At 61.1% G+C, this 47,914-nt stretch carries 41 protein-coding genes and 1 pseudogene; 16 read left to right on the forward strand and 26 right to left on the reverse strand.

Translation table 11 applies throughout. From position 1 onward, the window contains the following. A pseudogene (locus ACFW0H_RS27755) lies at window positions 1-700 on the reverse strand (alkaline phosphatase family protein); the annotation flags it as partial. A gap of 336 nt (window positions 701-1,036) precedes the next feature. Next, entirely contained in the window at window positions 1,037-1,468 is a 432-nt protein-coding gene (locus ACFW0H_RS27760; protein WP_422917069.1) for a helix-turn-helix domain-containing protein, read from the reverse strand. Window positions 1,469-1,549: 81 nt separating this feature from the next. Here ACFW0H_RS27760 and ACFW0H_RS27765 point away from each other — a divergent pair, with 81 nt between their 5' ends. The 3 genes from ACFW0H_RS27765 to ACFW0H_RS27775 are packed head-to-tail and all read left to right on the forward strand — an operon-like array spanning window position 1,550 to window position 2,907. Continuing rightward, window positions 1,550-2,044, forward strand: a complete 495-nt coding sequence (locus tag ACFW0H_RS27765) for a DUF2938 domain-containing protein (RefSeq protein WP_422917070.1) — start codon at window positions 1,550-1,552, stop codon at window positions 2,042-2,044. A 49-nt stretch (window positions 2,045-2,093) separates the two neighbouring features. Next, on the forward strand, window positions 2,094-2,663 hold the full coding sequence (locus ACFW0H_RS27770) for a flavodoxin family protein (protein WP_422917071.1): 570 nt from the start codon (window positions 2,094-2,096) through the stop codon (window positions 2,661-2,663). A 16-nt stretch (window positions 2,664-2,679) separates the two neighbouring features. Next, window positions 2,680-2,907 carry a DUF2798 domain-containing protein gene (locus tag ACFW0H_RS27775; protein ID WP_422917072.1) on the forward strand — a complete coding sequence of 76 codons (228 nt, stop codon included), beginning with the start codon at window positions 2,680-2,682 and terminating at the stop codon, window positions 2,905-2,907. A 30-nt stretch (window positions 2,908-2,937) separates the two neighbouring features. Here ACFW0H_RS27775 and ACFW0H_RS27780 read toward each other — a convergent pair whose 3' ends face one another. Then, window positions 2,938-3,720: an NAD(P)H-dependent oxidoreductase gene (locus ACFW0H_RS27780; protein ID WP_422917073.1), complete on the reverse strand. Its 783-nt coding sequence runs from the start codon at window positions 3,718-3,720 to the stop codon at window positions 2,938-2,940. Between the two features lie 85 nt (window positions 3,721-3,805). Here ACFW0H_RS27780 and ACFW0H_RS27785 point away from each other — a divergent pair, with 85 nt between their 5' ends. Then, window positions 3,806-4,699 carry a LysR family transcriptional regulator gene (locus ACFW0H_RS27785; protein WP_422917074.1) on the forward strand — a complete coding sequence of 298 codons (894 nt, stop codon included), beginning with the start codon at window positions 3,806-3,808 and terminating at the stop codon, window positions 4,697-4,699. A 242-nt stretch (window positions 4,700-4,941) separates the two neighbouring features. Here ACFW0H_RS27785 and ACFW0H_RS27790 read toward each other — a convergent pair whose 3' ends face one another. From ACFW0H_RS27790 to cax, 7 genes are all read right to left on the reverse strand, one after another. Further along, a complete protein-coding gene (locus tag ACFW0H_RS27790) occupies window positions 4,942-5,778 on the reverse strand; it encodes a bifunctional allantoicase/(S)-ureidoglycine aminohydrolase (RefSeq protein ID WP_422917075.1) in 837 nt (278 codons plus the stop codon). Between the two features lie 188 nt (window positions 5,779-5,966). After that, the gene (locus tag ACFW0H_RS27795) at window positions 5,967-6,851 is read right to left on the reverse strand and encodes a LysR family transcriptional regulator (RefSeq protein WP_422917076.1); all 885 of its coding nucleotides are present in this window, start codon (window positions 6,849-6,851) and stop codon (window positions 5,967-5,969) included. Between the two features lie 92 nt (window positions 6,852-6,943). After that, entirely contained in the window at window positions 6,944-7,660 is a 717-nt protein-coding gene (locus ACFW0H_RS27800) for a UTRA domain-containing protein (RefSeq protein ID WP_422917077.1), read from the reverse strand. 106 nt (window positions 7,661-7,766) lie between these two features. Next, window positions 7,767-8,420 (reverse strand): HAD family hydrolase, encoded by a 654-nt coding sequence (locus ACFW0H_RS27805; RefSeq protein WP_422917108.1) that lies wholly within the window; start codon window positions 8,418-8,420, stop codon window positions 7,767-7,769. Between the two features lie 182 nt (window positions 8,421-8,602). Next, window positions 8,603-9,958, reverse strand: a complete 1,356-nt coding sequence (locus ACFW0H_RS27810) for an MFS transporter (protein ID WP_422917078.1) — start codon at window positions 9,956-9,958, stop codon at window positions 8,603-8,605. A 737-nt stretch (window positions 9,959-10,695) separates the two neighbouring features. Next, entirely contained in the window at window positions 10,696-11,370 is a 675-nt protein-coding gene (locus ACFW0H_RS27815; protein WP_422917109.1) for a DUF3313 domain-containing protein, read from the reverse strand. Window positions 11,371-11,603: 233 nt separating this feature from the next. Further along, window positions 11,604-12,677, reverse strand: coding sequence for a calcium/proton exchanger (gene cax, locus ACFW0H_RS27820; protein ID WP_422917079.1), 1,074 nt, complete (start codon window positions 12,675-12,677; stop codon window positions 11,604-11,606). A gap of 607 nt (window positions 12,678-13,284) precedes the next feature. On the opposite strand from cax, the gene arcD reads away from it, so the two are divergent. The 3 genes from arcD (at window position 13,285) to ACFW0H_RS27835 (ending at window position 16,565) form a co-directional block, all read left to right on the forward strand. After that, entirely contained in the window at window positions 13,285-14,775 is a 1,491-nt protein-coding gene (arcD, locus tag ACFW0H_RS27825; protein WP_422917080.1) for an arginine-ornithine antiporter, read from the forward strand. A 132-nt stretch (window positions 14,776-14,907) separates the two neighbouring features. Beyond that, window positions 14,908-15,570, forward strand: a complete 663-nt coding sequence (locus ACFW0H_RS27830; RefSeq protein ID WP_422917081.1) for a hypothetical protein — start codon at window positions 14,908-14,910, stop codon at window positions 15,568-15,570. A 173-nt stretch (window positions 15,571-15,743) separates the two neighbouring features. Continuing rightward, on the forward strand, window positions 15,744-16,565 hold the full coding sequence (locus ACFW0H_RS27835) for an AraC family transcriptional regulator (RefSeq protein ID WP_422917082.1): 822 nt from the start codon (window positions 15,744-15,746) through the stop codon (window positions 16,563-16,565). Window positions 16,566-16,640: 75 nt separating this feature from the next. Here ACFW0H_RS27835 and ACFW0H_RS27840 read toward each other — a convergent pair whose 3' ends face one another. Continuing rightward, window positions 16,641-17,150: a YkgB family protein gene (locus ACFW0H_RS27840; RefSeq protein ID WP_422917083.1), complete on the reverse strand. Its 510-nt coding sequence runs from the start codon at window positions 17,148-17,150 to the stop codon at window positions 16,641-16,643. Window positions 17,151-17,524: 374 nt separating this feature from the next. Between ACFW0H_RS27840 and ACFW0H_RS27845 the strand changes: the two genes are divergently transcribed. Both ACFW0H_RS27845 and ACFW0H_RS27850 read left to right on the forward strand, forming a co-directional pair. Continuing rightward, window positions 17,525-18,256 (forward strand): hypothetical protein, encoded by a 732-nt coding sequence (locus ACFW0H_RS27845; protein ID WP_422917084.1) that lies wholly within the window; start codon window positions 17,525-17,527, stop codon window positions 18,254-18,256. Between the two features lie 350 nt (window positions 18,257-18,606). After that, on the forward strand, window positions 18,607-20,364 hold the full coding sequence (locus tag ACFW0H_RS27850) for an ATP-binding cassette domain-containing protein (protein WP_422917085.1): 1,758 nt from the start codon (window positions 18,607-18,609) through the stop codon (window positions 20,362-20,364). 155 nt (window positions 20,365-20,519) lie between these two features. Here the strand turns inward: ACFW0H_RS27850 and ACFW0H_RS27855 are convergent, their stop codons facing one another. Together ACFW0H_RS27855 and ACFW0H_RS27860 are read right to left on the reverse strand one after the other, a co-directional pair. Next, window positions 20,520-22,007 (reverse strand): FAD-dependent oxidoreductase, encoded by a 1,488-nt coding sequence (locus ACFW0H_RS27855; protein WP_422917086.1) that lies wholly within the window; start codon window positions 22,005-22,007, stop codon window positions 20,520-20,522. Window positions 22,008-22,730: 723 nt separating this feature from the next. Further along, window positions 22,731-23,474: a class I SAM-dependent DNA methyltransferase gene (locus ACFW0H_RS27860; RefSeq protein WP_422917087.1), complete on the reverse strand. Its 744-nt coding sequence runs from the start codon at window positions 23,472-23,474 to the stop codon at window positions 22,731-22,733. A 280-nt stretch (window positions 23,475-23,754) separates the two neighbouring features. On the opposite strand from ACFW0H_RS27860, the gene ACFW0H_RS27865 reads away from it, so the two are divergent. After that, a complete protein-coding gene (locus ACFW0H_RS27865; protein ID WP_422917088.1) occupies window positions 23,755-24,507 on the forward strand; it encodes a hypothetical protein in 753 nt (250 codons plus the stop codon). 205 nt (window positions 24,508-24,712) lie between these two features. Here the strand turns inward: ACFW0H_RS27865 and ACFW0H_RS27870 are convergent, their stop codons facing one another. From ACFW0H_RS27870 to ACFW0H_RS27880, 3 genes are all read right to left on the reverse strand, one after another. Next, window positions 24,713-24,856, reverse strand: coding sequence for a hypothetical protein (locus ACFW0H_RS27870; protein ID WP_422917089.1), 144 nt, complete (start codon window positions 24,854-24,856; stop codon window positions 24,713-24,715). 20 nt (window positions 24,857-24,876) lie between these two features. Further along, window positions 24,877-26,586, reverse strand: coding sequence for a sulfate adenylyltransferase (locus ACFW0H_RS27875; protein ID WP_422917090.1), 1,710 nt, complete (start codon window positions 26,584-26,586; stop codon window positions 24,877-24,879). Between the two features lie 633 nt (window positions 26,587-27,219). After that, the gene (locus tag ACFW0H_RS27880) at window positions 27,220-27,399 is read right to left on the reverse strand and encodes a hypothetical protein (RefSeq protein WP_422917091.1); all 180 of its coding nucleotides are present in this window, start codon (window positions 27,397-27,399) and stop codon (window positions 27,220-27,222) included. A gap of 373 nt (window positions 27,400-27,772) precedes the next feature. Here ACFW0H_RS27880 and ACFW0H_RS27885 point away from each other — a divergent pair, with 373 nt between their 5' ends. Beyond that, on the forward strand, window positions 27,773-28,177 hold the full coding sequence (locus tag ACFW0H_RS27885) for a hypothetical protein (protein ID WP_422917092.1): 405 nt from the start codon (window positions 27,773-27,775) through the stop codon (window positions 28,175-28,177). Window positions 28,178-28,288: 111 nt separating this feature from the next. Here ACFW0H_RS27885 and ACFW0H_RS27890 read toward each other — a convergent pair whose 3' ends face one another. From ACFW0H_RS27890 to ACFW0H_RS27930, 9 genes are all read right to left on the reverse strand, one after another. Next, window positions 28,289-28,744: a BRO-N domain-containing protein gene (locus tag ACFW0H_RS27890; protein WP_422917093.1), complete on the reverse strand. Its 456-nt coding sequence runs from the start codon at window positions 28,742-28,744 to the stop codon at window positions 28,289-28,291. A 412-nt stretch (window positions 28,745-29,156) separates the two neighbouring features. Continuing rightward, a complete protein-coding gene (locus tag ACFW0H_RS27895; protein WP_422917094.1) occupies window positions 29,157-29,690 on the reverse strand; it encodes an REP-associated tyrosine transposase in 534 nt (177 codons plus the stop codon). A 124-nt stretch (window positions 29,691-29,814) separates the two neighbouring features. Further along, on the reverse strand, window positions 29,815-30,483 hold the full coding sequence (locus tag ACFW0H_RS27900) for a hypothetical protein (RefSeq protein WP_422917095.1): 669 nt from the start codon (window positions 30,481-30,483) through the stop codon (window positions 29,815-29,817). 303 nt (window positions 30,484-30,786) lie between these two features. Further along, complete coding sequence (locus ACFW0H_RS27905) at window positions 30,787-32,034, reverse strand: ribonucleotide-diphosphate reductase subunit beta (RefSeq protein ID WP_422917096.1); 1,248 nt, start codon at window positions 32,032-32,034, stop codon at window positions 30,787-30,789. Window positions 32,035-32,499: 465 nt separating this feature from the next. Further along, complete coding sequence (locus tag ACFW0H_RS27910) at window positions 32,500-32,913, reverse strand: hypothetical protein (RefSeq protein ID WP_422917097.1); 414 nt, start codon at window positions 32,911-32,913, stop codon at window positions 32,500-32,502. Next, a complete protein-coding gene (locus ACFW0H_RS27915) occupies window positions 32,914-35,046 on the reverse strand; it encodes a hypothetical protein (protein ID WP_422917098.1) in 2,133 nt (710 codons plus the stop codon). After that, a complete protein-coding gene (locus ACFW0H_RS27920) occupies window positions 35,047-36,501 on the reverse strand; it encodes a tyrosine-type recombinase/integrase (RefSeq protein ID WP_422917099.1) in 1,455 nt (484 codons plus the stop codon). It abuts the gene before it with no gap. Further along, a complete protein-coding gene (locus ACFW0H_RS27925) occupies window positions 36,498-37,691 on the reverse strand; it encodes a tyrosine-type recombinase/integrase (protein ID WP_422917100.1) in 1,194 nt (397 codons plus the stop codon). The genes ACFW0H_RS27920 and ACFW0H_RS27925 overlap by 4 nt, the downstream gene beginning before the upstream one ends. Window positions 37,692-37,882: 191 nt before the next feature. Next, complete coding sequence (locus tag ACFW0H_RS27930; RefSeq protein WP_422917101.1) at window positions 37,883-40,780, reverse strand: ribonucleoside-diphosphate reductase subunit alpha; 2,898 nt, start codon at window positions 40,778-40,780, stop codon at window positions 37,883-37,885. 708 nt (window positions 40,781-41,488) lie between these two features. Between ACFW0H_RS27930 and ACFW0H_RS27935 the strand changes: the two genes are divergently transcribed. Beyond that, window positions 41,489-42,211 (forward strand): response regulator, encoded by a 723-nt coding sequence (locus tag ACFW0H_RS27935; protein ID WP_422917102.1) that lies wholly within the window; start codon window positions 41,489-41,491, stop codon window positions 42,209-42,211. A 29-nt stretch (window positions 42,212-42,240) separates the two neighbouring features. Next, window positions 42,241-43,857, forward strand: coding sequence for an ATP-binding protein (locus ACFW0H_RS27940; RefSeq protein ID WP_422917103.1), 1,617 nt, complete (start codon window positions 42,241-42,243; stop codon window positions 43,855-43,857). 147 nt (window positions 43,858-44,004) lie between these two features. On the opposite strand, the gene ACFW0H_RS27945 is transcribed toward ACFW0H_RS27940, so the two are convergent. Further along, window positions 44,005-44,721 carry a 4'-phosphopantetheinyl transferase family protein gene (locus ACFW0H_RS27945; protein WP_422917104.1) on the reverse strand — a complete coding sequence of 239 codons (717 nt, stop codon included), beginning with the start codon at window positions 44,719-44,721 and terminating at the stop codon, window positions 44,005-44,007. 358 nt (window positions 44,722-45,079) lie between these two features. On the opposite strand from ACFW0H_RS27945, the gene ACFW0H_RS27950 reads away from it, so the two are divergent. The 3 genes from ACFW0H_RS27950 (at window position 45,080) to ACFW0H_RS27960 (ending at window position 47,803) form a co-directional block, all read left to right on the forward strand. After that, the gene (locus tag ACFW0H_RS27950; protein WP_422917105.1) at window positions 45,080-45,688 is read left to right on the forward strand and encodes a hypothetical protein; all 609 of its coding nucleotides are present in this window, start codon (window positions 45,080-45,082) and stop codon (window positions 45,686-45,688) included. A gap of 61 nt (window positions 45,689-45,749) precedes the next feature. Next, on the forward strand, window positions 45,750-46,427 hold the full coding sequence (locus tag ACFW0H_RS27955; RefSeq protein WP_422917106.1) for a response regulator: 678 nt from the start codon (window positions 45,750-45,752) through the stop codon (window positions 46,425-46,427). Then, window positions 46,424-47,803 (forward strand): ATP-binding protein, encoded by a 1,380-nt coding sequence (locus ACFW0H_RS27960; RefSeq protein WP_422917107.1) that lies wholly within the window; start codon window positions 46,424-46,426, stop codon window positions 47,801-47,803. Before ACFW0H_RS27955 ends, ACFW0H_RS27960 begins: the two co-directional genes overlap by 4 nt. Window positions 47,804-47,914: the final 111 nt, after the last annotated feature.

Consider the following 47,914-nt stretch of genomic DNA (forward strand, 5'->3'; position numbering starts at 1 on the left):
TTTTTCCCCCCCCCCCCCCCCAGGGCCGGCGTTGTTCCGGCAGCCAGCGCTGGCGGTAAAGGGTGAAGTAATAGGCTTCGATCTTGCGATCCAGAGCGGTGGAAACGCTGAACGCAAGCTGCTCGGTGCGGGAGAGGGAGACCCAGTGCTTGAGCTCGGGCAGGTCTTCCCAGATGGAGTCGAAGTAGATCTGGTCGCCACCCATCAGCAGCAGCTGGAAGCGCTGCAGGCCCTTGTCGTGGATGCGCACCTCGTGCCAGAGCTGTTCCTTGTCCAGCAGCCTGTCGCCGCGCAGGAGCTTGTCGTGGCTATAGAGCAGGTCCTCCCACACGGCATTGGCCGGACGCACCAGCTTGCGCATGCCGGCGGGGTCGGAAAAACCGTTGCAGGACACATAGGCCAAGCGCGGTGCACAGTCCTTGCCCGGCGCGGTGAAGTGCCATGCCGGCCCGCCTTCCACGCCGTACTCCACCCGACGCTCGTCCTTCTGCAGCTTGCAAGAAAGGTCGTAGCGCAGATAACGCTCCTTCCTGATCACCAGCAACTGCTTCGGTGCGGGACAGCTGCGCCCCTCCACCTTTAGCTCTGGCACCTTTGCACCGTCGGGGATGCCCACCAGGGCCGTGACCCGCCAGGTGCCATCCTTGCCCACGCCACGAAATGACAGCACCGGGCCGAGCAGGAAATCGTTGGTGGCCATGAACAGTCCTCCCTGTTGTTGTGTGGTTTCCACTTCGGTCGAATGACCGATCACGGCAATGCGACAAAATTGTGACCGTGCGGTTCCGCAAGGAGGAGGGCGGCGGGCGAAAATCGTGACGCATTTCCGCCAGCGGAGCGTTCAGGGCGGGCATTGGTGGGGGCGGCCCTTGGCTGATCGTAGGGTGCGCCATGTGCACCGATTGCGGGATCGGCCTCTGCGCCTCGCGCAACCCTTGGCGCGCGGCGGACCCTGCCAGGCCAGCTCCGTCGCTGCAGCCAGACATTAATTTGAACTTGAAAACCACGTCCCAGGCCGAGGGGCGTTTCGTTTGGACTATCTCGTCGGACGCCTGGGCGCGGCCTTGTTCCAGCGCCGCTCGATGGCACCGGATGAGGCCGCCTTCAACAGCCGCTGGAAGGTCGGGCACTCCCCATGGCTCGGGGCCGGGCAGGCCGCCGCATGCCGCAGGCCGTCACTCATGGCCTTGAGGCGCCTGGCCATGGCGTCGATCTCGTCGGCCTTGGCCAGCAGCAGTTGGCGGTCGATGATCGGCTCGCCGTCGGGCGAGAACATCGAGCGAATCTCATCCAGCGAAAGCCCGGCCGCCTGGCCCAGGGCAATCAGCGCCAACTGATCGAGGATGCCGGGGCCGAACCAGCGCCTGGTTCCTTGCTGGCTGAGCGAGCGGATCAGCCCCTTCTTCTCGTAGTAACGCAGCGTCGAAGCGGGTATGCCCGAGCGTTTGGCGACCTCTGCAATGTCCATTTCCGGTCCCTTGACTTGAAGTTGACTTCAACTTCTACAGTGAGCCCCACACCTCCCACCGTCAACGACCAAGGGGCTCACATGACGCTTTTGCACGACATCATCAAGGTCATCCTCATCGGCATCGGCGCCACCGCCGTGATGGATATCTGGCTCAACCTCCTCAAGCGAATGGGCGTCCAGACACTCAACTTCGCCTTCATCGGGCGCTGGGTCGGGCACTTGTTCCGCGGCCGCATCGCCCACGCCGCCATTGGCCAGGCGCAACCCATCCGCGGCGAACAGGCACTGGGTTGGCTCACCCACTATGCCGTCGGCGTCGGCTTCGCGGCCTTGCTGGTGGGGCTCTTGGGCATGGGCTGGACGGCCAGCCCGACGCTGCTGCCCGCCGTGCTGGTGGGGATCGGCACGGTCGTCGCGCCGCTGCTGGTGATGCAGCCGGCCATGGGCGCGGGCTTCTTCGCCTCGCGGACTCCGGCGCCCCTGAAGAACTGCCTGCGCAGCCTGGCCAACCACGGCGTCTTCGGCCTTGGCCTGTTCCTCGCCGCCGCGCTGGTCGACTGGGTTGCGCAATAAGCCCGCCGCCCGCTTGAGCAACATCGCCAAATCACAGGGACCCATCGCCATGAAAAAGCTTGCCGTCATCTACCACAGCGCCCACGGGCACACCGAACATATCGCCCGGCAGATCTGCGAAGGCGCCCAGGCCGTGGCCGACACCGAAGTCCACCTGCTCAGGGCCGAAGACCTCGACAAGGCGCCGGAGCAACTCCTGCACTACCACGGCTATATCCTCGGCTCGCCGACCTATTTCGGTGGCGTTTCCGGCGCCTTCAAGACCTTCATGGACGCCACCGGGGGGCTCTGGCGCAGCCAGCAGCTCAAGGGGCGTCTCGCGGCGGGCTTCACCGTGTCGTCATTGCCGGCGGGGGACAAGCAGTCGACGCTCATGTCGCTCTTCGTCTTCTGCATGCAGCACGGAATGCTCTGGGCGGGTAACCCCATCCTGCCCGAGCAGCACGCCGGCGTGCCCTACGAGGAAGCCGCCAATCGACTGGGCTCCTGGTCAGGCCTGGTGGCCCAGTCCAGCCACACCGCCCCGGCCGACGCCTTCGCACCAGGCGACCTGAAGACCGCGCGGATGTTTGGCCGAAATTTCTCCGAGACCCTGCACCGGCTCGCCGGCGCAGCCTGACCCCCGAGGTGCCTGCATGATTCCCCAACGCTACGGCCCGCTGCTGTTCAGCCTGATCCTCTCCGGGCTCATGTCCCTGCTGGTTTCCGGCATTTCCACCTACCGCGCGGCGGGGCTGGCGCCGGACTTTCCCGGCCTCTGGTGCGGCGCCTGGCTCATGGCCTGGCTCTTCGCCTTTCCGGCGGTGCTGCTGGTCACACCTGTGGCGCGGCGGGTGGTTGGCTGGCTGGTGGGGCAGGGGTGAGGCGCCGACGGCGCCCTTCGTGTCGTGCTTTCAGCCCTGGCCGAGATGGGTCGCGAAGCCGCTCCGGCCCGGGGATAGGTCGGGGCGCAGGGTCAGCGCGGGGATCTCGTAGTCGCCGGAATTCTGCTTGCGGTAGGGAATGGGCCCGGTGTGCCAGAGGTTGTCCAGGCGCTCTCCCAGTCCCGCGCTCACGGCGGCAAAGCGCACTTCGTCCATACGGCTGGTGCGGTAGACCAGGAAGGGGGGCAATACGTCGAAGCCGGGGTAGTGGAGGATGCCGTGCTGGATGGGGAACAGCAGGTCGTCGATGGGGCCGTTGATGCCACGGGGGCTGTAGTGAGAATCCCAACCGCCGGTGGTGACGATCAGCATGGCGCGCTTGCCGGCCAGATTCCCTTCGCCGTAGCGGTTGCCCCAGCGGCTGTCGGAGTGTTCGCCCACGCCGTAGGCGAAGCCATAGGCGTAGACGCGATCAACCCAGCCCTTGAGGATCGCCGGCATGGTGAACCACCAGAGCGGGAACTGCAGGATCAGCGCATCGGCCCAACGCAGCTTGTCCTGCTCCTGGGCGATGTCTGCGCTCTGCCGGCCATTGGCGAAGGCCAGCCGGGAGTCCCCGGAAGGGGAGAATTGGCTGCCGGGTTGGTAGTCGAGGTGGTCATCGGCGTCCAGTGTGGCTTTCCAGCCCATGGCATAGAGGTCGCTGACCTGGACCTGGTGGCCGGCGGCTTCGAGGCGTTGCACGGCGAAATCGCGCAAGGCGCCGTTGAGCGAGCGGGGTTCGGGATGGGCATAGACGATCAGGACATTCATGGGGAAACCTCCAGTGCGGGATGGGCGCAGGATGGTGTTCCGCCAGGTATATTGGATATGAATATCCAATATTCCAGGTATTTGAATGAATAATCTCAGGCGTCTGGACCTCAACCTGCTGGTGACCCTGGACATGCTGCTGGCCGAGCACAACGTGACTCGCGCGGCGGAGCGGCTGAACTTTTCCCAGCCCTCGGTGAGCGTGCACCTGGCGAAGCTGCGGGAGGTCTTCGACGACCCGCTGTTGCTGCCTGGACCGCGCGGCATGCGACCCACCGCGCGCGCCGAGGAATTGCGCGAGCCCCTGCGCCAGGCGCTGGAGGCCCTGGAGCGGGCGGTGTCGCCGGCCAACCCCTTCGACCCCGCCCAGGCACAACAGACCTGGCTCGTGGCGGCAACCGACTACGGCGAGTCCTCCATCCTGCTACCGGCCCTGGCCGGGCTGCGGACACGAGCACCGGGAACCCGGCTGGCGGTGGTGGAGATGGTGCCGGCGCGCATCGCCCGGCAGGCGGAGCAGGGGGAGATCGACCTGGCCTTCCACACCGTCGAAGGCTCGCCGCCCAACCTGCGGCGCCGCGCCCTGTTCGCCGAGCGCTATGTGCTGGCCGGCCGCGTCGGCCATCCGGGGTTGAAGCGGCGGCCGACGCTGAAGCAGTTCTGCGATCTGGAGCAGGTGATCGTCTCGCCCGACGGTGGCGGCTTCCAGGGGATTACCGACGAGATCCTGGCGCAGCGGGGGCTTCTGCGGCGGGTGGTGCTTTCGGTGCCGCATTTCCTCTTCCTGCGCGCGGTGCTGGAGAGCAGCGACCTGGTGGCCATGCTGCCCGAGCGCCTGGTGCGCGGCAGCACCTCCCTGCAAGTGGTCGAGGCGCCAGTGGAGCTGCCGGGCTACGAGATGGCCATGCTCTGGCATGAACGCTCCCACCGCGACCCGGCGCACCAGTGGCTGCGGGAGCAAATTGTTCAGGCGGTGTGAGGCGCTTTGGCTTGGTGGGCAGGAATCGATGGGTATCGCAAGCTCGCGGAACGCCGCCCGACCCATCCTACGATCTCGTACCTCGGCGCCAACCTACGCCGGGGACGTAGCTCCGTAGGATGCGGTGGAGCGAAGCGATACCCATCAGCTCGTAGGGTGGGCTTCAGCCCGTCAAAGAAGTCGGGAGCAATACCGGAAGGCCAGAACGACAACGGGAGCCCAAGGGCTCCCGTCGAGGTGGATCAGTGCGGCTGGTTCAGCGTCAGGCGCATGTGGCGGTTCACATCCTTGTACAGCAGGTAGCGGAAGCGGCCGGGGCCACCGGAGTAGCAGGCCTGCGGGCAGAAGGCGCGCAGCCACATGAAGTCGCCGGCTTCCACCTCGACCCAGTCCTGGTTCAGGCGGTACACCGCCTTGCCTTCCAGCACGTACAGGCCGTGTTCCATCACGTGGGTTTCGGCGAAGGGAATCACGCCGCCCGGCTCGAAGTTGACGATGTTGACGTGCATGTCATGACGCATGTCGCTCATGTCGACGAAGCGGGTGGTGCTCCAGCGGCCTTCGGTGTCCGGCATCACCAGCGGCTCGATGTCCTGCTCGTTGGTGACGAAGGCTTCCGGCAGCGGCACGCCATCCACTCTCTGGTAGTGCTTGCGGATCCAGTGGAAACGGGTGTGCTGGCCGGAGGTATTGCGCACCTTGTAGTCGGCGCCCGGCGGAATGAAGGCGTAGCCACCCGGCTGCATGTTATGCACCTGGCCCTGCAGGGTCAGGCTCAGTTCGCCTTCCACCACGAACAGTACCGCTTCGGCGTTGGGGTCCTGCTCCGGCTTGTCGCTGCCGCCCTGGGGGGCGAGTTCGACGATGTACTGGGAGAAGGTCTCGGCGAAGCCGGACAGCGGGCGGGCGATTACCCACATGCGCATCTTGTCCCAGAAGGGCAGGTGGCTGGTGACGATGTCACGCATCACGCCCTTGGGGATCACGGCGTAGGCTTCGGTGAACATCGCGCGGTCGGTGAGCAGCTCGGTCTGTGCCGGGTGCCCGCCGTGCGGCGCGTAATAGCTGGATTTGGACATGGGGCATTTCCTCATTGTTGTTTTGCTGCCTGGCGCGCGGCGCCGGGGCGAACAAACCGTGCCGATCGGCGCGCCAGGGGGGGGCGACAACCGTCGTTGACAGCCACGATATCCAGCGGCGACTGCATGCACAAATTAAATGTTGGAATCCGCCGTATTCAGTTTTCGAATGCGAGAAATGCTGCGGCTCAGCCACGCGTGTCCTGGGCCAATACCCGCGACAGCACCTGGGCGAGGGCCTTGACCATCGGGTCCGCCGCCGGGCGGTGCAGCAGCGCCACTTCGAACACGTCCACCGAGGGTAGACCGGTTTTTTTCGACACGACGGCATGATCCGCCGTCACCGCGCGCAGCGGCAGCAGGCCGATGCCCATGCCGTCGGCAATGGCCGACTGGATGCCGGAGAGGCTCGAACTGGTGAAGCTGATGTGCCAGCGCCGGCCGACGGACTCCAGGGCGTTGATCATCTCGTCGCGGTACACCCCGCGCGGCGGGAAGGTGACGATGGGCAGCGGGTCGAGGTCGATGCAGGGGTTCTTGGCGCTGTCCACCCAGCGCGTCTTCTCCGGCCAGCAGGCCACCGCCTCGCGGCTGTTCTGGCGTTGCTTGAGCAGCACCAGGTCGAGCTCGCCGCGGTCATAACTGGCGCTGAGATCGCGGCTGAGTCCACTGGTGACTTCCAGCTTCACCTGCGGGTAGCGCCGGTTGAAGGCGGCCAGTTGCTCGGTGGTGCGGCCGCTGGCGAAGTCGTCCGGCACGCCGATGCGCACCGTCAGCGCCACGGTGGCGCCGGAGAGCGCCTCGGCCATCTCGTCGTTCAGGGCCAGCAGGCGCCGCGCATAAGCCAGCAGCGTCTCGCCGGCGTCGGTGGGCAGCACATCGCGGTTGCCACGCTCCAGCAGACGATGGCCGGCCATCTCCTCCAGGCGGCGGATCTTCTGGCTGATGGTGGATTGGGTCGAATGCAGGCGCGTTGCGGCGGTGGTGAAGCTGCCGCAGTCGGCCACCGTGACGATGGCCCTCAGCAGGTCGAGGTCGAACAGGCGGCTATTCGATTTGTCACTCTGGTCCATCGCACTATTCATCTTTCAAATGGCATGAACCGCTTTTAGCAGCTCCCCGGGGGTGGGGCAATCGCCGGGGCGATGACGTTCCCGAGACTGTCCTATTCAGGTACTTCGACATTCACCTGCAGCGCATCATGGCGCCAATACTCCACGTCGCAGTCGATCAGTCGACCCGACTGGTCGCGATTGATGCGAATGATCTGCAGCGCGGGGCTGCCGACCGAGACCCTCAGCGGCGCTGCCGCTTCCGCGGGCAGGATGGTCGGGACCATTTCGAAGCGCACCCGGCCGTAGCGGATGCCGTACCGGCTGGCGTAAAGGTCGGTCAGCGAGCGGGTCAGGTCGAATTCGTCGATCCCGGGGAAGTAGCTGGGGTTCAGGTAGTGTTCGACATAGAGCACCAGCCGGCCATCCACGCGGCGGGCGCGCCGGATCTGGTAGACCCTGGAGAGCGCCGGTAGCTCCAGGCGCTCGCAGATATCCACGCTGGCCGGAATCAGCCCGACACCCAGCACCTCGGTCGCCGGGACGCGTCCCTGTTCCGCCACCATGGCGTGAAAGTGGCTGCGCACCAGCGGGTTGTAGACCAGCCGCTGGGGGGACACGAACCAGCCCCGGCGCTCCTCCCGATAGATCACCCCCTGGTCCTCCAGTTGCCCAAGGGCCTCGCGCAGGGTGATCCGCGTGGTCGAGAACACTTCACACATCTGGCGTTCACTGGGTAGCTTGCTACCGCGGGGCAGCAGACCGCGATCGATCTGCTCGCGCAGGGACTGGTAGATGACCGTCAATGGCCGGGACGGCTCATCGCGCATGACTGACACTTCTCCGTGCTGGTCGGGTTTCCGGGCGCACAGAGTAATGCCTCCCACGCGGCTCGGGTATCCAGGGCAATCCGAGCTCGGGTTCGCCCTGGCCCCATCAACGCCAGCGCAGTACCGGCCAGCCTGCATGTTTGGCATGGCGCCGTAGCGCCTCATCGGGATTGACTGCGTTCGGCTTGTCCACCAGGGAGAGCAGGGGCAGGTCATTGCGGGAGTCGGAGTAGAAGGAGGCTCCGGCCAATGCTTCGCCCTGTTCCTTCAGCCAGGCGTCGAGGCGGGAGACCTTGCCTTCGCGGTAGGTCAATGTGCCTCGGGTTTTCCCGGTATAGATCCCGTCCCGCTCGTCGAGATCGATCGCCAGGACTTCTTCGACTCCCAGGCGTTTGCCGATGGCACTGACCAGGAAATGCGCCGACGCGGAAATGATCAGGAGGCGGTCGCCGTTGTCGCGGTGGCTGGCCAGGCAGCGAATGGCGTCGGCATGGATCCGCGGTTCTATCGTGCTGTCTATGAACGCGTCGACCGCCACGGCAATCTCCTTCGCGGTGCGACCGGTTACCGGGGAAAGGCTGAAGTCCATGTAGTCTTCCATGGCCAGCTGGCCTTCCGCGTAAAGGGCCATCAGTTCATTCTCCTTGCGGATGAAAGACGCTTTCTCGACCCACCCCAGTTCGGTCATGTGATGGCCCCAGAGCGTGGCGCAGTCGCCATCGATGAGAGTGTCGTCCAGGTCGAAGATCGCGAGGGGCATAGGTTGGTCCTTTTTCAGATGTGTTGCGGTCCGGGCCGGGGGGTGTTCCTGGGTTGAACAGGGCTTGAGCGATCGCCCCGGCACTTTGGTCGATGGTTGCTGGGTTCGGTGAACGCGCCGCCAGGTGCTTGCTGAGCTGTCCATGGCGGCGCCATCTCCTTTCAGGAAAATCAGTGGGTCATCTACTGCGCCTTCCCAGGTTGCAGCCGTTCCCCGCCGGGGAGCGCATCCGCTGCCCCCGCTTCTGTGCGGTCTAGGTGTGATTTCGGGCGGCTATTCCAGAACGGCACCAGCATCAGGCTGGCCAGAAGTGCGGTGGCGGTGAAGACAAAGAACACGGTGATGGTGTCGAAGTAGCCGGGAAGCAATCCGCCGAGGATGGCCCCGACCGAACCGCAGCCATTGACGAATCCTGTCGCGGTACCGGCCGATTCGCTGGTGCCGAAGTCGATGGCGGCGGCACCGCTGATCATCGAGTCAGGCCCATAGAGTGTGACGCCCATCATGAAGAGCAGGCCTACCACCACATAGAGGCTGCCGCTCTGCATGGCGGGAACGAACAGGGCCAGGCACACCGTCAGGGCCGCCAGGCTGAGCACGCAGGCGGGCATGCGTCGGGCGCCGAACAATTTGTCCGAAGCGAGTCCTATGAGGATAGGACCCGCCAGGCCGGCGACTTCGAAGGCGGACGGGACGATGGACGAGGCGACCTTGCCGATCTCGGGCATGCGCTCATAGATGATCACCGGCCCCCACAGCAGGATGGCGTAACGCGCGGGCTTGAGCAGGAAGTACGCCAACCCCAGGACCAGCACGTGGGTGTTCTTCAACACCTGTCGCAGTGAACCCGAGGACCTTACCCGAGGCGCATTGTCGATCGTGATCGGGGTCGTCTCGGCCTCCACGGGCGCAAAGCCGACGTCCTGGGGGCGATTGCGCTGTAACAGGAAGAACAGCACGGCAACGATCAGCACCACCACGGCCGAAGCGATGAATGCCATGCGCCAGCTATGGGAGAGGCTGTAGGCGCACCAACCGGCGAAAGGCGTCGCCACCAGGCCGCCGAATGCATAGCAGGTGCTCCAGTAGCCGAGCACCCGACCTCGCTCGTGGGTGGCGAAGAAGGCGCCTATGTTCTTGCACAGGCCAGACCAGCCGGTGGACTGGGCAAGCCCCTGGACCACCATGCAGGCCGCGAAGATCGGCAGCGTCGCAAAGGTGCCCATGGCGATGGCCGCCAGGGCGGATGCCACAAGGCCTCCCAGCACGACGACACGTGTTCCGAAACGATCGGCGAATACGCCCCACATGAACTGGCCGATCGCATAGGCGGTGAGATAGAGCGCATCGAGGTCCGCCATGACGCTCTTCTCGAGTCCGAAACCAGGGTCTTCGCCGATCCCCAGCTTGGCGACGGAGAATGCTTTTCGCGTGAAGTAGAAGGCTGCGTAAGCCAGCCAGGTGATAACGAAGATCTGGATGCGCCAGCGCTGGAGCGATTTCCAGCCGCCGTGCGGGGTACCGGGATTCTTGTTCATATTCGGGGTCCCTATGGTTCTAGACAGTGCAACGAAAGTTGTTCTTGTTCTGGGTACTGCCGAGCTGTCCAAGCTCATGGACTAGACCAAGTCCGGTAAGCATGGCGGTGCGTTGCAATAGGCGACGATCTGGTGGGGCGCTCCTCCTCGACTCTGCAGGGTGCTGAATAGTGCTGATAAGCCACGGCGGCCATCCGCACAGGGCTGGCCGTAAGGTGGGTGCAATCTATCATTGGGTTGTTTTATTGGTCTATACCAGATCGAGTGTGCGGAGGTGAATAATTGAGCGAATTTCCTGATTTAAATGTCATTAATATACGAATTAATGTCCAAATTTGCGGATTTGTTTTGCTTTTTTCTATGATTATCAAATGTTTGGAATAGACCAGATTTTCAAGGTCCGAAGACGACGGGAATGGGGCGCGCTGGAGAGGTGATCCCAGACCCCATCGGCGAAAGGTGTAGGAGCGGGGGGATGGGGAACTGGGCAGTGAGCTCGCGATCGAGGCAGGAGTCCCGCACGTTGCCCGCTGTTGGGTGCGCCATGGGCAGCGACCGCTGGATCAGCCCCCGCGCCGTGTCCGACCGCTGGTGCGCGCGGCGCACCCTACCGGGACGGATTCGCCGGTCTGATCATGCAACTTGAGTCGTAGCGGGCAACGCTGGATCTGATGTGATTCGCCGACCTCCGGAACCCAAGTCCGCTGGAGGTCGGCGCAGGTGCGGGCGAGGATGGCTCAGGGCTTGTTCTTCAGTTGCTCATAGGCGAGCCGTAGATCCTTGGCCCAGCCGTCGATCACCGGCTTGATGTCCTTCACGGTCAGGGCTGTTTCCTTGTTCTCCAGACTGGTGCCGGTGCCCTTGCGCACCACCTCCGCCAGGAGTTTGGAGTTACCGCCGTCGAGGAACATGGCTTCGGTGGCGATCTGCACTTCCTGGTCGCGTGCGCCCACCGCTGTGGTGGTCGCGGCCACTACCAGCGCGATGGGGATGACCTCGTAGGGCTTGAGTCCCTCGGTCGAGGTAGAAACCGCGGTAATCGCAGGTCGTAGCACGAGGCTGTCCGCCGCAGCGGTGTCGCTGATCTTCACGACCGCTCCCAGTTCCCGCCGCAGGGCGGTGTCGTAGTACTGGGTGATGTCATCGAGGGTGGCCTGGGATATCTGCTGGCTTGGCTGGGGGCGTGGGTAGAACTGGCTGGGCTCGATATATACGCTGCTGTAGCGGCCCAGGTTCAACGACGGGTCGATCCAGCGCGCCACTTTTGCGCCGCTGGCCGATTCCTGTTCTTCAAGGACGCTGTAGTTCGGCAGAAATCCCGAATAGTGGCTGGGTTCGACCAGGGTGCTGGAGCAGCCACCCAGGACCAGGAAACTGGTGAGCGATACGACGATAGGGTTGAGTCGCATGATTTCGCCTCGCCATTGAGATGGCTTGTCATCGGAAACTTCCGACATGGTAGGTAAACCCGACTATCTCACCCTCCTCCCGGGTAAGACGAGGTAGCCAGGGCGTATCCCCTTCCTGGGGACCACAGCAAGCGTAGTTGGCGGCAGGCTGGATTCCAGTGCACAAGCCGGTGTCTTTGCAGGTTTGCTTGAAGGAGGCTCGTGCATGGGCTGTTGTTGCCCTGTTTCGGCAGAACTCAGGAGACCGATGCATCGGGCGTGAAAAAGTAGGCCAGGCCAAGAATCAGATAGACAGCGAGCAGCTGCACGCCCTTGAGCCAGTCCGAGCGGCCGTCTCCCGCAACCTGGCCGGTTATCAGAACCGCCAGCAGAACGGTCAGGACCAGGCCGCCGGAGAAGGCCAGGTCCATCGGGATGGCTCCGATGAAATGGCTGGCAAGGACCAGGACCGGGGCAACGAAAAGCGCCACCTGGACGCTGGAGCCGATGGCAATGGAGAGTGACAGGTCCATGCGGTTCTTCATCGCTGCGGAAATGGCGGACGCATGCTCGGCCGCGTTACCGAGAATGGCCACCACAAAGACCCCGACGAACAGGTTACTGAGCCCGAGTTGTCGCGCGCTGGGCTCGATGGCTGCGACCAGGATCTCGCTGATCCAGGCAATCAGCAGGGTGGCCAAGGCAAGTACCAGAAGCGCCTTTCCCATTGGCCAGAGCACGCCTTGATCCGAGGTGTGCTGGAGATCGGGTGCACCCGAGAACAGGCTCTTGTGGGTGATCAGTGAGTACACGAGGAAGAGCCCGTAGACCAGCAGCAGGACCAGCGAGATATATAGGCTGAGTGACAGCAGCCCGTGTGGGGCGCGGGATGCCACGACCGCGTTGTAGGCGGCGGGCAGGATCAGGGCAATGGTCGCCAGTGTCAGTAGCGTGGCCTGCGAACGCGCGGCGGAGGCGTTGTACTGCTGCTCCTTGTGACGCAGCCCGCCCGCCAGCATGGCCGCTCCCATTACCAGGAGAATGTTGCCCACGATGGACCCCGCAATGGAGGCTTTCACCACATCGTGCAAGCCGGCGCGCAATGCACTGAGGGCGATGATCAGTTCAGTGGCATTGCCGAAGGTGGCATTGAGCAGGCCGCCTACACCTTCGCCAGAGCGCTCGGCCAATTGCTCGGTGGCCCGGCCCAGCCATCCCGCCAGCGGGATGATGGCCAGGGCCGCCGCGAGGAACACCAGCAGGTGATATTCCTGCGCAACGAGTTCCAGGGCGATCGCAATGGGGACGAAAACCAACATCCAGTTGAGCATCTGGTGCGCTCCTCGGACTGTGCGGAATCCGGTAAGGATGGCCCGCGATCCGAACCACGTCTAAGCAGGTGCCGGGGAATGTCGATTCACATCTGCGCATCGACCGCTGCTGTCTGGGATGGCGGCGCGAGACGGTTCGAGCGGACATCCGCAATGCGTCCTGCTGCATTCAGATAGTTGGCTACACTGAGGTCGTTTCGAGCGTGCTTCCCCATAAATCGGGAGAGCCAGGTGGACCTATCGATCGAACAGGACAAGGCCATCTGACTGGTACATGCGTGCGGCATGACTTTCAGTTTTTCAGATCAGGCTTCGGCCGAGACATTTGCCTCCAAGTTGGAGGAGCGCATTAACGCTTCCCACCGTCTTCCGGAGGAGACGGTAAAGCACTGGGCCGCAGAGCATCTCCGCATGCTGCGCGGTTCCTAGCGATTCGAAAGGCAGTGCCCGGCTGCGGGGCATGAGTTGCATCGAACCAACTCCCAGCAGCAACAGAGCAGTCTGTTCGGTGGCTTGGACCACTCGAAAGGTCATGCTGTAGGGTTGCGACCGTTCTTTGTTGGCCGGCCATCCAATCGAGCGATGCCATTTCGGCAAGGAGCTATGCATGGTCGATTCAACCAGCGATTTGCACGTGGGAAAACAGGCCGAACCCGGCAAGCAGACCCAGGTCGCGGGCGCTTCCGACAAATTGAAATTTGGCGCGCTGATCGCCCTCGTGGTTGGCTCGATGGTCGGCGGTGGGATTTTCTCACTACCGCAAAACATCGCCGCAAGCGCCAGTGCCGGCGCGACTCTGATTGGCTGGCTGATCACCGGCGTCGGCATGCTGATGCTGGCGTTCGTGTTCCAGACCCTCGCCAACCGCAAACCCAAGCTCGACGGCGGGGTGTATGCCTATGCCAAGGCCGGGTTCGGCGACTACATGGGCTTCTCGTCGGCCTGGGGTTACTGGATCAGCGCCTGGATCGGCAACGTCAGCTACATGGTGCTGCTGTTCAGCACCCTGGGTTTCTTCTTCCCCATGTTCGGCGAAGGCAACACGCTGCCGGCGATCATCTGTGCCTCGGTGCTGCTGTGGTTCCTGCACTTCCTGGTGCTGCGGGGCATCAAGGAAGCGGCCTTCATCAACACCCTGACCACCATCGCCAAGATGGTGCCGCTGGCGCTGTTCATCGTCATTGCCGCCGTGGCGTTCAAGCTGGACGTGTTCAGCTCCGATTTCTGGGGCGCCGGCAACAGCGACCTGGGCACGGTGATGAACCAGGTGCGCAACATGATGCTGGTCACCGTCTGGGTGTTCATCGGTATCGAAGGCGCGAGCATCTTCTCCGCCCGCGCCGAGAAGCGCAGCGATGTCGGCAAGGCCACGGTGGTCGGCTTCATCGGCGTGCTGCTGCTGTTGGTGCTGGTCAACGTGCTGTCCCAGGGGATCATGGCCCAGGCCGCGTTGTCCGGTCTGAAGAACCCCTCCATGGCCGGGGTGCTGGAAAGCGTGGTCGGCCACTGGGGCGCGGTGCTCATCAGCGTCGGACTGATCATCTCGCTGGCCGGTGCGCTGCTGTCGTGGACCCTGCTGTGTGCGGAGATCCTCTTCGCCAGCGCCCGCGACCACACCATGCCGGCGTTCCTGCGCAAGGAGAACGTCAACCAGGTGCCGGCCAATGCACTCTGGCTGTCCAACGGACTGATCCAGCTGTTCCTGATCATCACCCTGTTCAACAGCTCCACCTACCTCAGCCTGCTGTACCTGGCGACCTCGATGATCCTGGTGCCGTACTTCTGGTCCGCGGCCTACGCCTTGCTGCTGGCCTGGCGCCACGAGACCTACGAGCAGGCCCCGGGCGAACGCACCAAGGACTTGGTGATCGCGCTGGTCGCCGTGCTCTATGCCGTCTGGCTGGTGTACGCGGCAGGGGTGCAGTACCTGCTGCTCTCGGCGTTGCTCTATGCGCCGGGTGCGATTCTGTTCGCCAAGGCCAAGCGTGAACTCGGTCAACCGGTGTTCACCGCCGTGGAGAAGGTGATCTTCGCTGTGGTGCTGATTGGCGCGCTGATCGCCGGCTATGGCCTGTACAGCGGTTTCCTCAGTCTCTGACTCGGACGGGAGCCATGGTGGGCGGTTGTTCCGCTCGCCATGGCTAGCCGGGAGGTTGCAGTGGCACCGTGGTCGCACCGGCGTCGACCGTGGAAGAGGCAGGACGGACGACTGAACAGAGGGGGAGGCGTGATGCACCTACCGGATGAGGAAAAGCGGCAGAGAATAATCGACCCCGTCGACCGGGTAAGCGAGGTGATGTTCGGCTTGCTGATGGCGTTGACCTTCGTGGGATCGCTCAGCGTGGCCACGGCTGGCCGCGAGGACGCGCGCACCATGTTGATCGCGGCCTTTGGTTGCAATCTGGCCTGGGGCCTGGCCGATGCCGTGATGTATCTGCTACGCACCTGGACGGAGCGGGCGCGCAACCGAAACCTGTTGGCCCGGCTGCGCAACGGTACCAATCCAGAAGAAGGCCAGGCGCTGATCGCCGATGCACTGCCACCGCGCATTGCGGCGGCGGCTGGCAGCGACGGACTGGAAATGCTGCGCCATCGCATGCTGGAGTTCTCCGGTTCCCCCGTCCCCGCACGGCTGGGTATTGACGACTTCAAGGGGGCACTCGGCATTTTCCTGTTGGTCGTGCTGGCGACCTTTCCCCTCGTTATCCCGTTTCTGGTGACTGACAACACCGCGTTGGCGATTCGCACCTCCAATCTGGTGGCACTGGGAATGTTGTTTGCCTGCGGCTGGTTTCTGGCTCGCCATGCGGGTGGCAATCCCTGGGGCGGCGGTGCGGCCATAGCGATCGTCGGTACGGCGCTGATGTTCGCGATCATCGCCTTGGGTGGGTGATAGGGAAGGCGTGCAAACAGGCTTGAAAAAATGGACAGCCCCTTTTGCGGGGTGCCAGGAGCGTTCTTCATGTCCATTCAGGACGAGCGAAGTGCGTCAGCCTTTGGCTGCTGAGTGGCTGGCGGAAGAGTATGTTGCAGTAGTTAGCCGTTGTCCTGTCATGAGCCGCCAACATGGACCGTCTGTCTACCCTGTTGTCGCAGTTCGGCGTCCGCGCCAACCTGTTTCACAGCGGCAAGCTGTGCGGCGTGGCCTCCTACGGTGGCGCTGACCAGCACGGTCATATCCACTTGCTGCAGGCGGGCAATCTCACTTTGCAGGGCCCACGCGGCTCCGACCTCCTGCTTACCCGGCCCAGCCTGATCTTCATGCCCCGCCCGATCCGGCACGATCTGGTCCCGGTCGAGCCCGAGGGGGCTCAATTGCTGTGCGCGTCGATGACCTTCGATGGCGGCGCCGGTAACCCCTTGTCCGCCTCGTTGCCCGATCTTCTGGTGCTGCCCCTCGATGAACTGCCCCAACTGGCCGACACGCTCAACTGGTTGTTCAGTGAGGCGGCAGGCGGGCATTGCGGCAGGAAAGCCGTGCTCGATCGTCTATTCGAACTGCTGATCATCCTGCTGCTACGGCATCTTCTCGACCACCAGGGATTGAGTACCGGAATGATGGCCGGGCTGGCCGACCCGCGGTTGGCACGTTCGCTGGTCCAGATGCACAACGCACCTCAGCGTGCCTGGTCAGTCGCGGAACTGGCGAGCGAGTCGAACATGTCGCGTGCGGCCTATGCCGCGCATTTCCGATCCGTCATAGGGCAGACACCGGCAGAGTATCTGTTGAGCTGGCGGATCAGCCTGGCGCAGAAGCGCCTGCGAGAAGGGCGGCCGATTACGTTGATCGCTGAAGAGGTCGGTTATGAAAGCCCTTCAGCGCTTGCCCGAGCGTTTCGCCGCAAGACGGGCTGCAGCCCACGGGACTGGATGAAGTCCCTGGCTTGATGGTTCCGGGCCGCTGATGGGGATCAGGCCTGAAGCATCGGAATGCTTCAGGCCCTATCCGGAAAAGTTCTCAGCTCAGGGGGCTTCGATCCTGGTCAGGGAATGACCTGCCACGAATATGGAGGTGGCAAGCAATCCCAGGTCCTTGAGTAGAAACTGCCCTGGAGCGACGCTGATGGCCGGGAAGCCGAGGCTGGGCTCGATCACCCCGGGGGTCGAGAACATGAAGCTCAAGGTGGTGAAGAACAGTCCGGCGGACAGAGCGCCACCAATCAATGAAAGCTTTGGCGACAGCAGGCGGCCTGCAATTAGAACACCGATGGATACTTCCAGGACTCCGAGCAGGTTGGAGAAGGTATCAACGCTGAAGATTCCATAAAGCCAGCCCAACAAGGGGCTGTTGCTCACCAGCGGAACCAGTCCCTGGGCTTCATAGCTCGTGAACTTCATGCCGCCGAACCAGAAGTAGATGACCGCGAGTGCTAAATAGGCGCCGTAGGTCCCAATCGCCGTGGTTATGGCGCCGAGCGACAGGTTGTTTGAAAGCGCGTTGTTGCCGTGGGTGGTGATGTTCAAGGTGTTCATGGATCTGGCTTCCCGTATTTGGGCTAAGGGTCGCCCTGGCGAGTTTGACTGAGTCGCCACAAGACGATGGTTTTTAGCCTGGGTGATAACAACCGAGTGGTTATTCAAGGCCCCCTTGCGCCAGGGGGCATCAGTTTTCGATGACATTCGAGCCGTTGATGAGTCATCTCCTGCAGTCCCATGCGGTATGCATCGGGCTTGGAGATAGTGTTGCCGTTGGCCTGGCTCTCTTGGGTTCTGAACGTACAGAGTTCGATGCAGATCGTCTAAAGCCACCGGCACGTCTTGAGCGCTGGCGCGGCGGATAGCGGTGGGCTTCGCTTTCCAGAAGCGCGAGCCGGCGGGTCGGCTCAGCATCGACGAGGACCTAGGCCATGAGCGAACAGAACAGTGATCTGCTGGAACGGGTGTTGATGGCCCATGGCGGCCTGGAGCGCTGGAACAGCTTCAGCATTGTGAGGGCAAGCATTGTCACCGGCGGCTCGCTGTGGGGCATGAAGGGGCTGACCCAGGACAGCACCCCGCGTCAGATGACCGTCTGGCTGCACGAACAGCGATCCTCGGTGATGCCGTTCGGAGCGCCTAACCAACGTACGGCCTACAGGCCCGACCGAATCGCCATCGAAACCACCGATGGGCAAGTGGTGGCGGAACGGGCGGATCCGCGGGCGTCGTTCCATGGCCACGGGGAGAGCACGCCCTGGGACCCGCTTCATCGGGCCTATTTCAATGGTTACGCGCTGTGGTCCTACCTGAACATGCCATTTCTGTTCACGCTGCCGGGCGTCGTGGTCGAAGAGCTCGCCCCCTGGGAGGAGGGCGAGCAGCGTTGGCGCCGTTTGCGGGTGCACTTTCCGGTGACTGTCGCCACACACTGTCCTGTACAGGACTTCTACTTTGGCGAAGACTTTCTGCTGCGTCGGCACGACTACCGCGTCGACGTGAGTGGCGGATTGCCTGCTGCCCAGTACGTTCACGACTACATCGAAGCCGAAGGGCTCCGCATGCCGGGCAAGCGACGGGCCTATCGCCGTGACGCGAACAACCGTGCAATCGAGGCGCAACTGCTGGTCGCGATTGATATCAGCGACCTTCAGTACGCATGACCTGATACCGTCCGGCGCACGCCATCCAAACGAACGGATTTCAATCCGCCCCATCCGCCTCCACGCAAAGGTGATCGCCAGTGCTTTGGCTATCGCGGCGCTTCGCATCAGTTTCGGCGCGCTGCCTGCGTAGGCATGTTCTGAATTTTCATCTGCTGACTTTTGCTTGGCTTGCGCTGCCTATGCTCGCTCCAACTTGACCGTAGGATGGGTGGAGCTTGCGATACCCATCAGCTCTGTCGCGATGAGAGTAAATCCAATGCGTGTGACTGCCTCTCTACAAGGAGAGTAGGGGGGAGTAGACATTTCCCCTTTGTTGCAAGCCCGTCTGTTGAGTACGGAGAAACAGGATGTTCTCGTTTGACTCACGTATTACCCATGCAGTCCTTGCCCGGCCTTGGCGAATCGCCCAGGTATTGGCATTTGTCTCCCTCAGCAAATTGACCCTCATAGCCGTGCCGCTGCTGCTCGGCCATATAGTCGATGGCCTGACTTCGGAGCAGGGGATCGCCTCGCAAGAGATAGCCCTGCTGCTCCTGGGGTTCTGCCTTGCCGGGGTCATGCAGGTCGTCATAAACCCCATCCAATCGCTCTATCTCTCAAGGCTGGTTCAAGACTGCATTTGCGAAAGCTCATTGCAGTGGGCGCGCTGCGTGATGGGGAAGGAGTTCGAAGTCTTCTCTTCTCTGCGGATCGGGGGACTTATCAATACAGTCGATCGAGGTGTGAATGCCTATGAACGGTTGCTGAACTTCATGCTGCTGTCCGGCATTCCGCTGGTGGTGGAGACACTGATCGTTGGTGGCGTCTTCCAGTGCTACGGCGGCCCGGGGGTATTCCTCACGGTGCTGCTGGCGGCGGCTGGATACCTTTACCTGAACCACAGAATCATCCGGTGGCGGCGCAGCCATATTGATGCATTGAACGACCAGGAAGATGAGCTGGCCGCGAGCTTCGCCCAGACCTTCGGTGCAGCGAAGGCGATCAAGTGCGAAGGGACTCCGGAGTCAGCGCTGGCATCATTGGATGGTGCCTATCGCGGCTACGCCGCAGCGGCCACCAGGATCGGCTACTCGGCTTCGATATTGGGTTCCGCCAAGGCACTGTTCATCTGCCTGTCGACGGCGGGCATCCTGTTGTTTGGCTTTATGGACCAATACTCGCCCCACCCGTCCATGACGGTAGGGGAAATGGTCGCGATGTTCACCATCGCCACAGCCTTCTTCAACAGCGTCGCATCGGTGGCGGAAGCCCATCGCTTCACAGACCAGTTCGCTTCGGACCAGAAGCGGTTTCAGCAGGTCCTGGAACTCCCGGACTTCAAACCCGGCGACTCGGCTGTCGCAAGCAATCGTGCTGTGCCGGTCAGGCTGACGCTTGGGCCGGTTCGTATCCAGCGACCGGAAGCTGAGCTGCTGGAATTGCGCAACCCCCTTTCCCTGAAGAGAGGCGAGAGCGTGGCGATTATCGGAAGCAGCGGAGCCGGCAAGACGACCTTGCTCGAAGCCTTGGCCGGCGTTCTCGTCGAATCACGGAGCCGCCTGCAACTTGGCGATGCTTCGTTGCGCGAACTAAATGGAGCGGAGCAGTTCAGTCAGATTCGCTACTGCCCGCAATCGCCCAGCCTGCTCAGTGGGCCAATTGCGGATTCGGTTCTCTTCGGCCGGCCATACGACCGAGAGAAACTCTCCGAATACCTGGATGCGCTCGGGCTGCCGAGGCTTGCTGCGGATCTGGACAGTTTCGAAGTGGAGAACCAGGGGGCGAACCTCTCCGGCGGAGAAGTGAAGCGCTTGTCGCTGTTGCGAGTGCTCATGAAACCAGGCGCATTCAACCTGTTCGACGAGCCGACGGCTTCACTCGATTCCACCACGGCAGAGCAGGTATGGGACTTGCTGTTCCGGAGTTTCGCGGGACAGTCCCTGGTTTGCGTCACCCACGACTTGAACAGCCTGGAGCGCTTTTACCGGGTATGGGTGGTGGACGGCGGGCAGCTGATTGCGGCGGGGCATTGGCACGAACTGTCGAAGGATGAGCGGGTGGCAGCAATCCTGCGATACATGGGACAAACCTGTGCTACCGATAGTGAGCAGCCAGTTCACTACTAGGCGCATCCATGGAGGAGTGGCCGGCATTGCTGCAATGCATTCAGCCAATCCCCCGGGGTACATGGCGGGCGGCGCGCCGCGACCTAACGGGTAACTTCACGCCCCCGGATGTTCGGCGCGGCAGTGTAGCAAGCCTTGTCGGCGGCAGGCCGGCACTAAAGACTTGCCTCGCTACCAGCCTTGGCCGCGTTCAATCCCGCCTGGCGGCCGAAGAAGGTGGCGTCGGCCAGCGACAGGCCCGAGCTGTAGCCGCCGCTCCAGCGCGGCAGGCCACAGGAGGTGCGTCCGGCTGCATACAGGCCAGCGATCGGCTCGCGCTTCTCCGTAACGACCTGGCCCGTCGGCAGGGTATCCAGCCCACCGAGGGTGAAATGGGGGTAGAACGCATAGCCGATGCGGCAATCCAGTGCGACGAAGGGCGGCTCGTTGAGCGGCTTGAGCCATTTCGCGGCTTTCTGGAACAGGGGATCGCGGCCCTCGGCGGCATGGTGGCTATACAGTTTTACCGTTTCGGCCAGGGTGCCCTCTGGCAGCCCCAGTTCCTGCTCGACCTCTTCCCAGGTTTCGCCTACAGCGGCGATATCGATGCGGGTGAATTCCGCCGGTCGTTCGAAAATCGCGTTGTCAGCCAGCAGGTAAATACGATCACCGGACTGCTGCATGATGTGATGGCCGATGCGCCCGTGGTAGCAGTCCTCGTTGATGAAGCGCTGACCGCGTTCATTGACGAAGATGCCCTTCACCAGTGACTCCGGCGCGTAGAAGGGCAGGCTGACGAAGGCCTCGTTCATATGGATGGCGGCGCCGCCCACGCTTCTGCCCAGGAGGATGCCCGTCCCGTCGTCGCCTGGTGTGCCGATGGGATCGTCGGAGCGCAGCAGATGCGGCGCGTAGCGCCTGACCATGTCGCGGTTCATTGCAAAGCCGCCGGCACAGAGGATGACGCCGTTGCGAGCGCGTATGAAGCGGATCTGGCCATCGCTGCGGACGACCACGCCATGCACGGCGTTGGCGTCGTCGGCGATCAGTGCGAGCACGCGGCTGTCGTACCGGATATCCACGCCGAGCGCTTCGACGCGAGCGGCGAGGGCATCCATGAGCATGCGCCCGCCGCCCCAGCCGACCCACTGCGGGGTGTGTCCGCGAGGGCAGGGCTTGGCCTGTTCCACGAACGGCCAGGCCTCTTCGCTCCCGGACCAGATCAAGCAGTCATCCGTCACCGGCTCCATCATCTTTTCCGGCAGGAAGGTGTTCTTGTACCTGACGCCCTGCGCCACCAGCCATTCATAGTGGCCAAGGCTGCTTTCCGCATAGAGGCGTACTTTCGCCTCGTCCGCGTCGGCTCCGCCCGCCATCATCAGGTAGCGAAACAGATCCTCGGTGTCGTCAGTGAAGCCAGCCTCTCGCTGGGCAGGGGTGCCGCCACTGCCCCCCATGTAGATCTCGCCCCCCGACATGGCACTGGTGCCCCCGTTACCAGAGGTGGCCTCCAGCAGCGTCACGGCCGCTCCCGCGCCGGCGGCCTCGATGGCGGCACTTGCACCTGCGGCACCAAATCCGACGACGAGGACGTCGGTCTCGTGATCCCACTGGGGAACCTGATGGAGACGGCAGGGACGTGAGGCGGAGAAGTCGACTGTCATGCATGTGGTCCTTATTGGTTTTGTCATGCGGGAGCGGCTTGCATTCGAGCGCCCAAGGTACAAGCAGCCGGAAATCCTCCACCTCGTCCACACGGACTAACCCACGCGTTCGCCCTTGGTCGGAGCCGGTAGCCGATTTCATTTGAACTTGGAAAACCATGTCCTTAGGACGGTCAGGAGTCACCGGCTCTGCCTGTGACGATTCGAATGCCCGGGCTGGCAGGATGAAGCCGATCCGGTAGGGTGCGCCGTGCGCACCGGCGGTTGGACGGGGTACCGAAGCCGATCCCGGAATCGGTGCGCACAGCGCACCCTACGGTCCAGACCAGGCGAGAGGGGCGGCCTTGTGCACGGGGTCTGGGGCTACCGCAAGTCCACGTTCTACGAACGTGGATGTTCACTGGGCTACGACCTCTCCCTGTAGGCGCGAATTCATTCGCGAAGCAGGCCGCAGGCCTGCCTTCTTCGGACGAGAAGGGGACAGATTGATATTTAGACTCCAGGTTTGGCTTGCACGCATGGAGAAGCGCGGCCGGTGAGGTGGAATTAGAGTGACGGAAATAGATCTGTCCCCCTTTGCTGTGGAATACCCACAATCAACGCCGATACGATCAACGCCGACCTGCTTGCCTTCGTGCGAAGCTGAGTTTCGCGGGGGCCAAGGACTTCTCCTCTTGGCTCCCGCTTTTCAAGTCGGGAAACCAAGAGATCGTAGGCAAGTTCTTAGCGCTTCACGCAGACAAACAATGCATTCCCGGACGTGCCGCCCCAGGGAGTGATCCGTTCGTAGTCATGCTCGAAGATGTGCACCTCGAAGTGCGGCTGCAACAGTTGCTCAAGCTCGGTGAAACTCAGGGCAACCATGGCGTGTTCGTCCTGCCAGGCCTGGGTCACCCCCGCCTCGGTCTTCTCGATGCTGAGGCGCAGCGCCTGCCGCTCGCCCTCGCCGCTGTAGTACCAGCCGGAACCGAAGGTGAAGCGGCTGCCCTCGTGCTCCACGGTATGGCGCACGAATGAGCGGTTGTCGATCTGCCGCTTGTCCACCGTGTTGAAGCAGAACACGCCGTTATCCTCAAGCGCGTTGTGCACGCTGGCCAAGCACGCTCGCAGCTGCTCCAGCCCGGCGTTGTAGTGGATCGAGTAGAGGAAGCAGGTGATCAGATCCAGCGGCTCGCTCACTCGGAAGTCCGCCATGTCCTGCCGACTGAACTGTGCCTCGGGGCAGCGCAGCTGGGCGATATCCAGCATCGGCTGATTGATGTCCAGGCCGGCGCTGCGGTAGCCGAAGTCGAGGAAATGGCGCACGTGCGGCCCGGTGCCACAGGCGAGATCCAGGTGCCTGCGCCCCTGATTGCCGAACAGCTGGTGCAGCCGGCGCACGCTGTGGCTCTGCGCCCGGTAGTCGATGTCGGCACACATCAGGTCGTAGTAGATGGACAGGTCGGTGTACAGCGCGTTGGAGGACATAAGCAGCCAGGGGGTCGACGGGGAGTTCGGCGCAGCATGGTACCTCAACCCCAAGCGCTTCCCGCCGAAAACAGACTTCCTGCACCAACCGCTGAGGTGAGATTGGAGTAACAAAAAAATGAATCTGTCCTTTTGGAGTATGTCCGCTCTTTGGGGTCCCGACTATTATCCGCCGGTTGGCCGATGAACGCCGGAGGCCGGACGCTTGGGGAGCCGTCCGGATGGGCTGCATGGTTTGCGCTGTAAACCGACATAACAACAAGAATTGAGGATATGGGTCATGCAAAAGAAGTCGCTGCTGTTCCTGTTGTGCCTGATTTGCCCGCTGGTCTGGGGGGATGATGGACGAAGTGCCGGGAAGTTGAGTGAAATCCTCAGTCGCAGCCAATTGATGTGTGCCAGTGCGATGATCTATTTCAATCCGGCCGAACGCACACCTGACCCGCGCGGTTTGAACGCTACCTTCGAGCACCTCAATTTAATGGAGACCTACATGGTACAGCTGGGGCAGCCCGAGGCGTTGGTGCAGCCGATGCGTGCCATGAAGGAAGTGTTCGAAACCCTCGATCGACTGCCTCCGGCCGAGCGCGAGCGTTACCCGGAGCTGATCCAGCAACTGCTTGGCCATCAGCAACGGCTGCAGCAGGCGGCCTCCACTGCTTATGCCAGTGCCGGGCCCGATCCGGTCGCCGCCGACCTGGAGGCGCAAAGCCAGGCCCTGGCCACGCTGTTGCTGGACTACCAGATTCGTCTCTACCCGCTGCCGCACAAGGGCGGCCTGACGCTGACGCCAGATCAGGCAAAGGAGCTCGACCAGACGATCGAGCAGCGTTTCGAGACGCTACTGGCGCGCCATGCCGAGCATGCCGATGTGTTGTCAAAGGCCAAGGCCAGCTATCTGTTCGTACGTCCGCAACTGCAGCAGGTGGCGAGCGGTGGTACCGCTCGCAGCGGTGGTGCCGAGTTTTATCTCAATCGCGCCTCCGTCGATCTGGACGAGCTGGCGGTTGCGGTGCTGACACCCTCACCCTGAACCGGGCATAGGTTCCCCAACGTTGCAGCCGCTGACGCGGCTGCCCTCCAGGTGCCTTTCCAATGGGAGAGGGTCGTTACGGCGTCGTAGGTTGGGTAGAGGCACGAAACCCAACGATGCGGAGTCCCGATCGGGCTCCGGCCTGGGCCTCGTTCCTCGGCGCCAATCATCGGGGAGTCGGCCCCCATTCTTCCAACGGCATTGATCAAGTTGCGGGATCGGGACGCAATCGGTGCCAAGCCATGACGCCGATCAGCAGCGAGGACGTCAGGGCGAGCACCAGCCACGTAGGATGGGTTGAGCTTGCGATACCCATCAGTTCAGCCGTGATGGGTATCGTGTCGCTCATCACTTCTCGTACGGAATCACTCAGTCCTCGTCGGCGCCGCGATAACGCTTGTAGGGCAGTACGTTCCAGGTCCGTGTCTGGAGCCTTTGCTCATCGATGGTGCTGGGGATGTCATTCAGCAGGTTGCGGGCCGATGCCAGTTCCTGTTCCACCTCGGTTTTGTCCTGGTACATGAATTCGTCCGAAGCCTGATTGGGAGCCTGCCGGAGCTTTTCTTCCAGGTCGCTGATAAGGCGTTCCTGCTGCAAGCGCAGGGCGGCGCGAGCTTCTGTTCCCCAGGATGGCTGCAGGTTGCGGTTGTGGTCGACGACGGCGCTGTACTCCGCATAAACCTCGGCGTAGATGTCGCCGGCATGGGTACGGGCGTCATGGCAGGCAAGCTCCAGGTCACGGACGGTCAATGAATCCGCCGGCAGGGGAAGTTTGCGTGGCGCACCGCCCAGGCGGGTGTAGTGGGTATAGAAGGGGAACATGCTCTGGATGACCTTGGCCACCGGCAGGGTGCCTTCTCCGTCCTCACCCAGCCCCTTGGGCTGGACACCCTGCATGCCAGCCAGGGCCGATTCGGGGCGTACCACTTCCTTTGGCGGCACGATGCCGTGGCGCAACATTTCCCGGATGCCGGTGCCGGAAATATTCAGACGATAGCGTTCGTCGTGCGGACAGGTTTCCGTGGTGGCGTGACTGGAGCAGCGGGTGCAGTAGAACACCTCATGGAATAGCCGGATCTCGATGCCCAGTTCCCCGGGACTGAACTGGTCGAAGATATTGTGGCTGGCGTACTTGTCGTAGTAGCTGCCGATACCGGCGTGGTCACGGCCAATCAGCGCGTGGGTGCATCCGTAGTTCTTCATGATCAGCGCGTGCAGCACCGTTTCCCGCGGACCGGCGAAGATATAGGTCACCCGCAGCGGCGACAGGATGGCCCGGTCCTTCGGGTAATAGGTGTCCAGCACGTTGCGGTAGGCCTGCATGCGATATTCGTGACGCACGTACTCCCGCTTGGCCATCTCCACCAGGGGTTGCAGGAGCAGGCCATCGATGCCTTCCAGTGCGTTGCGGTGGATGTATTCATGCCCACGGTGCAGCGGGTTGGCACCGGTGATGAATCCGGCCACCGATTTGAATTTCCTCTCCTCGTAAAACAGACGCCAGGTGTCCTTGGGTTCGCGACGCAGTTTCTCGAAGGGGCCCCAGTCCACGCGCTGCAGCAGGTGCAACGTGCCACCCAGGGAGGTATCGCCCATGCGGCGAAAGATGGCGTCCACGCCGGGGTGGTTTCGATCCGTTGTGCCGAACAGCTGGCGTGCGCGCTCTTTCTTGTCGTAATCGAAGATGTCCTCGACGCTGAGAATCGCCACCGGCTCGTTGTGGCTGTCAGTCAGCGCCACGTCACTGCCCACGGAGAGCGAGCGGATGACTTCCCTGTTGCGCTCGCCCACGGGGGCAAAGCTCAGCGGAACCGGCCAGATCAGGCCATTGCTCAGACGGCCAGTGGCAAGTACGGACTCATAGTCGGCCCGGTTCATGAAGCCCTTGTTGGGTGAAAGCACACCCGTCGTGATCATTTCGATGGTGATTACGGCTTCCAGGTCGACCCGAATGGAAGGCAGCGTGCGGGCTCGTTCGATTCCAGCCTGCAGTTTCTCCGCCGGGACCACCTGATTGATCAGGGTGCCCCCGTGAGGTTGCTGGGGATGCTTATCGAAGTTGAGGGCGGCGTGTCCCATGTTTCCTCCTGGTTGGCATCGAATGCCGGCAAAGCAATGCGTCCGCTTTTTATTTGAAGTGCTGCGAACAGCGGTGCGGATGCCATCTTGCTATGGGGTGAAGGTGTTGCTGCGTAAGAGAGATTTGTAATTGTCGGATTAGTATTAAGTTGGTTTTTATAAGTTGTATGAGCTTCAATGATTGGTGCTGAAGGAAAGCTATCGGCAGTATTGAAATATGGCAAGGCTGTTGATGTGTGAGGAAATTCTGGTAATGAATGAAGAGTTTTCTTCTAAGTCTGGAGTAACTTAAATCAGAGCGTCTAATTGGGTTGTATCTGGAATGGCTTTTTATGCTGGATTAAATTTGGGAAGCGTTGTTCAAGCGGCGGAAAATAAAGAGGCCGTTCGGAACTTTTTAATGTTGGGAAATAAATCGGGCTGCTTCTACTCGTAGGATGGGTTGAGCTTGCGAAACCCATCAGCTCAGCGGCACTGGCGACCGTTTCCATTACCAAGCGCGGACCTGACGGACTCGGAAAAAGGGACAGATATATTGTTCTACTCTCGGCTTCGGCTTGTACGCATGGAGGTACGTGGCCTTCGAGGCTTAATTAGAACACCAAAAATAAACCTGTCCCGTTTTGTGGTCGGTCACTGTGGGTTCCGTTCCTCGCGGAGCGCCGCCCGATTCGTCCCACTGACCCGCCGATCACCACCGCCACGCGTTTCGATCTGGAACCTCGCCTTGCCCAGGTCGGAAGGCGTTGGTTCTGAAGGGTCGATGGGTTTCAGGCTGAGCTTGTCGAGGTTCGGCTTGTCGTTCGTGTTCATCGCTTCACTCCGGTGGTGCGCCAACAACCAGAGGCTAGATCGGCGATCGCTCCCGCACTTGAGGGATGGCATGAGCGGGCGAAAGGGCCTGCCGATGGGCATAGGCGTGTACCTGCGGTACGCCGCAACCGCGACTGCGGCTCGGGCGTAGCCACATCCGTGAGCCGGTCGTTCAGGCGTTCGATTGCCGCCCGCGAATTGCACTTGTGTAGTAATCCTTGTTGCGTCCATTGCGTTCTTTGGTAGCGGTTTTACTTCGTGCTCTTGACGCGTGTGACCCGTCATTACAATTCTTGTCGCCGGAAATCCATCGGAAATAACAATAACTATTCAGCAGTGCCCATCCTGTGGCCGCGGAACAAGGAGTTCGGTGATGCTCGGTTACTACGCGCAATACAGCAAGGAATACATCGCCACCCTGATGGTCGTGACCACACTGTTTTTTGCCCTGCCCATATTAATTTCCCCGCTAGCCTGGGCCAGAGCCATGCGCTGGACAATTCCGGAACATCAGCACCTGGCTATTTACTTCGGTCGATGCCTCGGCGCTTTTATCCTCATCGTTGAAATAACCATGCTGCGCTCTGTCACGACTGGTACCAGTTACAGCTATTCCTTCGATATTCTTTTTCTGGTGTTCACCCTGATGTTTGTCGTGCACGTATACGGTGCAATCAGACGCATTCAGCCGATTACCGAAACATTAGAGATCGGATTCTGGGTGATTCTCTTCGTTCTTAATGTTTTGTTCTATCCGGCTGCCACCATCACACTTTGATCCCTGTGGCCTGCAAGTTGCTCTACAGATTCGTAGGATGGGTAGAGCGGAGCGAAACCCATCAATCTTGTCGCGGTGGGCATCGCTCCGCTTGCTGAGCACCGCTTCAGATCAGCCGATCACAAGCGGCGTGCGCTGGAGCAGGTCCGGGCAATCGCCCAGATACAACCACGCCTTGCCCTGCCAATGCAGCACCTCTATATCCCGTGCCTGCCACTGGATTACCTCGCGGTAGGGGCCTCTGCCGTCGAAGCGTTCCTTTTCCCGTAGGCGAGGAATCACCTTGCGGGTCAGCCATTGGCGGATGCAGCGGTTTTCGGGGTGGTAGTAGAGGATCAGCACGGCGTAGACGCCGGACTCGCTGATCAGCAATTCCTGCTCGAAGTCGCCGTGGCTGTTGCGCATCCAGACTCGTTGCAACTGGTCTTCATCCAGGTTGCGAGGCACCCGTTCGGGCAGTGGTGCGTGGTTGATCAGCCGGGCAAGGTCGCTGGCAGAAAACCAGGGCTCTTCATCCAGCAGCACCGCACGCAACTGGCGCTTGTGGCGGATGAAGGTGGCGGGCATCAGGACTTCGGCGTGCGGGGGAGGGGCGGGGTGAAACTGGGGGAATTCAGGCATATCCATTACCTCTGCGTGTAGTCGACAGCTTTCTTAGGGCTGTTGGCGTCGGGAGTTAAGAAACCCACACAGAGGCCGGGCGTATTCCCCTTTCGGGTTTTGTATTAGCCCACTCCCGACAGAGCAGAGGTTTTGTGCGGGTGCGAGTATGCCGCGAGCACAAAAAAGCCGCTGAGCTTTCGGGAGCGGTTGGTCCGCTGTGTGAGTAAGCGTTTCTTAGGCGCCGGGGACAGAGGCTATGGGCAGAGCGGGAGAGCGGCAATGCAGTTGCAGCGTGGGATTTGGCTGATTGGGAGGCGTGAAGCCGTGTAGGGTGGATGACGCTCTTTTCATCCACCAAGCTGAGCCGATCCCCCGCTCATTCACCCCAATTACCCGCATCGTTCTCCGAAGCATTCCCCGCCCAATCCACCGGATAAATCCCATCCCGCACCGCTCGGTGAAAACTCGAATACGGCCAATCTCGCACGCATTGCACATGACCATGCTTCACCGGATTGAAGTGGATGTAATCGAAATGTCGCTGGTAATCGAGGTCATCGCGGATCAGGTGTTCCCAATAGCGACGCTGCCAGATTCCCCGTTCCCCACGCTTTTGGTGGATATCGGTGCGTTGTTCCGCGTTCGCCAACCGTTTGGAAAAGGCAAACTTGATTGCCTTCCAACGATCCGCATAGGCCCTGTCGCCGGGAGGTAGGGTCCAGAGACAGTGCATATGCTCGGGCAGCACCACCCAGGCATCGATATGGAAGGGGTGACGTTGCTTTGCCGTGCGGACCACGGTGCGCAGCAGGTCGATTTCGCGCACCAGCAGATTGTCGCGGCGGTCGCGCAGGTTGACGGTGAAGAAGTACGTGCCGCCCGGCATCCGTGCACGGCGGTAGTTGGACATGAGTCTTCCTTGAGTCTTTGGGGGGGCCTTGTAAAGCGGTGGATGAAAAGAGCGTCATCCACCCTACGGTAAGGTTTGCGTTCGTGTCGAACTGCGGACTTCCAGGCTACCTCGCTGGTCGGCGTCAGGCTGTGAGGTACTCGTACGCCTGTGCGTATCTATCCAGTGCTGGCATGAGTTGGGCCACGTATGGCTTCATGCTCTCGTCATTGAGCAAATCCCTACTCAAGAAGACTGAACTGATCAGTGAGACCTCATGCTCTATAACCTTGACCTCTGATTTACGAATACCAGTGCATATGTTGATGCCGCCGCCCGTAAGCTTAAATCGACCGTGCTCAAAAAGCTCAGCAAGCCCTAGTTCTGCGCTGGTCATCGGTATTTTTGTGGTGATGTGGAAATGGCCATCCGGCATTGTTTGGAAAGCACTGGTTGCAGCTTGACGAATTTTTTCCATCGACTTCGCAGTGAAATTGATTCGGGCGACAGCTTCGTCGATATCGAACGTCCACTTAGTCTTAACCTTCCTGAGTGTTACCGGTTTTAGGGTTTTCTGAGGTTTTCCAGATTGATTGTGTGTGACGTTCCAAAGAGGGTTTTCAGCGATGATTGCACTCCGCTCAGCTTTCTCTGCTTCTGCGCGTGATGGGAAGTATTCGATTGTCATACTGCGAATTTCATCGGACCACTTAGAACCGTACTTGTGCTGCATGTACCGGTCGAAAGCGGACTTGGAGATGCCGACGTAAAGGAGCTCTCCGTGAGCGTTGAAATGACGATAGAGTTGAATCATACAGAGTCCACGGGTTTGATTATCAAACTACCGAGATAGAGCTGATCAAGGTCACATTGAATTGCGCCCTTTAGTCAGGTGAGTAGTGAATCGCCCCTAGCTTGGTAGCCAGCATTCCAGATCGGATCGGAAGCAGAATTGGCTATCTTCAAACGACCTCTACTGGTCGTTTCCTGCCGAACACATCCATTCAGTTGTTAAAGCAAAAAGCCCCGCACTAGGCGGGGCTTCGTCTTTCTATCGCCACCCCGAACTTCCATTTCAGGTAAAGCGTTTATTTTTTCCTAATGGTTTGACCCGGAATCAATCCCAGCTCAGCGCGCCACCAGTTTGGTATTCAATGACGCGCGTCTCGAAGAAGTTCTTTTCCTTCTTCAGGTCCATGATTTCGGACATCCACGGGAACGGGTTGGTGGCGCCCGGGTATTCCTCTTTCAGGCCGATCTGGGTCAGGCGGCGGTTGGCGATGAACTTGAGGTAGTCCTCCATCATCGCGGCGTTCATGCCCAGTACGCCGCGCGGCATGGTGTCGCGAGCGTATTCGATCTCGAGCTGGGTGCCCTGCAGGATCATCTGGGTGGCTTCGTCCTTCATCTGGGCATCCCACAGGTGCGGGTTTTCGATCTTGATCTGGTTGATCACGTCGATGCCGAAGTTCAGGTGCATGGACTCGTCACGCAGGATGTACTGGAACTGCTCGGCGGTGCCGGTCATCTTGTTGCGGCGGCCCATGGAGAGGATCTGGGTGAAGCCGCAGTAGAAGAAGATGCCTTCCAGTACGCAGTAGTAGGCGATCAGGTTGCGCAGGAACTGGCGGTCGGTTTCCGGGGTGCCGGTCTTGAATTCCGGATCGGAGATCGAGCGGGTGTACTTCAGGCCCCAGGAGGCCTTTTTCGCGACGCTCGGGATCTCGTGGTACATGTTGAAGATCTCGCCTTCATCCATGCCCAGCGACTCGATGCAGTACTGGTAGGCGTGGGTGTGGATCGCCTCTTCGAAGGCCTGGCGCAGGATGTACTGGCGGCATTCGGGGTTGGTGATCAGGCGGTACACGGCCAGCACCAGGTTGTTGGCAACCAGGGAGTCGGCGGTGGAGAAGAAGCCGAGGTTGCGCATCACGATGCGGCGCTCGTCTTCGCTGAGGCCGTCCTTGCTCTTCCACAGGGCAATGTCGGCGTTCATGTTCACTTCCTGGGGCATCCAGTGGTTGGCGCAGCCATCCAGGTACTTCTGCCAGGCCCAGTCGTACTTGAAGGGTACGAGCTGGTTGAGGTCGGCGCGGGCGTTGATCATCTGCTTGTCGCCAACCTGCACGCGCGCGGCGGAGCCTTCGAGGTCGTCCAGGCCTTCCTGGATGTCGAGGGCGTCCAGGGCCTTCTTGGCGCGGGCGACGGCGTCGGAGTCGTCGGCCGATACGGCGCGGGCGTCTTCAACGGAGCCGGCGGCTTCGTCGTCGAGCTTGTCGATGGCTTTGGCGGCGGCTTGAGCAATAGCGGGGGCTGCCTTGGCTTCGGTGGGGTCTTCTTTGTCGAATTCGTCCCAGCTGAGCATTGTTCCTCTCCTGGTGTCTGGATGCGTGAATGGTGGCGCACGCTAAAGCGGTGGTTCATGGCCGGGCGGTGGATTGCCCTGGCCTGTGCACACCCGGTTTGTGGGTGTGGCTGTTTGGATTTCGGTGCTGCGGTTCTTGCCCTCTCCCCGGCCCCTCTCCCTCTGGGAGAGGGGGGAGAAGCGCCCCTCTCCCAGAGGGAGAGGGGAGGGGGCGGCCTGTTATTGGCAAAAGCGTTATAGATAAGATCGTATACTTCTCTATGCAGCCCTACTTACGCGGCTTTCGCTCGGTCTCACGAAAATCTACTTCTGAAAAGCGTATACATCAGCGGGTTTTACCCCGCTTTTTCGTGCCGGAAGTATACGCGAATCAGACGAAATTTCGACCCTAAAAATTTGTTGGTTCTAGGTCAATTTTCCGCTGAATGGCCACATTGCATGGCCGTCCGTCAGGCGCAATCTGACTTAGCGGATTTCCTTTGGCTTGGCGTATGGCAGGGGAAGATCAAGGTCTTCCAGAGTGAGGCCTTTCCGCGCGGCGTTGTGGCTCCACCGAACGAACTGCTCCAGGAGCGCGTTGTTTTCGCGGGTCAGGCGATCCACTCGTGCCTCTAGCAGCCGAACGCGTTCCAAGGCCTTCTCCGTCTCGATGGCGCTGCGAGGGATGCTGATCCCTTCACCATCCTTTACCAGCTCTTTCGCGTGATCCCAGGCGGCTTTGATCCGGGGATGTCTGAGCATGGCGGCCTTGGTGTACTTGTGGCCTATCTCGACTTCCAGCATCGCTAGATAGCGATCCCAGGTCAGCTTGCCGGCCCATCCATCCAATAGGCGGACGGCCTTCTCGATGCCAGCATCAGTGAGTTTTGGTGCGCCCATTTAGAAGAACCCCATTTCCAGCAACAACTCTTCATCCTTATCTGCGGCGGCATCAGCATCTTGGATCTCAATTGCCTTGCCGTCAGCGTTGACGATCCTCACAGCCTCCGCCAAGCCAGCTTTCGACTGCGCGTTGTCAGGCGGCGGCAGGGTGAGCAGCGTGCCGTCAGGTATCGCAGGGTCGTTCATCATGTCGAGCACGAGACGCCACCGTTCGAGTTTGGGCTGATGGAGCTTCAACCAACGGGACGCTCCTGGCTCGCCCCGCTCAACGGCCTTCTCGGCGTCGGCAACCGCTTTCTCGTGCAGCTTGAACTGGAACACGGCTTCTTCATGGTGGCGTTTGTCGCCCTTCACAAACGTGTGCTCGGTACAGGTCACGCAATCCTTGTCCTTGGGACAGGGCGTGAGCGCATGCTCATGACGACAGATACCGTAGCGAGTGCGGTGCGTGGCACCCAGCTCAAGACGTAGGGCCTCTTCGCGGGTAAGCCCGTGACCAATGGAGATCGAGGTCACCTTTGCTTCCAGGTGCCCGTGGACGTTCACCGGCTGTGCCTGGTCTCCGAGCTTCAGGTAGGCCTCAATGAAGGCTTCCTGAGGCAGGTGGTCGTACCATTCGTTCTGCCCGACGTTTTTGCGCCCCGACCAAAATGCGATCAGCGACTCGCTCAGGTGCTTGCTCTGTGCAAGCGTGTTCAGTAGGTGCCGGAAGTCATGCGTAGTGATAGCGATTGGGCTGCCATCGGGGTTCACCTTGCCGTTCCGACTGAAGACCGTGATTCCTCCGGGATTGGCGCCCAGCTGATTGTTGATCTGGTTCGTCGACAGAGGCGAGGGAACGTAGAGCAAAGGTTCTGCATACGGCATCAGGATGTGCTCAGGGAACATGAATAAAGCTTCATGCCATTTGATTCTGGTATGCCCGTCGAGAATCGGAAAAATGCTCGGCAACTTTGCCAGTACGAATTCTTCCAGGGAGTCGAATTCGTACAATGCAACCCAACGAGCCTTTTGCGCATTAGGCCCCATTCGGGATTTGTCAGTGGTATGGTCATTACTTCTTATCAGACCGTATTGAGATACACTGCTGCTTTCGATGGTGGTCTTTTTTCCAAGTATGGTGGTCACTTCATACAGCGTTACAGGTCGCCCACGTAGATGCTCTGTTCCTGGTGGAAGGAATATTTTGTCAGGATTCTTTGCATACCAGGCCGCAGCAATGCGAGCTGGAGCACCAAGATCAACAAGGTATTTGACGGTATCTTCTACTACGGCCTCAAACTCAGCAGAGGCAGAAAACTTGGTGAGTGGTGGGGCACCTTTTGCCGGAGCCCAAGCAATGCCCAGTATGGGGCCATCATTGGTGTCTGCCGGACGAATGCAGTCCACTGGAAGACTCAAAATCTCCGCTGAGCGACTGGGGGCGTACATGGCTAAGGTTACGAAGCATGTTGTAATTCTATCCGGAACATGTTCGCTCTTATGGTGGATTTCAGCGAGTGCCAATATCGACTCAAGCGACGGAAGCCGTTGAACAGCCTTCTCAGATTGTTTGGGGGCAACCTTGTCGTTTCTGGTTGGTGGCTGGTACTTGATAGGGCTTCGCCATTCTACGAGCAGAGGAGTTAGTCGCGCTGGATTGATAATCTCGGTGACAAGTCTTTCAAGAATTCGTGCTGTGCTCCAAGGATCGCTGAAACGGACTTTCAGCAGTTCCGCTGCGGCGTCTAAAACGGCGGGGGTTACTTGGGTGATGCATGGCTTCAATTTGGCATCAATTAACGCCTGCTCAACCGATTGGAGTGCATACAGATGGCGTCTAAATTCCTTAAGGCGAAGGCGGCGCATTACCTCACTGAACGCAGCTTTGGCGAAGTTCAGGAAGTTATTGTCGAAAGGAATTTGAACCGTGGATTTGTTGCCCGACTCATCGCGTAAAGACTTAAAGTGCGCAATATTTTTGATCTTCCCCTGGGCTCTTCCAATAATGAAGGTGGTGATGTTCCAGCTATTGCTCGTCCAGTCCACATCAGTGAAGGGAAAGTTTTTCTTGGCATGCGCTATGTATGCCTCAAGATTCTCCTTGGCGCTAAGCTCATCTCTACCAACAAAGTGTACGATTTCGCCCATTTAAACTACTTCTTCGGATTCAGTGCGGAGCGAGATGATTTGCTGGATAGCAGACATTGCGCTGTGATTGATCTGGCGGATTCTGGGCTCTGTCTCAAGTTCTTGGTCGGCAACAAGGGAGGCCATCAAAGTTTCCCAGGGAGCGCTCAGCAAGGGCTCAAAATGGGCACATCCCGCGAGGCATGCGACAGGGGCGTTCTGGTGGCATTCCGCACGGGTTCCGCAGGCGCCTACGGGCTGACCCATCAGCCTCAGGAAATCACTGATGACTGCATCAGATTCGCCGGCCCTGGTGGCCTCATGCAGTCCCGAGATGACCTTGCCCTGGAATGCATTGGCGAAATAGGTCATTTCCTTCCCTAGAGCTTCACGGATGGGTTTCTGAAGCTCAGGCATGGATGCTCGGTAGAACTGAATGCATGAGGTGCTACGGTGCGTCAGGAGGCGAGCGACTTCGTAGTCGGATGCTCCCTGTGCCAAGGCTCTCGTGGCCAAGGTGTATCGGAAGCGATATGGCGTGATTGGGATCTTTGCCCCGAGCCGTTCTGAGTAAGTATCTAGCCTACGGATTACATAGCTCATGCGAGAGCCCAGGGCTTTTGAGGATGCCGTATCAAAGAGCGGGTCTTCATTGCTCTTTGCCTTCATCGCGGGACTTTCCAGATAGCTAATTAGGCACTCTGCAAGCACTGTTGGGGCGCGTCGCGACCAGTACTCCATAGCTACAGTCATCTCGCCTTTGGCGAGAGGAACTTTAAGCGTTACTTCCATGCCCTCTGTGCTATGTATTATGACGTCTTTCTTTTTCATTCTTCTGGCTTGGGATGGTCTAACCCCGGTGCCAATAAAGAACCAACACAGCGTGTAATCAACTAGCGAAATTGTTCCGCCAGAGTATGCGCGATGTAGCTGATTGTGGATATTATGAGTTTCCTGCTCCGTAAGTGCGCCTCTTTCTGGGTCGTTGGTGATGAGACCGTAGTACGCGCCGTTGCTCTTCTCCTCCCATCTATGGGAATGCTTCAAGAAGTCAATGGCGCTTTCTGAAAGTCCAGAGAGTTGGAGGGCGGAAATCCGGCGAAGCAAAGGGATGACAAAGGCCCGGTAATCCATCGGGATATTGTTGAGTAAGTTTATTTCGGCGATATCGATATGCGAGGTAAACTGCATTTCAGGCAGTTCGAGCCAATGCATAACGGCGTAGAGAATGGTTCTGTTATAAGAAATGCTATGGGTTGCGAGTGTCGTTTTAATGCAGGTGTAAATGCTTTCATGAAAAGCATTTTCAGTCTTAAGGGTGTCCAGTCGCAATTGCGTAGAGTTTCCATCTCGGTCAGTAAGCGAATGCAATTGACCGATGCTTATTTCGATTATGCGTCCGTCAAGCAAAACAACTTTATCTGCTTGGCTTAGATTGTTCTCTAGGCCCTTGTTAGTGGTTTTGCTTGAAATCATTCCGGTTTTTCTTCTTTGTTTCTCAGGTCGTTTGCCAACTCTTCAGCGATTTTGTCAGCCTTCTCGCGAATATGGCGTCTAGCGTAACGCTCAGTCATGTTTGATTTCTTAGACCAGCCGTTCAGCCGGTTTCTGACTTGCTTTTCTGCTTCCGGCTTCATTCGCTGCTCTGGAGGAAGGGCATCGATCTTTCGGCTCAATCGATCATTCCAGGTTCTGCGCAGTGCGTGCGGGGCAACACTATCCGGCAAACCACTCTTGCGACGGACTTCCCGGAATACCAAGTTGATCGCCTCCTTCGAGAGGTGATCGCCATTGGCGGTTGTAAAGAGGTAGCCATGTTTTCTGGCATGAACGGGAATCTTGGCCCAATGCTTCATGACGAACCCATGGAACTCAAGTGCGGTTTCTTCCGAGATGGGTAGGCTTCGAGAGACTGTTTTGGAAACTCGAACCCTAACCCTGCGTGCGGCATGATCGATGTCTTCTACGCGGAGATATCGCAGTTCACTGCGTCTGATGGCGGTCTCTACGAAGAGCCAGTACATCAGGTGGTTCCGGTACTGGTTGAACTCGGACTGGAACGGGTTGCTTTCGGAGCCTGGCTCAAAGGCTGCGTCCAGCGCGCTCATCACGTCCTCCCCAAGGCCCTCCGGAGCGTCGCCTTCGTCGCCGGGCACTGCCCGAGGCTCTTGGGCGCGGAGGTACGCAATGGCCATTTCCCGAGCCTTGATTAGCTCCTTGCGGGGCTTGTCAGAGGCTTTCGGCTTGATCCGCTCATGGTTGAACTGCAAGAAGTTCGCCACCGTGCGAATACGGTAACCCCCCTCCACAGCGGAGATCATTGTCCTTGGGGGGTTGGGGCTTGCTCCACGCCGCACCTGCTCCAGGCGTGTGATCCGGCGCACAGGGGGGGTGAGAGACTCCCGTACGATCTGGTCTTGAGCGCCCCGGTCAAGCCGAAGAAAGAAGGCCAGGTCTTCGCATTGCTCAATCGAGAGGAACTCTTCGGAGTAGAGAGCTTTGTCCAGATCGATCTTCCGACCGACCGCCCAGAGATAGGCCATCCCTATCGAGCGGAGCACCTTTTCGGTGGTGGTGGCTGCGAAACCTACGTCTCGGTATCGGAGGGTTGCGTAGACATTGGGGAGGAATAGCGGACGTCCTTCCTCATCGACCAGCACCACCATGGGAAGGTCATCTGTCGCCGTGAAGGATCGAATGGAAAAACTAGCCAATGTATACGTTTCCGACCTATGAACTGTATAGGGCGGGAAGTATAGGAGTGGGTATACAGCAAGTAAACCCTCCAAGCCCCTATGGTGTAAGGGCTTGGAGGGTCTTGTTATTCACAAAGTATACGTTTAATACCTTATGAATCCTATTGGCAGGCTTCGCAGTCCGGGTTGTCGATGGAGCACGCTTTCGGAACGGGAGCCGGCTGCGGCTGGGCCTGCGGAGCCGGAGCGGCTTGCAGTGTTTCGCTGCCACCCGCGGAAACCGCGTTCAGCTTGCCGGTGTTGATGGTCGACTTCTCGGTGCTGGTGGCGGCCAGGGCACGGAGGTAGTAGGTGGTCTTCAGGCCACGGTACCAGGCCATGCGGTAGGTCACGTCCAGCTTCTTGCCCGAGGCGCCGGCGATGTAGAGGTTCAGGGACTGGGCCTGATCGATCCACTTCTGGCGGCGGCTGGCGGCGTCGACGATCCACTTGGTCTCGACTTCGAAGGCGGTGGCGTACAGGTCCTTCAGGTCTTGCGGGATGCGCTCGATCTGCTGCACGGAGCCGTCGTAGTACTTCAGGTCGTTGACCATGACCGGGTCCCACAGGCCACGGGCTTTCAGGTCGTGAACCAGGTAGGGGTTGATCACGGTGAACTCGCCGGAGAGGTTCGACTTCACGTAGAGGTTCTGGTAGGTCGGCTCGATGGACTGCGATACGCCGGTGATATTGGCGATGGTCGCGGTCGGCGCGATGGCCATGATGTTCGAGTTACGAATACCTTTCTTGACGCGCTCGCGCACCGGAGCCCAGTCCAGGGACTCGGTCAGGTCGACGTCGATGTACTTCTGGCCACGGGCTTCGATGAGGATCTGCTGGGAGTCCAGCGGCAGGATGCCCTTGGACCACAGGGAGCCGTCGAAGGTCTCGTAGGCGCCGCGCTCGTCGGCCAGGTCGCAGGAAGCCTGGATGGCGTAGTAGCTCACCGCTTCCATGGACTTGTCGGCGAACTCGATGGCTGCGTCGGAGCCGTAGGCGATGTGCTGCAGGTACAGGGCGTCCTGGAAGCCCATGATGCCGAGGCCGACCGGACGGTGCTTGAGGTTCGAGTTGCGCGCCTGCGGGACCGAGTAGTAGTTGATGTCGATAACGTTATCGAGCATGCGTACGGCGGTCTTGACGGTCTTCTCGAGCTTGGCGGTGTCCAGCTTGCCATTGACGATGTGGTTGACCAGGTTGATCGAGCCCAGGTTGCAGACCGCGATCTCGTCCTTGTTGGTGTTCAGGGTGATCTCGGTGCACAGGTTCGAGCTGTGGACCACGCCCACGTGCTGCTGCGGGCTGCGCAGGTTGCACGGGTCCTTGAAGGTCAGCCACGGGTGGCCGGTCTCGAACAGCATCGAGAGCATCTTGCGCCAGAGGTCTTTGGCCTGGATGGTCTTGAACAGCTTGATCTTGCCGTACTGGGTCAGGGCTTCGTAGTACTCGTAGCGCTCTTCGAAGGCCTTGCCGGTCAGGTCGTGCAGGTCAGGTACTTCGGACGGCGAGAACAGGGTCCACTGGCCATCGTCGAACACGCGCTTCATGAACAGGTCGGGAATCCAGTTCGCGGTGTTCATGTCGTGGGTACGGCGGCGGTCGTCACCGGTGTTCTTGCGCAGCTCGATGAACTCTTCGATGTCCATGTGCCAGGTTTCGAGGTACGCGCAGACGGCGCCCTTGCGCTTGCCACCCTGGTTCACGGCGACGGCGGTGTCGTTCACCACTTTCAGGAACGGGACCACGCCCTGGGATTTGCCGTTGGTGCCCTTGATGTAGGAGCCCAGCGCGCGCACCGGGGTCCAGTCGTTGCCCAGGCCGCCGGCGAATTTGGACAGCATGGCGTTGTCGTGGATGGCGCTGTAGATGCCCGACAGGTCGTCCGGAACGGTGGTCAGGTAGCAGCTGGAGAGCTGCGGACGCAGGGTGCCGGCGTTGAACAGGGTCGGGGTCGAGCTCATGTAGTCGAAGGACGACAGCAGGTTGTAGAACTCGATGGCGCGCTCTTCTTTTTGCTTCTCTTCGATGGCCAGGCCCATGGCCACGCGCATGAAGAAGACCTGCGGCAGTTCGAAACGGATGCCGTCCTTGTGGATGAAGTAGCGGTCGTACAGGGTCTGCAGGCCGAGATAGGTGAACTGCTGGTCACGCTCGTGGTTGATGGCCTTGCCCAGTTTTTCCAGGTCGAAGGTCTTCAGCTGCGGGTCGAGCAGTTCGAACTCGACGCCTTTCTCGACGTAGGCCGGCAGGGCCTTGGCGTAGAGGTCGGCCATTTCGTGATGGGTGGCGCTTTCGGCGACGCCGAGGAAGCCCAGGGCTTCGGCGCGCAGGGTGTCCATCAGCAGGCGGGCGGTGACGTAGGAGTAGTTCGGCTCGCGCTCGACCAGGGTACGGGCAGTCATCACCAGGGCGGTGTTGACGTCCTTCTCGGCAACGCCGTCGTACAGGTTCTTCAGGGTTTCACGCTCGATCAGCGCGCCGTCGACTTCGGCCAGGGCTTCGCAGGCTTCGCTGATGATGGTGGTCAGGCGACCCATGTCCAGCGGAACCACGTTGCCGTCGGCACGGGTGATGCGGATGCTCGGGTGCGGCTGGGCGACTTCGGCGCCGGCGCTGCGCTTGGAGCGCTCCTGGGCGCGGGATTCGCGGTAGATCACGTAGTCGCGGGCGACTTTCTGCTCGCCGGCGCGCATCAGGGCCAGTTCGACCTGGTCCTGGATCTCTTCGATGTGGATGGTGCCGCCGGAGGGCATGCGGCGCTTGAAGGTGGCGGTGACCTGCTCGGTCAGGCGCGCGACGGTTTCATGGATACGCGAAGAAGCTGCGGCAGTACCGCCTTCCACGGCGAGGAACGCCTTGGTGATGGCAACGGTGATCTTGTCGTCGGTGTAGGCGACGACGGTGCCGTTGCGTTTGATCACGCGCAGCTGGCCGGGCGCAGTTGCTGCCAGATCCTGGTTGGAATCGGCGGCCTGCGGCGCTGCGGCCTGCGGGTTCTCGCGAGTGGTGTCGGTCTGCATGGGGTTCTCCATGTTCTGATTTATCTAAGGGCGCCCGAGTCGCCTTCGTTCCCTTTTCACAACGCCGTATGCACGGCGGGGGGCCGGGCGCGAAGGAGTGCGATGGGGCTGAAGGACAGGACTCAAGTGCCTTCCTGGCCCTACAAGTCAATTCCACGGTGATAAACCGCCGTGGCAACACAATACCTAGTGGTGGACGCTGTTCACGCCGCACCCGCATCCGGCCCCCAGTCATGGTCTTTGTGTCCTGGGCCGGCACCACTCGCTTTGGGCGGGTGGTGGGTGAAATACCGCTTGTGACGCACCGGTGGTCGGGCTCGGAAAAAGCCTCTAGCGCTTGATTCTAATTGTGTCCGGTGGTACGCCCTCACCCCAATATGTAGGGGCTGGGCTCGATGGGGGTACAAGATAATGCGCTATCGGGGGCATTGCAAGGCGACCCACAACATCTAGCCTGTGGATAAGTTGTGGGTGATTTGTGGGTGACTGCGGGGTAACGATGGCGAAGGCCCGGTGGCTCTAGGCTCTGCCGTTCGTCGCCGCCGAAATGCATGTTTTTCGGCCTTGGCGGAGCTGTCGATGGCGTCGCAAGCTAACACAATATCTTGTGTTTTGGAGTTTGCTTGGCATGCGCTGTGCTATCGGTCCGTCGTTGCTACAATGCGGGCCCTTTTTCCGATGGTCCTGATGCGTCTGCGGGAGTGCGTGGTGGAGCAAGAAGCCTGGCGAATCCTCATTGTCGAAGATGATCAGCGGCTGGCCGATCTGACTCGTGAATACTTGGAAGGCAACGGCCTGCAGGTGGCCATCGAGTCCGATGGCGGCCAGGCGGTGGCGCGCATCCTCAGGGAGCGGCCGGACCTGGTGGTGCTGGACCTGATGCTGCCGGGTGAGGACGGCCTGTCCATCTGCCGCAAGCTGCGTGGCCAGTACGAGGGGCCGATCCTGATGCTCACCGCGCGCACCGATGACATGGACCAGGTGCTGGGGCTGGAGCTGGGCGCCGACGACTATGTGTGCAAGCCGGTGCGCCCGCGGGTGTTGCTGGCGCGCATCCGCGCCCTGTTGCGGCGCAGCGAGACGGTGGCCGAGCCGCCGGTGGCGGAGAACCAGCGGCGCCTGGAGTTCGGTCCGCTGGTGATCGACAACGCCATGCGCGAGGCGTGGCTGAACGCACGCAGCATCGAGCTGACCAGCGCCGAATTCGACCTGTTGTGGCTGCTGGCGGTGAATGCCGGACGCATCCTGTCCCGCGAGGAGATCTTCAACTCCCTGCGCGGCATCGAGTACGACGGCCAGGACCGCTCCATCGACGTGCGCATCTCGCGTATCCGCCCGAAGATCGGTGACGACCCCATGCATCCGCGTCTGATCAAGACGGTGCGCAGCAAGGGCTATCTTTTTGTAAGAGAGGCCGCCGAAGGTCTCTGACAAGGCCGCCGGCGAGCGGGCGACAGTCCATGAATTCGATTTTCCTGCGCATATACGGCGGCATGCTGGTGTCCCTGGTGCTGGTGGCGCTGTTGGGCGTCTTCACCATCCACCAGGTCAACCAGGTGCGCGCCGAGCAGTACCGCGAGAGCCTGGCGCGCGGCACGTTCCGCCTGATGGCGGACAACCTCCAGCCCATGAATGAAGTGGAGCGCCGCCGCGCGGTGGTGCTCTGGGGGCGCCTGCTGGGCATTCCCCTGGAGCTGCAGCCCATGGAGGGTGCGAACCTGGACAACCGGGCACGCAGCCGCCTGGTGCGCGGCCAGGTGCTGGTGGAGCAGACCGGGCCCCACGCGGCGCAGGTGATCAGCCTGATCAGCGTAGGCGAGCGGCTGATGCTTACCGGCGAGGTGGAGCAGATCAGCGAACAGCTGGCACGGGCCACCGTCTACCTGCTGATGGATGAGCTGGTGCGCTTCCCGGTGAACGAGCAGCCCCAGCGCCTGGCCTCGATCAAGGACAACAAGCAGTTCGGCTTCGACCTGCGGCTGATTCCGTTGAAGGACGCCGACCTCGACGCTGACCAGCGCCGCCGGGTGGATGAGGGGGACACCGTGATGGCCCTCGGCAAGGACGGCGACTCTATCCGCGTGTTCGCCGGCATGGTGGACACGCCCTGGGTGCTCGAGATGGGGCCGCTGTACCAGATGAACCCTTATCCGCCGCAGATGCTGGTGCTGATCGGTTTCCTCGGCCTGACCCTGATCGGCCTTACCGTGTACTTCCTGGTGCGCCAGCTGGAGCACCGTCTGATGGGCCTGGAGAGCGCCGCCAGCGCCATCGCCCAGGGCAATCTGGATGTGCGGGTGCCGGCGCGGGGAGGCGACTCGGTGGGCCGCCTGGCCGCGGCCTTCAACGGCATGGCGGTGCAGCTGCAGCGCCTGCTGACGATGCAGCGCGAGCTGGTGCGCGCGGTGTCCCACGAGCTGCGCACGCCGGTGGCGCGGTTGCGCTTCGGCCTGGAGATGATCGCCGATGCCGAGACCGAAGAGGCCCGGCGCAAATACATGGACGGCATGGATGGCGACATTCAGGAGCTGGACAAGCTGGTGGACGAGATGCTGACCTACGCGCGCCTGGAACAGGGTTCGCCGGCCCTGCATTTCCAGCGCGTGGACCTGGATGCGCTGTTCGACCAGGTGATCGCCGAGCTTTCCCCGCTGCGCGCCTCGGTGCGCATCGAGCGCGGCCTGTGCCTGAATGTCGGCAGCGACGGCGCCTGGGTGGAGGCCGAGCCGCGTTACCTGCACCGCGCCCTGCAGAACCTGGTGAGCAACGCCATACGCCATGCCGAGTCGCGGGTGCAGCTTAACTACCAGATCGGCCACAAGCGCTGCCGCATCGACGTCGAGGATGACGGCCCCGGTGTGCCGGAAAGCCAGTGGGAGAAGATCTTCAAGCCCTTCATGCGCCTGGACGACAGCCGCACCCGTGCCTCCGGCGGCCATGGCCTGGGGCTGTCCATCGTGCGGCGGATCATTTACTGGCACGCCGGCCGCGCCCAGATCGGCCGCAGCGAGGCCCTGGGCGGCGCGCGTTTCAGCCTGGTCTGGCCGCGCCGGCGGAGCGAGGCGGAGTCGCTGTAGGTCCTGGCCGCTGGGGCAATCCCTGGGGTGGGATTGACTTGTGGGGGCGAATTCATTCGCCAAGGGCGGCGCAGCTGCCCCATCAAAACCCGCAGGGCAGGCCTTCGGCCTGCTTGGCGAATGAATTCGCCCCTACAAGTGCCAGCCTCAGATCGGTACTGCCACCAGGCTGAGCAGCCGTCCCTGGAAATGGCAGTACCAGCCATCCAGGACACTACCCGCTTTCCATTCTTCCGACAGATCGATCAGCAGCCGTAGCCTGGCGCGGGTTCCATCGCAGTCCAGCAGCTGCGCGTCGTGGAAATAGAAGCGCTTGCCCACCAGGGGATAGAGCGCTTTGAACAGGCTCTCCTTGAGGGAGAAGGTCAGGGAGATGCGCTCGGCCTGCTGTTCAGGTGTGAGGCCGTCGAGGCGTTGCAGTTCGGTTTTGGTGAGGATTTCCCCGGCCAGGCGCAGCGCGCGTTTGGCCGCCAGCGGTTCTTCCAGGTCCAGGCCAAGGCCGCGCCATTGCTCGCTGCGGGCCACCAGGGCGGATGCCAGCCCGTGGCTGTGGCTGATGCTGCCGGTGATGCCGGCCGGCCAGACCGGCGCACGATCTTCCCCCAGCGCGGGCACTTCGGGGCTGCCGGTCAGGGCGAGGAGGGCGGCGCGGGCGCAGAGGCGGCCGGCGAGGAATTCCGCCTGCCGTTTGGCCACCGAGCGCTGGATATTGGCCGGCGCGGGAATGGCGCAGCGGGAAAAGTCGTCAGCGGCCAGTTGGCCCGGATCGAAGCAGCAGGAGCGCATGACCACACCGGGCAGGACTTCAGCGAAGGGCCAGGTGGGTTCGATTGGGCTGCAGCAGGCGGGGTGGTTCGAAGTCATGGCGGCATTCTGCCCGGCGTTGGCGGAATCGGCCAGCAGCGGCGCCGTTTACATATGTTTGCAAATGGCAAACAAAGCGAAACGGAACCCTGGCCATGCTTTTTGCCAGACTAGCCCTGCGTTTCTTCTGGAACGCAGGTGAGGTTGTAGTCTGGAACCCCGGCGATGCCGGTTCCGGACATTTTCTCTGAATTGAGTGCGGGAGCCCGTTTGGGCTCCCGTTTTTTTTGCGTCAGATGCGACTGGGTGAACGACCTGGGGTGTGTTCAGGATTGGTACAGGAGGTGTTCAGGCGGGGTTCAGGGGCAGGCGGGCAACCTGCATTCCGTGTTCAGCCATACCCCAAGAGGTACACCTGATGAAACTCGCACTGAATCGTATAGCCCTCGCTACCACCCTGGCCCTGGCCGCCGCAGGCGCCCAGGCCACGGATACCTTCGTCGGCCTGACCTGGGGCCAGACCAACAACAACATCCAGAAATCCGATTCGCTCAATGCGAACCTGGTTCCCAGTCCCGCGCTGGACAAGGTGATTCACAAGACCGGGACCTGGGGCCTGCGTGTCGGACAACAGGACGATGTCGGCCGCTACTACCTGACCTACGAGAACATTTCCGACAGCGACAGCGGCAACAAGCTGCGCCAGCAGAACCTGCTTGGCAGCTACGATCTGTTCCTGCCGCTCGGTGACAACAACACCAAGCTGTTCGGCGGCTCCACCCTCGGCCTGGTGAAGCTGGAGCAGGACAGCCGCGGGTTCAGCCGCGACAGCAACATCAACTATGCAGCCGGCCTGCAGGCGGGGCTCCTGCAGGAGCTGAACAAGAATGCGTCCATCGAGGTCGGTTACCGCTACTTGCGCACCAACGCCAGCGTCGACCTGGCCGAGCAGGGTGGCCCCAAGCTGGGGTCCGTGGATCTGCGCAGCAGCGGTCAAGCCTACCTGGGCGCCAACTACAGCTTCTGAGTCGTTCCGAGCAAGCGGCCGGGCATCTGCCCGGCCGCCTCATTTACAGGAGGAACTGCTCATGAAACTGCTGGTCGTGGAAGACGAGGCGCTGCTGCGCCACCACCTCTATACCCGCCTGGGCGAGCAGGGGCATGTGGTGGACGCCGTGCCGAACGCCGAGGAAGCGCTCTACCGTGCCGCCGAATACAACCATGATCTGGCCGTGATCGACCTCGGCCTGCCCGGCATCAGCGGACTGGACCTGATCCGCCAGCTGCGCAGCCAGGGCAAGACCTTTCCCATCCTCGTCCTCACCGCCCGCGGAAATTGGCAGGACAAGGTCGAAGGCCTGGCCTCCGGCGCCGACGACTACGTGGTCAAACCCTTCCAGTTCGAAGAGCTGGAGGCGCGGCTCAATGCCTTGCTGCGCCGTTCCTCGGGCTTCGTCCAGTCGACCATCGAGGCGGGGCCGCTGCTGCTGGACCTCAATCGCAAGCAGGCGCAGCTGGTTGGCGAGACGCTGCCGCTCACCGCCTACGAATACCGCATCCTCGAATACCTCATGCGCCATCACCAGCAGGTAGTCGCCAAGGAGCGGCTGATGGAGCAGCTCTATCCCGACGACGAGGAGCGCGATCCCAACGTGATCGAGGTGCTGGTCGGGCGCCTGCGCCGCAAGCTGGAGGGCGGCAGCGGCTTCAAACCCATCGATACGGTGCGCGGCCAGGGTTACCTGTTTACCGAGCGCTGCCGATGACCCGTCGTTGGCGATACTTCTACCGGCGCCTGGGATCTTCCCTGCGTGTGCGGTTGATGCTGGGCGCAGCCGTGATGGCGGTGCTGTTCATGCTGGCGTTGCTGCCGGCGTTGCGCGGGGCTTTCGTCATCGCCCTGGAGCAGTCCATCCAGCAGCGCCTGGCGGCCGATGCCAGTGCGCTGATCGCCGCGGCGCGGGTGGAGAGCGGCGAACTGCGGATGCCTGAAAAGCTGCCCAACGAGGAGTTCGACAACCTCGACGCCCGCCAACTGGGCTACATCTATGACAGCCAGGGGCGGCTGGTCTGGCAGTCGCGTTCGTCGCAGGACGAGCGCATGGACTACCAGCCGCGCTACGACGGCCAGACCCATGAGTTCCTCCGGGTCGCCGACGGCGAGGGGCGCGAGTTCTTCGTCTACGACGTGGAGGTGGACCTGCTGCGGGGCCAGAAGGCCGCCTACAGCGTGGTCACCATGCAATCGTTCAACAACTACCAGGGCATGTATGACGGCTTCGTGCGGCAGCTGTACTTCTGGCTGGGTGCGGCGCTGCTGGTGCTGCTGGGGCTGCTCTGGTTCGGTCTCACCTGGGGCTTTCGCAGCCTGCGTGGGCTCAGTGCCGAGCTGGACGAGGTGGAGTCCGGTAGCCGCGACAGCCTGAGCGACGAGCACCCCCGCGAGCTGCTGCGCCTGACCAAGTCCCTCAACCGCCTGCTGGACAGTGAGCGCCTCCAGCGCGAGCGCTATCGCAACTCCCTGGACGACCTGGCCCACAGCCTGAAGACGCCGCTGTCGGTGCTGCAGGGGGTCAGCGAGACCATAGCCACCAGGCCCGCCGACCGTGAACAGGCGCGGGTGCTGCAGGGCCAGATCGAACGGATGAGCCAGCAGATCGGCTACCAGCTGCAGCGCGCCTCCCTGCGCAAGAGCGGCCTGGTGCGCCACCGCGTGCAATTGGCGCCTTTGCTGAATACCCTCTGCGAAGCCCTGGACAAGGTCTATCGCGACAAGCGCGTGCGGGTGCAGCGAGATTTCGACGAGGGCCTGATGATCCCGATGGAGCATGGGGCCTTGCTGGAGATGCTCGGCAACCTGCTGGAAAACGCCTTTCGCCTCTGTCTCGGGCAGATCCGTGTCAGCGCCCGGGTGCAGGACGGCCATTGCGAGCTGCGGGTGGAGGACGACGGCCCCGGCGTGCCGGTGGACCAGCGCGAACGCATCCTCAAGCGAGGCGAGCGCCTGGACTCCCAGCATCCGGGACAGGGTATCGGCACTGCGGTGATCAAGGACATCGTCGAGAGCTATGACGGCGAGTTGTTTCTCGAGGAGTCGGCGTTGGGCGGGGCGGAGTTCCGTATCCGGTTTCCGGTGCTCTGACCGAATCCGCTGCCCACTGGGAGACCGATCCCTGTAGGGGCGAATTCATTCGCCAAGCAGACCGCAGGTCTGCCCTGCAAGCCTGAAGGGGGCAGCTGCGCTGCCCTTGGC

The organism is Metapseudomonas cellulosilytica, assembly GCF_049334135.1.
Taxonomy (GTDB): domain Bacteria; phylum Pseudomonadota; class Gammaproteobacteria; order Pseudomonadales; family Pseudomonadaceae; genus Metapseudomonas.

Excerpts from the sequence above, each read along its gene's own strand:
- ACFW0H_RS27760 (WP_422917069.1), bottom strand. The coding sequence starts at position 1,468 with ATGGACATTGCAGAGGTCGCCAAACGCTCGGGCATACCCGCTTCGACG.
- ACFW0H_RS27895 (WP_422917094.1), bottom strand. The coding sequence starts at position 29,690 with ATGTCCAACTACCGCCGTGCACGGATGCCGGGCGGCACGTACTTCTTC.
- ACFW0H_RS27780 (WP_422917073.1), bottom strand. The coding sequence starts at position 3,720 with ATGAATGTCCTGATCGTCTATGCCCATCCCGAACCCCGCTCGCTCAAC.
- ACFW0H_RS27885 (WP_422917092.1), top strand. The coding sequence starts at position 27,773 with ATGCTCGGTTACTACGCGCAATACAGCAAGGAATACATCGCCACCCTG.
- ACFW0H_RS27775 (WP_422917072.1), top strand. The coding sequence starts at position 2,680 with ATGATTCCCCAACGCTACGGCCCGCTGCTGTTCAGCCTGATCCTCTCC.
- ACFW0H_RS27765 (WP_422917070.1), top strand. The coding sequence starts at position 1,550 with ATGACGCTTTTGCACGACATCATCAAGGTCATCCTCATCGGCATCGGC.
- ACFW0H_RS27800 (WP_422917077.1), bottom strand. The coding sequence starts at position 7,660 with ATGCGCGATGAGCCGTCCCGGCCATTGACGGTCATCTACCAGTCCCTG.
- ACFW0H_RS27925 (WP_422917100.1), bottom strand. The coding sequence starts at position 37,691 with ATGGTGGTGCTGGTCGATGAGGAAGGACGTCCGCTATTCCTCCCCAAT.
- ACFW0H_RS27805 (WP_422917108.1), bottom strand. The coding sequence starts at position 8,420 with ATGCCCCTCGCGATCTTCGACCTGGACGACACTCTCATCGATGGCGAC.
- ACFW0H_RS27920 (WP_422917099.1), bottom strand. The coding sequence starts at position 36,501 with ATGATTTCAAGCAAAACCACTAACAAGGGCCTAGAGAACAATCTAAGC.
- ACFW0H_RS27875 (WP_422917090.1), bottom strand. The coding sequence starts at position 26,586 with ATGGGACACGCCGCCCTCAACTTCGATAAGCATCCCCAGCAACCTCAC.
- ACFW0H_RS27950 (WP_422917105.1), top strand. The coding sequence starts at position 45,080 with ATGAAACTCGCACTGAATCGTATAGCCCTCGCTACCACCCTGGCCCTG.
- ACFW0H_RS27840 (WP_422917083.1), bottom strand. The coding sequence starts at position 17,150 with ATGAACACCTTGAACATCACCACCCACGGCAACAACGCGCTTTCAAAC.
- ACFW0H_RS27850 (WP_422917085.1), top strand. The coding sequence starts at position 18,607 with ATGTTCTCGTTTGACTCACGTATTACCCATGCAGTCCTTGCCCGGCCT.
- ACFW0H_RS27940 (WP_422917103.1), top strand. The coding sequence starts at position 42,241 with ATGAATTCGATTTTCCTGCGCATATACGGCGGCATGCTGGTGTCCCTG.
- ACFW0H_RS27855 (WP_422917086.1), bottom strand. The coding sequence starts at position 22,007 with ATGACAGTCGACTTCTCCGCCTCACGTCCCTGCCGTCTCCATCAGGTT.
- ACFW0H_RS27945 (WP_422917104.1), bottom strand. The coding sequence starts at position 44,721 with ATGACTTCGAACCACCCCGCCTGCTGCAGCCCAATCGAACCCACCTGG.
- ACFW0H_RS27880 (WP_422917091.1), bottom strand. The coding sequence starts at position 27,399 with ATGAACACGAACGACAAGCCGAACCTCGACAAGCTCAGCCTGAAACCC.
- ACFW0H_RS27770 (WP_422917071.1), top strand. The coding sequence starts at position 2,094 with ATGAAAAAGCTTGCCGTCATCTACCACAGCGCCCACGGGCACACCGAA.
- ACFW0H_RS27890 (WP_422917093.1), bottom strand. The coding sequence starts at position 28,744 with ATGCCCGCCACCTTCATCCGCCACAAGCGCCAGTTGCGTGCGGTGCTG.
- arcD (WP_422917080.1), top strand. The coding sequence starts at position 13,285 with ATGGTCGATTCAACCAGCGATTTGCACGTGGGAAAACAGGCCGAACCC.
- ACFW0H_RS27795 (WP_422917076.1), bottom strand. The coding sequence starts at position 6,851 with ATGGACCAGAGTGACAAATCGAATAGCCGCCTGTTCGACCTCGACCTG.
- ACFW0H_RS27785 (WP_422917074.1), top strand. The coding sequence starts at position 3,806 with ATGAATAATCTCAGGCGTCTGGACCTCAACCTGCTGGTGACCCTGGAC.
- ACFW0H_RS27915 (WP_422917098.1), bottom strand. The coding sequence starts at position 35,046 with ATGGGCGAAATCGTACACTTTGTTGGTAGAGATGAGCTTAGCGCCAAG.
- ACFW0H_RS27790 (WP_422917075.1), bottom strand. The coding sequence starts at position 5,778 with ATGTCCAAATCCAGCTATTACGCGCCGCACGGCGGGCACCCGGCACAG.
- ACFW0H_RS27870 (WP_422917089.1), bottom strand. The coding sequence starts at position 24,856 with ATGAGCGACACGATACCCATCACGGCTGAACTGATGGGTATCGCAAGC.
- ACFW0H_RS27905 (WP_422917096.1), bottom strand. The coding sequence starts at position 32,034 with ATGCTCAGCTGGGACGAATTCGACAAAGAAGACCCCACCGAAGCCAAG.
- ACFW0H_RS27830 (WP_422917081.1), top strand. The coding sequence starts at position 14,908 with ATGCACCTACCGGATGAGGAAAAGCGGCAGAGAATAATCGACCCCGTC.
- cax (WP_422917079.1), bottom strand. The coding sequence starts at position 12,677 with ATGCTCAACTGGATGTTGGTTTTCGTCCCCATTGCGATCGCCCTGGAA.
- ACFW0H_RS27900 (WP_422917095.1), bottom strand. The coding sequence starts at position 30,483 with ATGATTCAACTCTATCGTCATTTCAACGCTCACGGAGAGCTCCTTTAC.
- ACFW0H_RS27910 (WP_422917097.1), bottom strand. The coding sequence starts at position 32,913 with ATGGGCGCACCAAAACTCACTGATGCTGGCATCGAGAAGGCCGTCCGC.
- ACFW0H_RS27810 (WP_422917078.1), bottom strand. The coding sequence starts at position 9,958 with ATGAACAAGAATCCCGGTACCCCGCACGGCGGCTGGAAATCGCTCCAG.
- ACFW0H_RS27835 (WP_422917082.1), top strand. The coding sequence starts at position 15,744 with ATGGACCGTCTGTCTACCCTGTTGTCGCAGTTCGGCGTCCGCGCCAAC.
- ACFW0H_RS27845 (WP_422917084.1), top strand. The coding sequence starts at position 17,525 with ATGAGCGAACAGAACAGTGATCTGCTGGAACGGGTGTTGATGGCCCAT.
- ACFW0H_RS27955 (WP_422917106.1), top strand. The coding sequence starts at position 45,750 with ATGAAACTGCTGGTCGTGGAAGACGAGGCGCTGCTGCGCCACCACCTC.
- ACFW0H_RS27860 (WP_422917087.1), bottom strand. The coding sequence starts at position 23,474 with ATGTCCTCCAACGCGCTGTACACCGACCTGTCCATCTACTACGACCTG.
- ACFW0H_RS27865 (WP_422917088.1), top strand. The coding sequence starts at position 23,755 with ATGCAAAAGAAGTCGCTGCTGTTCCTGTTGTGCCTGATTTGCCCGCTG.
- ACFW0H_RS27960 (WP_422917107.1), top strand. The coding sequence starts at position 46,424 with ATGACCCGTCGTTGGCGATACTTCTACCGGCGCCTGGGATCTTCCCTG.
- ACFW0H_RS27930 (WP_422917101.1), bottom strand. The coding sequence starts at position 40,780 with ATGCAGACCGACACCACTCGCGAGAACCCGCAGGCCGCAGCGCCGCAG.